The sequence below is a fragment of the Rhodococcus sp. IEGM 1306 genome (assembly GCF_036541985.1).
GTDB classification, from domain to species: Bacteria; Actinomycetota; Actinomycetes; order Mycobacteriales; family Mycobacteriaceae; genus Rhodococcus_F; species Rhodococcus_F qingshengii.
In genome coordinates, this window is record NZ_JAZHFF010000013.1 from 57672 (window position 1) to 106353 (window position 48682).

45 protein-coding genes, 1 tRNA gene and 1 riboswitch (1 of these 47 running past the window's edge) are annotated in these 48682 nt (G+C 62.6%); of the genes, 25 read left to right on the top strand and 21 right to left on the bottom strand.

Annotated features, from left to right (window positions below; genetic code table 11):
* From V3587_RS26955 to V3587_RS26965, 3 genes are all read left to right on the top strand, one after another.
* A protein-coding gene (locus V3587_RS26955) for a heme/hemin ABC transporter substrate-binding protein (protein WP_054187387.1) crosses the window boundary here: on the top strand, window positions 1-883 show its 3' portion. It extends 125 nt beyond the left edge of the window; the window shows 883 of its 1008 coding nt (coding positions 126-1008); its start codon lies off the left edge, out of view; it ends in the stop codon at window positions 881-883.
* Between the two features lie 63 nt (window positions 884-946).
* Complete coding sequence (locus tag V3587_RS26960; RefSeq protein ID WP_030537529.1) at window positions 947-2044, top strand: FecCD family ABC transporter permease; 1098 nt, start codon at window positions 947-949, stop codon at window positions 2042-2044.
* Window positions 2041-2904, top strand: coding sequence for a heme ABC transporter ATP-binding protein (locus tag V3587_RS26965; protein ID WP_007733386.1), 864 nt, complete (start codon window positions 2041-2043; stop codon window positions 2902-2904). Before V3587_RS26960 ends, V3587_RS26965 begins: the two co-directional genes overlap by 4 nt.
* Here V3587_RS26965 and V3587_RS26970 read toward each other — a convergent pair.
* The gene (locus tag V3587_RS26970) at window positions 2885-3307 is read right to left on the bottom strand and encodes a hypothetical protein (RefSeq protein WP_007733387.1); all 423 of its coding nucleotides are present in this window, start codon (window positions 3305-3307) and stop codon (window positions 2885-2887) included. The genes V3587_RS26965 and V3587_RS26970 overlap by 20 nt on opposite strands.
* Before the next feature lie 183 nt (window positions 3308-3490).
* On the opposite strand from V3587_RS26970, the gene V3587_RS26975 reads away from it, so the two are divergent.
* From V3587_RS26975 to V3587_RS26985, 3 genes are all read left to right on the top strand, one after another.
* Window positions 3491-4516 (top strand): YncE family protein, encoded by a 1026-nt coding sequence (locus tag V3587_RS26975; protein ID WP_054187385.1) that lies wholly within the window; start codon window positions 3491-3493, stop codon window positions 4514-4516.
* Entirely contained in the window at window positions 4516-4764 is a 249-nt protein-coding gene (locus V3587_RS26980; RefSeq protein WP_003946171.1) for a DUF5703 family protein, read from the top strand. The genes V3587_RS26975 and V3587_RS26980 overlap by 1 nt, the downstream gene beginning before the upstream one ends.
* 75 nt (window positions 4765-4839) lie before the next feature.
* A complete protein-coding gene (locus tag V3587_RS26985) occupies window positions 4840-5910 on the top strand; it encodes a quinone-dependent dihydroorotate dehydrogenase (protein ID WP_054187384.1) in 1071 nt (356 codons plus the stop codon).
* Window positions 5911-5968: 58 nt separating this feature from the next.
* Here V3587_RS26985 and V3587_RS26990 read toward each other — a convergent pair whose 3' ends face one another.
* A complete protein-coding gene (locus V3587_RS26990) occupies window positions 5969-6505 on the bottom strand; it encodes a YbhB/YbcL family Raf kinase inhibitor-like protein (protein WP_054187383.1) in 537 nt (178 codons plus the stop codon).
* A gap of 65 nt (window positions 6506-6570) precedes the next feature.
* Complete coding sequence (locus tag V3587_RS26995; protein ID WP_003946170.1) at window positions 6571-7923, bottom strand: M20/M25/M40 family metallo-hydrolase; 1353 nt, start codon at window positions 7921-7923, stop codon at window positions 6571-6573.
* 118 nt (window positions 7924-8041) lie between these two features.
* Here V3587_RS26995 and V3587_RS27000 point away from each other — a divergent pair.
* From V3587_RS27000 to V3587_RS27030, 7 genes are all read left to right on the top strand, one after another.
* A tRNA-Leu gene (locus V3587_RS27000) sits at window positions 8042-8127 on the top strand.
* Window positions 8128-8235: 108 nt separating this feature from the next.
* Window positions 8236-9777, top strand: coding sequence for an SDR family NAD(P)-dependent oxidoreductase (locus V3587_RS27005; RefSeq protein ID WP_007732011.1), 1542 nt, complete (start codon window positions 8236-8238; stop codon window positions 9775-9777).
* Between the two features lie 181 nt (window positions 9778-9958).
* The gene (locus V3587_RS27010) at window positions 9959-10390 is read left to right on the top strand and encodes a universal stress protein (RefSeq protein ID WP_003946198.1); all 432 of its coding nucleotides are present in this window, start codon (window positions 9959-9961) and stop codon (window positions 10388-10390) included.
* Window positions 10391-10434: 44 nt separating this feature from the next.
* Window positions 10435-11685, top strand: coding sequence for a saccharopine dehydrogenase family protein (locus tag V3587_RS27015; RefSeq protein WP_054781805.1), 1251 nt, complete (start codon window positions 10435-10437; stop codon window positions 11683-11685).
* Window positions 11686-11837: 152 nt separating this feature from the next.
* A complete protein-coding gene (locus tag V3587_RS27020; RefSeq protein ID WP_210377155.1) occupies window positions 11838-14021 on the top strand; it encodes a malate synthase G in 2184 nt (727 codons plus the stop codon).
* Between the two features lie 159 nt (window positions 14022-14180).
* Window positions 14181-15875: a VWA domain-containing protein gene (locus V3587_RS27025; protein ID WP_210377157.1), complete on the top strand. Its 1695-nt coding sequence runs from the start codon at window positions 14181-14183 to the stop codon at window positions 15873-15875.
* Window positions 15875-17023: a metallophosphoesterase gene (locus tag V3587_RS27030; protein ID WP_054187381.1), complete on the top strand. Its 1149-nt coding sequence runs from the start codon at window positions 15875-15877 to the stop codon at window positions 17021-17023. Before V3587_RS27025 ends, V3587_RS27030 begins: the two co-directional genes overlap by 1 nt.
* Before the next feature lie 22 nt (window positions 17024-17045).
* Here the strand turns inward: V3587_RS27030 and gcvP are convergent, their stop codons facing one another.
* The 11 genes from gcvP to V3587_RS27085 all read right to left on the bottom strand — a co-directional run bounded on the left by gcvP (window position 17046) and on the right by V3587_RS27085 (window position 26990).
* On the bottom strand, window positions 17046-19904 hold the full coding sequence (gcvP, locus tag V3587_RS27035) for an aminomethyl-transferring glycine dehydrogenase (RefSeq protein ID WP_047270500.1): 2859 nt from the start codon (window positions 19902-19904) through the stop codon (window positions 17046-17048).
* Window positions 19905-19957: 53 nt separating this feature from the next.
* Window positions 19958-20086, bottom strand: a riboswitch (glycine riboswitch).
* A gap of 220 nt (window positions 20087-20306) precedes the next feature.
* Window positions 20307-20861, bottom strand: coding sequence for a MerR family transcriptional regulator (locus V3587_RS27040; RefSeq protein ID WP_021344354.1), 555 nt, complete (start codon window positions 20859-20861; stop codon window positions 20307-20309).
* A gap of 332 nt (window positions 20862-21193) precedes the next feature.
* A complete protein-coding gene (locus tag V3587_RS27045) occupies window positions 21194-21667 on the bottom strand; it encodes a bifunctional nuclease family protein (RefSeq protein WP_003946194.1) in 474 nt (157 codons plus the stop codon).
* Between the two features lie 93 nt (window positions 21668-21760).
* Entirely contained in the window at window positions 21761-22498 is a 738-nt protein-coding gene (gene ftsR, locus V3587_RS27050; RefSeq protein ID WP_003946161.1) for a transcriptional regulator FtsR, read from the bottom strand.
* Window positions 22498-22992 (bottom strand): glycogen accumulation regulator GarA, encoded by a 495-nt coding sequence (gene garA / locus V3587_RS27055; RefSeq protein WP_003946166.1) that lies wholly within the window; start codon window positions 22990-22992, stop codon window positions 22498-22500. The genes ftsR and garA overlap by 1 nt, the downstream gene beginning before the upstream one ends.
* 211 nt (window positions 22993-23203) lie before the next feature.
* Entirely contained in the window at window positions 23204-23608 is a 405-nt protein-coding gene (gene gcvH, locus V3587_RS27060; RefSeq protein WP_003946160.1) for a glycine cleavage system protein GcvH, read from the bottom strand.
* A gap of 45 nt (window positions 23609-23653) precedes the next feature.
* Window positions 23654-24436, bottom strand: a complete 783-nt coding sequence (locus tag V3587_RS27065) for a DUF881 domain-containing protein (protein WP_007731994.1) — start codon at window positions 24434-24436, stop codon at window positions 23654-23656.
* Between the two features lie 3 nt (window positions 24437-24439).
* Window positions 24440-24790, bottom strand: coding sequence for a small basic family protein (locus tag V3587_RS27070; protein ID WP_003946178.1), 351 nt, complete (start codon window positions 24788-24790; stop codon window positions 24440-24442).
* A 13-nt stretch (window positions 24791-24803) separates the two neighbouring features.
* Window positions 24804-25670 carry a DUF881 domain-containing protein gene (locus tag V3587_RS27075; RefSeq protein WP_003946177.1) on the bottom strand — a complete coding sequence of 289 codons (867 nt, stop codon included), beginning with the start codon at window positions 25668-25670 and terminating at the stop codon, window positions 24804-24806.
* Entirely contained in the window at window positions 25667-26266 is a 600-nt protein-coding gene (locus V3587_RS27080; protein WP_030537518.1) for a CDP-alcohol phosphatidyltransferase family protein, read from the bottom strand. Before V3587_RS27080 ends, V3587_RS27075 begins: the two co-directional genes overlap by 4 nt.
* Before the next feature lie 109 nt (window positions 26267-26375).
* Window positions 26376-26990 (bottom strand): NUDIX hydrolase, encoded by a 615-nt coding sequence (locus tag V3587_RS27085; RefSeq protein ID WP_054781509.1) that lies wholly within the window; start codon window positions 26988-26990, stop codon window positions 26376-26378.
* Window positions 26991-27129: 139 nt separating this feature from the next.
* On the opposite strand from V3587_RS27085, the gene V3587_RS27090 reads away from it, so the two are divergent.
* Together V3587_RS27090 and V3587_RS27095 are read left to right on the top strand one after the other, a co-directional pair.
* The gene (locus V3587_RS27090) at window positions 27130-29265 is read left to right on the top strand and encodes a bifunctional lysylphosphatidylglycerol flippase/synthetase MprF (RefSeq protein WP_042924704.1); all 2136 of its coding nucleotides are present in this window, start codon (window positions 27130-27132) and stop codon (window positions 29263-29265) included.
* Between the two features lie 4 nt (window positions 29266-29269).
* On the top strand, window positions 29270-31537 hold the full coding sequence (locus V3587_RS27095; protein ID WP_283377433.1) for a DUF2254 family protein: 2268 nt from the start codon (window positions 29270-29272) through the stop codon (window positions 31535-31537).
* Here V3587_RS27095 and V3587_RS27100 read toward each other — a convergent pair.
* From V3587_RS27100 to V3587_RS27120, 5 genes are all read right to left on the bottom strand, one after another.
* Complete coding sequence (locus V3587_RS27100; protein ID WP_042451019.1) at window positions 31499-32788, bottom strand: alpha/beta hydrolase; 1290 nt, start codon at window positions 32786-32788, stop codon at window positions 31499-31501. The two genes, V3587_RS27095 and V3587_RS27100, sit on opposite strands and share 39 nt — an antisense overlap.
* Window positions 32789-32853: 65 nt before the next feature.
* Window positions 32854-35337 (bottom strand): aminopeptidase N, encoded by a 2484-nt coding sequence (gene pepN / locus V3587_RS27105; protein ID WP_064444627.1) that lies wholly within the window; start codon window positions 35335-35337, stop codon window positions 32854-32856.
* 48 nt (window positions 35338-35385) lie between these two features.
* On the bottom strand, window positions 35386-36186 hold the full coding sequence (gene thiD / locus V3587_RS27110; protein ID WP_003946192.1) for a bifunctional hydroxymethylpyrimidine kinase/phosphomethylpyrimidine kinase: 801 nt from the start codon (window positions 36184-36186) through the stop codon (window positions 35386-35388).
* Between the two features lie 93 nt (window positions 36187-36279).
* Window positions 36280-36894 (bottom strand): class F sortase, encoded by a 615-nt coding sequence (locus V3587_RS27115; protein ID WP_230793229.1) that lies wholly within the window; start codon window positions 36892-36894, stop codon window positions 36280-36282.
* Window positions 36891-37619 (bottom strand): hypothetical protein, encoded by a 729-nt coding sequence (locus tag V3587_RS27120; protein WP_021333507.1) that lies wholly within the window; start codon window positions 37617-37619, stop codon window positions 36891-36893. Before V3587_RS27120 ends, V3587_RS27115 begins: the two co-directional genes overlap by 4 nt.
* 344 nt (window positions 37620-37963) lie before the next feature.
* Here V3587_RS27120 and V3587_RS27125 point away from each other — a divergent pair, with 344 nt between their 5' ends.
* Window positions 37964-38407 (top strand): DUF7144 family membrane protein, encoded by a 444-nt coding sequence (locus V3587_RS27125; protein WP_042451026.1) that lies wholly within the window; start codon window positions 37964-37966, stop codon window positions 38405-38407.
* Window positions 38408-38428: 21 nt separating this feature from the next.
* The gene (locus V3587_RS27130) at window positions 38429-39250 is read left to right on the top strand and encodes a class II glutamine amidotransferase (RefSeq protein WP_031331541.1); all 822 of its coding nucleotides are present in this window, start codon (window positions 38429-38431) and stop codon (window positions 39248-39250) included.
* Window positions 39251-39335: 85 nt separating this feature from the next.
* Here V3587_RS27130 and V3587_RS27135 read toward each other — a convergent pair whose 3' ends face one another.
* Window positions 39336-39893, bottom strand: coding sequence for a QsdR family transcriptional regulator (locus tag V3587_RS27135; RefSeq protein WP_021333511.1), 558 nt, complete (start codon window positions 39891-39893; stop codon window positions 39336-39338).
* A gap of 275 nt (window positions 39894-40168) precedes the next feature.
* Here V3587_RS27135 and V3587_RS27140 point away from each other — a divergent pair, with 275 nt between their 5' ends.
* From V3587_RS27140 to V3587_RS27175, 8 genes are all read left to right on the top strand, one after another.
* Complete coding sequence (locus V3587_RS27140) at window positions 40169-41080, top strand: ABC transporter ATP-binding protein (RefSeq protein WP_238592730.1); 912 nt, start codon at window positions 40169-40171, stop codon at window positions 41078-41080.
* Entirely contained in the window at window positions 41080-42054 is a 975-nt protein-coding gene (locus tag V3587_RS27145) for an oligopeptide/dipeptide ABC transporter ATP-binding protein (protein ID WP_209908729.1), read from the top strand. The genes V3587_RS27140 and V3587_RS27145 overlap by 1 nt, the downstream gene beginning before the upstream one ends.
* Window positions 42055-42185: 131 nt before the next feature.
* Window positions 42186-43718, top strand: coding sequence for an ABC transporter substrate-binding protein (locus V3587_RS27150; RefSeq protein ID WP_162114854.1), 1533 nt, complete (start codon window positions 42186-42188; stop codon window positions 43716-43718).
* Between the two features lie 80 nt (window positions 43719-43798).
* A complete protein-coding gene (locus tag V3587_RS27155; protein ID WP_283377434.1) occupies window positions 43799-44761 on the top strand; it encodes an ABC transporter permease in 963 nt (320 codons plus the stop codon).
* On the top strand, window positions 44758-45618 hold the full coding sequence (locus tag V3587_RS27160) for an ABC transporter permease (protein WP_020969703.1): 861 nt from the start codon (window positions 44758-44760) through the stop codon (window positions 45616-45618). The genes V3587_RS27155 and V3587_RS27160 overlap by 4 nt, the downstream gene beginning before the upstream one ends.
* A gap of 65 nt (window positions 45619-45683) precedes the next feature.
* Entirely contained in the window at window positions 45684-46568 is an 885-nt protein-coding gene (locus V3587_RS27165) for an SCO6745 family protein (RefSeq protein WP_030537506.1), read from the top strand.
* A 175-nt stretch (window positions 46569-46743) separates the two neighbouring features.
* Window positions 46744-47424: a hypothetical protein gene (locus V3587_RS27170; protein WP_063316364.1), complete on the top strand. Its 681-nt coding sequence runs from the start codon at window positions 46744-46746 to the stop codon at window positions 47422-47424.
* 35 nt (window positions 47425-47459) lie between these two features.
* A complete protein-coding gene (locus V3587_RS27175) occupies window positions 47460-47801 on the top strand; it encodes a hypothetical protein (RefSeq protein ID WP_042451032.1) in 342 nt (113 codons plus the stop codon).
* Here the strand turns inward: V3587_RS27175 and V3587_RS27180 are convergent, their stop codons facing one another.
* On the bottom strand, window positions 47802-48257 hold the full coding sequence (locus V3587_RS27180; RefSeq protein ID WP_021333520.1) for a hypothetical protein: 456 nt from the start codon (window positions 48255-48257) through the stop codon (window positions 47802-47804).
* Window positions 48258-48682: the final 425 nt, after the last annotated feature.

Consider the following 48682-nt stretch of genomic DNA (forward strand, 5'->3'; position numbering starts at 1 on the left):
CCCGGTTCCCGTGTCCGACAACCCGACCGCGACACTGCCCGTGACGGTGAAGAGCTTCGACGGCGTCGACGTGACCATCACCGACAACAGCCGGATTGTTGCGGCCGATCGCTACGGGACACTCGCGACGACGACGGTGGCGCTCGGCCTCGGTGACAATCTCGTCGGCCGCGACACCGCCGCCAAGTTCCCCGCAGTCGCGGACGTGCCGGTTGTCACGGTCGGCGGCCAATCGCTCAACACCGAGGCAATTCTCGACCTCAATCCCACCGTTGTTCTCACCGACACCAGTATCGGGCCCAAGAGCGTCCAGGATCAGTTGCGCGCCGCCGGTGTTCCCGTCGTCTTCTTAGATCCGACCCGAACACTCGAGGGTGTGCCAGGACAACTCCAGGCCGTCGCCGACGCGCTCGGCGTCCCCGCCCAGGGCGCGGCGCTGGTCGATCGGACCGAATCGGAAATCGCTGGAGCTCGTGACCTGGTCCCCACCGAGGGCGATCCACTGAAAATCGCATTCCTCTACATGCGCGGATCGGCCATCACCATGATCGGCGGTGAAGGGTCCGGAGCAGATTCCTTGATCGAGGCACTCGGCGCCACCGATGCAGGAACCGCCTCGGGCATCACACAACAATTCGTGCCCATCACCAGCGAAGCGCTCATCGCCGCAGCGCCTGACGCCCTGCTGATGATGACGGACGGATTGGCATCGATCGGCGGAATCGACGGCCTTGAAAAGGTCCCTGGCATCGCTCAGACGCCGGCTGGAAAGAACAAACGAGTAGTCGACATGGAGGACGGTGTACTGCTCAGCTTCGGGCCGAACACCGGACGCGTCATGGCGGCACTCGCCGAAGCGATCTACGAGCCCGGTGGATCGTGAGCAAAGATTCGTGAGTGCTGATTCGTGAGTACAGAGACAGGTAGTTCCGAAGCAGGTAAGACTGTGTCCGCAGCTGAGGATTCACACGACGTCGGGGGCGCCGACAAGTCGGCGTCTGGCCCCGCGTCGCGGTCGCGGGTGAGTGCGGTTCTGGTCAGCTTGACTCTCGCCCTGGTGATCGTCGCGGTGCTGTCGGCGTGCATCGGTCAAGTTCCGACGTCGCCTCTCGAGGTTTTGGGAAGCATCCTGCATCGCATCGGGCTCGACCTCGGTCCGATGCCCGCCCATCCCAGCGGTGAAGTGACTTTGTGGGAGGTTCGATTCCCCCGCGTCGTGCTCGCCATCTGTGTCGGCGCGGCGCTGGGATGTTCCGGTGCGCTCCTGCAGGGTGTGTTCTCCAATCCGCTCGCAGAACCCGGAGTGATCGGAGTGTCTGCGGGCGCGGCAGTTGGCGCGAGTGCTGTCATCGTCGTCGGGGGAACGTTCGTGGCCGGCTGGGCCGTTGCTGCGGCTGCGTTCGTCGCCGGGCTGGTCACCACCGCGGCGGTCTACCTGCTGGCTCGGCACGAAGGCCGAACCGAAGTAGTGACGTTGGTGCTGACGGGCGTCGCGATCAACGCGTTCGCCGGCGGGCTCATCGCGTTCTTCACCTTCGTCGCCAGCCCGTCCGCTCGCGATCAGATCGTGTTCTGGCAACTCGGCTCACTCAACGGCGCTTCCTGGAACGCAGTCCTGATCGTGGCGCCGATGACCGTCGTCGGGATCGCCGCGACCATGATGATCGCCCCACGTCTCGACCTGCTGGCGCTCGGTGAACACGCGGCCCGTCACCTGGGCGTCAACGTCGAACGGCTGCGCCAGTTCGCGGTACTGATCGTCGCTCTCCTCGTCTCCGCAAGTGTTGCCTTCACGGGAATCATCCTCTTCGTCGGCCTGGTCGTTCCGCACCTGATGCGCATTCTCGTCGGCCCCGGCCACCGCGCGCTGATTCCGGCGAGCGCCCTCGCCGGCGCACTGGTTCTGCTTGTCGCAGATCTGGGCTCGCGGTCGCTGATCGACAACGCAGACCTGCCCCTCGGAATGCTGACCGCTCTGGTGGGCGGCCCCTTCTTCTTCTGGCTTCTCCGACGCACGCGCGCGCAACAGGGCGGGTGGGCATGAGCAGCCTCGTAAGAAACTGGCGCGAACTGTTCGGCCGCGTCACCCCCGAACCGAAGAGCCCAGCCGTCGGTGATGTCACCCTCGAGGCGCGCGACATCACAGTCGAACGCGGTGGTCGGCAGATTCTGGAAGGCGTGTCCATCGAAGTCCGGGCAGGCGAGCTAGTCGTTCTCGTCGGACCGAACGGCGCCGGTAAGTCGACTCTTCTTGCGGCGTTGGCCGGTGATCAGCCCGTCATCGCTGGGCGGGTGGACGTTGACGGCACCGACCTCACTCAGTGGTCGCCGATCGACATGGCGCGCCGACGCGCGGTGCTCCCCCAGAAACACACCATCGGATTTTCGTTCAGCGCTCGCCAGGTGGTTCGTATGGGACGTGCGCCATGGACCGGAACTCGCCGAGAAGACCGCGACGGCGCTGCTATCACCGCGGCGATGAAGACCTGCGATGTCGAGGGGTTCGCCAATCGGCCGTTCGCCGTGCTGTCCGGCGGCGAGCAAGCTCGGGTCGCGCTGGCCCGGGTACTGGCACAGGAAACGTCGACCATCCTGCTGGACGAGCCGACTGCAGCTCTCGACCTCGGACACCAGGAAGCGGTGATGTCCGTGGCGCGCGCTCGCGCTGCGGACGGCGATGCCGTCGTCGTCGTTTTGCACGACCTCGCGTTGGCAGCGGCGTACGCGGATCGGATCGTCGTGCTCGAAAACGGCCGCATCGCCGCTGACGGTCCCCCGGAATCGGTGTTGCACGAAGAGCTTCTGACCCGCGTCTACGGTTATCCGGTCGAGGTGTTCCCGCATCCGACAACCGGAGCAACCCTGGTCATCCCGCGCCGAGAATTCACCGAACAGAATCGATGATCGATCCCAGCCTGTTCAGGACGGCTCTCACCGTCGGCAGGCTGCGGCCGTCGCCCTCGCGAACTCCGTCACCGGGACCCGGCTGTGACCAATCAGCCTCCGTGGACAGAACTGCGTCGCGGACCACACCGGCGATGCTTCGCTCGTCGGTCAGATCGATGTCGGTCACCGATCGCTCCGCGGTGGCGACAACGTCTGCAGGGGTCGGCACACTGTGCTCGCAGTATTCGCCGTATACCTCGACGAACAGCATGCTCTTTCGTACGCGGAACGCGAAAGTTCGACCGTCGGACCTGCCGAAACCGTGTGCATGGGCGCCGACGGTGAGGTCCTCGATCTCGAAGCCCGGCCGCGCCGGTTCGGGCGACTGCGCGCCGGAATCGGTGGGTTCTGTGGGAATCACAATGATCTCCTCGGTGATTGCAGCGTCAACCGCAATCGCTGTTCGTACGGTATCGCGTCAAGGGTGTGAGCGGAATGGTCGGTAGTTCCTCGACGCGATGAACGGCGCCCGACTGCGATCAGGGATGATCGATGACAGTCGCACTGCGTGAAGAACAGATGACAAGAAAAAGAGGAACTACACATGGCTCGCCTAGGGATCCGCACCACTTCAGCAGCAATGGGGGCGGCGGTTCTGCTGGTCACAGGATGTTCTTCCGGAGATGGCGGAGACGACCTCATCACGATCGATCCCGCAACGGCAGCGGTCTCACCGGCCACCACCAGTACCCCGGACGGCGTGGTTCACCCGTATTCAGGTCTGATCGATTCCATCACATTCGACCCGATCACGCGCAGCGCTGTAGTGGTTGCCAACGACCCCCGTTCGGTGCTGGTCGTTCCTTCGGACGGTTTGGCCGGCGCCGACCCCGCCTCTGCAGGTCGTCCAACAGCCCTGGATTCCGACGTACGCGACGTTTCGATCGGCTCTGACGGTAGCGCTCTTCTGTCGATGGATCGCCAGGTAGTGAAGCTGAATCTGACTTCGGGCGAACAGATGTCCATCCCGGTCGACGGGCAGGCGAATTCAGCGGTCGAACTCAACGACGGCCGCATCGCGATCGGCACGGACAATGGTTCAGTTCACATCGTCGACCCGAAGACCGATCAGTCACAGACGGTTTCGGGATTCGCATCCGTCGACGAACTCGCGGTCACCGGCGACAACCTGAGCGCCCTCGATCACCATCAGACCTCGCTGACGGCGATCAACCTCGAAGACGGCAAACTCGGCGTCGCTCTCCGCGCCGGTGAGGGCGCAACTCATCTGGCCACCGATCGCTTCGGACGCATTCTGGTCACCGACACCACCGGCAACGAACTGCTCGTCTTCACTGCCGATCCGCTCCTGATGCACCAGCGCTACCCCGTCGGCGAGTCGCCGTACGCCGTCGCCTACGACGAGGCCGCGGATCGGGTGTGGGTGACACTGACCGCGACCAATGAAGTGGTCGGCTTCGATCTGTCGTCCGGCATCCCCGTGGAGACCGGACGGTTCAAGACGGTGCGACAGCCGAATTCGTTGGCCGTAGACTCTTCCAACGGCAATCTGATCGTCGGATCGGCAACCGGTGACGGGCTGCAGGTCATCCCGTCACGGGAGAACTGATGGAAAAGCGTACGCGCGGGATCCCCGCGCAGTGGGAGACGTCGGACGACAAGTTCGACTACGTGCCGCTCCGGCTACCGCCGAACGTTTCGCGGGTCACGGCGTCGATGCGTCTGGCGATCTCCGCCGAGTTCGGCGGATGGGAACTCTCCCGAGTCCGTCTCTACCCCGACGGCAGTCGTCGCGTGCTCCTCAAGCGAAAGAAGACGCCGCTGCACGTGACCGATCCGGACGGCATTCAGCACTGATCGTCCAACAGACGACCAGGGCCCGCCGCTGTCGAAACCGCTGACAAAATCACACCATCGAAGAGCTGGAGAATCGTGTACCAACTGCTGCTGAGCCTGATGTTCCGGGTCCCACCGGAACGCATCCACCACATTGCCTTCACCGCGATGAAACTGGTGACACGGTTCGCTCCCCTTCGCTGGCTGGTCGCAAAAGTCCTTGTCGTCGACGACCCGGTTCTGCGGAGTCAGGCATTCGGTCTGACGTTCCCGGCACCTCTCGGCCTCGCCGCAGGATTCGACAAGGACGCCACCGGCGTCGACGCCTGGGGCCCGTTGGGATTCGGTTTCGCCGAGGTCGGAACAGTGACGGCCCAGGCTCAGCCCGGTAACCCCGCGCCGCGTCTCTTCCGTCTTCCGGCCGACCGCGCTTTGATCAACCGGATGGGCTTCAACAACCACGGCGCTGGTCACGCGGCGAATTTCCTGCGACAGCGCCGCGTCACGGTCCCGATCGGTGCCAACATCGGCAAGACCAAGATCGTCGAAGCCGCCGACGCCGCTGCCGACTACACCGCCAGCGCGCAGCTTCTGGGTCCGCTGGCCGACTTCATGGTCGTGAATGTCAGCTCGCCGAACACGCCCGGACTCCGTGATCTGCAGGCCGTCGAATCACTGCGCCCGATCCTGCAGGCCGTGCTCGACACCGTCAGCGTGCCGGTACTGGTGAAGATCGCGCCCGACCTCTCGGACGAGGACGTCGACGCGGTCGCCGATCTGGCAATCGAACTCGGGCTTGCCGGAATCGTCGCGACCAACACCACGATCCGTCGCGACGGTTTGAAGACCCCGGACGCCGAGGTAGCTGCACTCGGCGCAGGCGGGCTGTCCGGTGCACCGGTCGCCGAGCGCTCACTCGAAGTACTTCGGCGCCTGTACGTCCGAGTGGGCGACAAGATGACCATCATCTCGGTCGGCGGTATCGAGACGGCCGATCAGGCGTGGGAACGGATCCTCGCCGGCGCGACACTGGTGCAGGGATACACCGGCTTCATCTACGGCGGACCGTTCTGGGCTCGCAGCATCCACAAGGGGATAGCCAAGCGGGTCCGCGCAGCGGGTTTCTCGTCGATCGCCCAGGCTGTGGGAGCTGAGAACCCTCGCTAGAAACTGCTGTGCGCCTTTATTAACCGCGGGCGGTTAATAAAGGCGCACAGCAAAGTGACTATTCGACCTCGAACGTCCCGGTCAGGGTTGCACGCGCAATCGCGTGATGGAACACGTTGAAACCGAGGAACGCCGGCGACGAGTCAGGGGTGACTCCGTCGAGCGTCTCCACGTCGAGGGCATGCACCGCGACGATGTAGCGATGCGGACCGTGCCCGGGAGGCGGGCCTGCACCGATGAAACCGAACCCGCCACCGTCGTGGCTGAGGGTGACGGTTCCGGCGGGCAGGACATCGCTGTCCGCCGCGCCGGCACCGGCGGGGAGCTCGGTGACGGAAGCGGGGATGTTCGCCACGGCCCAGTGCCAGAACCCCGACGCAGTCGGTGCGTCCGGATCGAACACCGTCACGACGAAGCTCTTCGTCTCGGCTGGAAAGCCGGACCACGAGAGCTGCGGTGAGATGTCTTCGCCACCGGGGACACCGAAGGCTCCACTGGCCTGAGCAAGCTTCAGCGGCTGGCCCGCAGTGATGTCGTCACTGGTCAGCTCGAAACTCGGCAACTTCGGCAATGGTTCGTACGGATCGTGCGCCATGCGAATCCTTTCTGTGACAAGAGAGCTCGATGTGCGTCGAGCTCACGGATCTATCTACGTGCTCGTCAGGAATTGAGCAGGAAATGTTCCAGAACACGTGTCCCGAACAGTAGTGCGTCCACCGGAACTCGCTCGTCGACGCCGTGGAACAGCGCGCTGAAATCCAGCTCGGGCGGCAACTGCAACGGCGCGAAGCCGAAGCAGCGAATGCCCAGTTTCGCGAATGCCTTCGCGTCGGTTCCGCCGGAGAGCATGTACGGAACTGTGCGAGCCTCCGGATCGTGGGCGAGGATCGCCTCGTTCATGGCGTCTACGAGGTGGCCGTCGAACGTTGTTTCGTACGAATCCAGCTTGGTGATCCACTCGCGGGTCACGTCGGGACCGATCAGTTGGTCCACCGTGCGCTCGAATTCGGCCTGCCGTCCCGGCAGCACGCGGCAGTCAAAGACCGCCTCGGCAGTCTGCGGAATGACGTTCGCCTTGTATCCGGCCTTGAGCATCGTCGGGTTCGCCGTGTCACGGAACGTCGCCCCGATGATGTTGGCGATCGTCCCCAACTTCGCGAGAGTCCCGTCGATGTCGGGTGATCCCGGATCGAAGTCCAATCCGGTCTCCTCGCCGACGGCGGTCAGGAACTCCGCGACCGAATCCGAGATCACGATCGGGAACTGGTGGGCAGCAAGCCTCGAGACCGCGCCGGCGAGTGTCGCGACTGCGTTGTCGTCGTGGAGGAAGGAGCCGTGTCCGGCGCGTCCCTTGGCAGTCAGACGCATCCAACCGAGGCCCTTTTCCGCAGTCTCCACGAGGTAGAGCCGGCGGTCGGTTCCGTCAGGCCGCGGAACCGTCAGCGAGAAACCGCCGACCTCACCCACGGCCTCGGTCACTCCCTCGAACAGATCCGGGCGGTGCTCGACCAGCCACTGGCATCCGTACTTTCCGCCAGCTTCCTCGTCCGCCACGAAGGCGAACACCAGATCACGCGGCGGTACGACGCCTTCCGCCTTGAACTGTCTGGCGAGGGCCAGGATCATCCCGACCATGTCCTTCATGTCCACGGCGCCGCGCCCCCAGACGTAACCATCCTGGACGGTGCCGGCAAAGGGATGGACGCTCCAGTCGGCGGGCTCGGCCGGAACTACGTCGAGGTGACCGTGAAGCATCAACGCACCACGACCCGACTCGGCTCCCTTCAAACGAGCAAAGACATTTCCTCGGCCGGGTGCTCCGGACTCGACGTATTCCGTCTCGTAACCGACTTCTTGAAGCTGCGCGGCAACCCACTCCGCGCACGCACGCTCGCCTTTGGTGGTTTCGAGTTCTCCCGTGTTCGAGGTGTCGAAGCGGATGAGGGAACTGACCAGTTCGACTACTTCTGCTTCGGCTCTGCTCGGATTCGGATTATTCGGGGTTGTGGTCATTCCACTTTCCTACCATCGAATCAAACGACGCGGGCGACCGGAATGCCCCGCAACCTGGCGATTTGGGGCAGCTCACCTAATCGGATACTCTTTCCCAGCACCGAGAAATCGGGGCCGAGTCCGAGTGGCGGAATGGCAGACGCGCTAGCTTGAGGTGCTAGTGTCCTATTAACGGACGTGGGGGTTCAAGTCCCCCCTCGGACACTCTGTGTTGAGACAGACAGGAAAAGCTCCGGTTCATCGAACCGGAGCTTTTCTCGTAATTGGCGAAGTTCCCGCACCAGGGAACAGTCCGCGCGAGCGGCGATCGAGATGGAACAGAAGTTCGAAGTGGATACAGACACCAAGAAGTCGGATGCACTGCAGGCAGATTCGCTGGAAACAGCCGATTCAGAATCTGCTCGAGCCGAACTCACCGGACTCGACCCCGCGGAACTCGAAATCTGCCTGAAGGTCCTTTCCGAAGCCGCCGAACTCGACGACGAGCATCCCGATTCGATCACCATGCAGCGCGCTGTCGGCCATCTGTTCAAGCGACTCAAGAAGAAGCGTCGCCTCGCCTCGCGCGCAGCCGTCAACGAAGCCGACCGCCGAGTGGTCGCTGCGACTGCCACCGGTTCACCCGATCGCATCGACGACGAGACCGCAGGCATTCCGATCAAGTCGAACACCGCGGGCGCTTCCGCCGGCACGCTCATCAAGGCGCGGCCGTGCTACATCTGCAAGCAGCGCTACACCGCAGTCGACGCCTTCTACCACCAACTGTGCCCCGATTGCGCTGCCACCAGCCGCAGCAAACGTGATGCCAGCACTGATCTCACCGGCCGACGCGCACTTCTGACCGGCGGCCGCGCGAAGATCGGCATGTACATCGCGTTGCGCCTGCTGCGTGACGGCGCACATCTGACCATCACGACGCGATTCCCCAACGACGCGATCCGCCGATTCAAAGCGATGGAAGACAGCAACGACTGGATTCACCGTCTGCGCATCGTCGGCATCGACCTCCGCGACCCCGCCCAGGTTGTTGCACTCGCGGATTCCGTTGCCGCACAGGGTCCACTCGACATCCTCATCAACAACGCCGCGCAAACCGTCCGACGCTCCCCCGGTGCCTACGGCGCTCTGGTCGACGCCGAGTCCGGTGCGCTTCCCGCCGGTGAACTGCCTGATGTCCTGACTTTCGGCAAGACGAGCGACGCCCACCCCGCGGCTCTGGCCGGATCGCTGTCGGACGTCGCAAGCATCACCTCCGGAAATCTGTCCGCCGACGCGGTCAGTTCACTCGCCCTCGTCGCCAAGTCGGCGTCACCCGATCGCATCGAGCAGGGCATCGCCATCGACGCGGGCGGGCTGCTGCCCGACCTCGCGCACACCAACAGCTGGGTTCAGACCGTCGAAGAGGTCGATCCGATCGAGCTTCTCGAAGTCCAGCTCTGTAACTCGGTCGCGCCCTTCATCCTCGTTTCGCGCTTGCGCCCGTCGATGGCTGCGGCCGCTGCGCGACGCAAGTACGTCGTGAACGTTTCCGCCATGGAAGGCCAGTTCAGCCGCGCGTACAAGGGCCCTGGCCACCCGCACACCAACATGGCCAAGGCAGCACTGAACATGCTGACCCGCACCAGCTCCAAGGAAATGCTCGACGACGGCATCCTCATGACCGCCGTCGACACCGGCTGGATCACCGACGAACGCCCACACTTCACCAAGATGCGGTTGGCCGACGAAGGTTTTCACGCACCACTCGACCTCGTCGACGGTGCCGCCCGCGTCTACGACCCCATCGTTCAGGGTGAACTGGGCGTCGACCTGCACGGCTGCTTCCTCAAGGACTACAAACCCTCGCCGTGGTGATGGGCGGCACCGCCGCGGTGGTGATGGGCGGCACCGCCGCGGTGGTGACAGGCAGCACCTAGCCGCCCCGATGTGGCGATCTCGTCACCCCCAAACCCCCGTGTCGAGTAGCTCATTTCAGGTAGAGCACAGCATTGCAGGCGATAATGGAGCTGACACTGCTCACCGACTCGGAGGAACCATGACGATCGCCGTCGTACACAAGGACAGCCCGGAAGGCCGCGCCGCAATCGTGGCCGCCGCACGGGAATCCGTGGGTCGAAGCGAGGAACTGCTGGTTCTGCACGTCCTGGACGACGTCAACATCGGAGGCACGGTCAACCTCGGAGACACCGAGGACGATCGGGCCGCTCTTCGCGGCGAGATCCAGTCAGCGCTCGACGCCGGTGGATTCTCGGAGACGAAGTGGGATCTGCGCACCACCGAGCACGACGGCGATCCGGTTACCGCGCTCGTCGACCTGGTCCACGACGCGGGTGTCGATCTCCTGATCGTTGGAACACGCCGGATGTCCCCCATCGGCAAGTTCCTCCTCGAACGCCCGCTGCAGCGTCTCCTACTCGAAGTGGAGGCTCCGATCCTCGTCGTCAAGGAACCCCTCCCCGCCGAGTGACCTCGGTCACATCACTTTCGGGTGCTCGTTTGTAGGCTGGCTCCATGACTGGAACCTCGCCCGCCCGAGAACTCGACATCATCGTCTACGGAGCGAGCGGCTTCGTCGGTAAGCTACTCGCCGACTACCTCGTCAAACATGCTCCCGAAGGCACGAAGATCGGCCTCGGTGGCCGTTCCCTCGAGAAGTTGGCAGCCACTCGCGCCGATCTGGGTACCGCCGCTGCCGATCTCCCCCTGATCATCGCCGACGCCGACGACGCCACCGCACTGAAGGCACTCGCCCAGCGAACCCGGGTCGTCGCCACCACGGTCGGCCCGTATGCCAAGTACGGCCACGCCCTTGTTCACGAATGCGCCTCCGCCGGAACTCATTACGTCGACCTCACCGGCGAGGTGCTGTTCCACCGCGAGAGCATCGACGCTAACCACGCCCTGGCCGTGTCGACCGGTGCCAAGATCGTCCATTCCTGCGGATTCGATTCCATCCCTTCCGATCTCGGAGTTCACGTCCTGCACGAGAAGGTCGCCGCCGACGGCGCCGGCGAGCTCACCGACACCACCCTGGTGGTCACGGCCCTGCGCGGCGGCGTGAGCGGTGGCACCATCGATTCGCTTCGCAACCAGATCGACGTGTCGAAAGACGATGCGCGCCTGCGGAAACTTGCTGCCTCGCCGTACTCGCTGAGCCCCGATCGTGATCGGGAGCCCGAACTCGGACGCCAGAGCGACGTGAGCGTGGTCGACGGCAAGAAGATCGATCCGTCGTTGAAGGGGTGGAAAGCGCCGTTCGTGATGGCGTCGTACAACACACGAGTCGTCCGTCGCAGCAATGCGCTCCGAGAGTGGGCGTACGGCAAGAAGTTCAAGTACAGCGAGGTGATGAGCGTCGGCTCATCGGTGGTGTCACCGGTGATTGCGGGCGGCGTGGCGGTCGGCCTCGGCGCGCTGGTCGCCGGACTCGCTCTACCTCCGACACGTTTCCTTCTCGACAAGGTATTGCCGGCTCCCGGTGAAGGTCCGAGCGAGAGCACCCAGAAGAAGGGCCACTTCACGCTCGACGTGTTCACCACGACCACGACCGGCGCCCGATACACATCACGAGTGAAGGCGAAGGGCGACCCGGGATACAGCGCGACGGCGGTAATGCTCGGCGAATCTGCGTTGTCGTTGGCGAAGGACCAAAAGGCTCTTCCCCCGGCCACCGGCGTTTTGACTCCAGCGACAGCGCTCGGCGACGTCCTGGTCGAGCGTCTACGCGCGGCTGGTTTCGAGATTTCCGCGCGCAAACTCTAGACAGAACGAATTTCACTTGATCGTTTCAGCTCTTCGCGCCCGATTATCGCAGCTCAGGGCGCGGACAGCGGTGGGAATACTCCCAGGTAACATTGATGTTGGTTCATGGCATCCATATGTGATGCTCCGCTTTCGGAAAAGTGAGGCTATTCATGACTGAGCGCGTTCAGGTCGGCAGTCTTCAGGTTGCCAAGGTTCTCTACGACTTCGTGGTCGAGGAGGCTCTTCCCGGCACCGGTGTAGACGCCGAAACGTTCTGGGCCGGCGCCGACAAGGTCATCACCGAGCTCGCACCGAAGAACCGCGACTTGCTTGCCAAGCGTGACGATCTGCAGGCTCAGATCGATCAGTGGCATCGCGATCACGCCGGCGCTCCCATCGACGCCGCCGCGTACAAGGCGTTCCTGCAGGAAATCGGCTACCTCCTGCCGACGCCTGCCGAGTTCTCGGTCACCACCGCGAACGTCGACACCGAGATCACCTCGACGGCCGGCCCGCAGTTGGTCGTGCCGATCCTCAACGCGCGCTTCGCACTCAACGCGTCCAACGCCCGCTGGGGTTCGTTGTACGACGCGCTGTACGGCACCAACGCCATCTCCGAGGAGAACGGCGCCGAGAAGGGTTCCGGCTACAACAAGGTCCGCGGCGACAAAGTCATCGCCTGGGCGCGTGAATTCCTCGATGCGGCAGCACCTCTCGCGTCGGGATCGCATGCAGATTCAACCAGGTACGTTGTCGACGGCAGTGAACTGAAGATCACGTTGGCAGACGGTACTGTCACCACGCTCGCCCAGCCGGAGAAGTTCGTCGGCTACCTCGGCGAGAAGGACGCACCGACGAGCATCCTGCTGCTGAACAACGGATTGCACGCCGAGATCCAGATCGACGCCTCGTCCCCGATCGGCAGCACCGACGCCGCCGGCGTCAAGGACGTCGTTCTCGAATCCGCCGTCACCACGATCATGGACTTCGAGGACTCGGTCGCCGCTGTCGACGCCGACGACAAGGTTGTCGGCTACCGAAACTGGTTGGGTCTCAACCGCGGTGACTTGTCCGAGGAGATCAAGAAGGGCGCCAAGTCCTTCACCCGCACGCTCAACGGCGACCGTAAGTACACCGCAGTCGACGGCAGCGAACTCAGCCTGCACGGTCGTTCGCTCCTGTTCGTCCGCAACGTCGGTCACCTCATGACCAACCCCGCGATCCTCGACGCCGACGGCAACGAGGTCCCCGAGGGCATCCTCGACGCCTTGATCACCAGTGCCTGTGCAGTGCACGGCCTCTCGATCAGTGACGCCAACGGACCGCTCGACAACAGCCGCACCGGCTCGATCTACATCGTCAAGCCCAAGCAGCACGGTCCCGAGGAAGTTGCCTTCACCACCGAACTGTTCGGCCGTGTCGAGCAGGTCCTCGGGCTTCCGGAGAACACGCTCAAGGTCGGCATCATGGACGAGGAGCGTCGTACGACGGTCAACCTCGCCGCCTGCATCAAGGAAGCCGTCGACCGCGTGGTGTTCATCAACACCGGCTTCCTCGACCGCACCGGCGACGAGATCCACACCTCCATGGAAGCCGGCGCGATGGTGCGCAAGGCCGAGATGAAGAAGCAGAAGTGGATCGGCGCCTACGAGGACTGGAACGTCGACACCGGTCTGGCCTGCGGTCTGCAGGGCAAGGCTCAGATCGGCAAGGGCATGTGGGCCATGACCGAGTTGATGGCGGACATGCTCGAGCAGAAGATCGGTCACCCCAAGGCCGGCGCCAACACCGCGTGGGTACCTTCGCCGACCGGCGCAACGCTGCACGCGACGCACTACCACCGCGTCGACGTGTTCGCTGTTCAGGACAGCCTGAAGGGAAAGCCGCGTGCGAGCGTCGACGACATCCTGACCATCCCGCTCGCTCCCAGCACCGACTGGACGGACGCGGAGAAGAAGGAAGAGCTCGACAACAACTGCCAGTCCATCCTCGGCTACGTGGTCCGTTGGATCGACGCGGGCGTCGGCTGCTCCAAGGTTCCCGACATCCACGATGTCGCGCTCATGGAGGATCGCGCCACGCTGCGCATCTCGAGCCAGCTACTCGCCAACTGGCTGCGTCACGGCATCGTCAGCGAGAGCGACGTTGTCAGTGCACTCGAGCGCATGGCCCCGGTTGTCGACCGTCAGAACGAGGGCGACGCCGAGTACCGCAACATGGCACCTGATTTCGATTCCAACATCGCGTTCCAGGCTGCCAAGGAACTCATCCTCGAAGGCGCGAAGCAGCCCAGCGGATACACGGAGCCGATCCTGCATCGCCGCCGCCGCGAGTACAAGGCCGCCAACGCCTGATTTCACCTTCTTCGAACTCGAAGCTGAACCCGAACAGCCTCGGCACCGCTCCCGGTGTCGAGGCTGTTCGCGTGGGCCCCGAAGTTTCGTCACTAGACTGGCCGAGGACACAGTCCGTTCAACAGACATTCTTCGAGTGACCAAGGTAGGGCAAGGTACGTGGGCGAACATCGCGGCGGGTCAGGCGCCAGAGGTATCAGTAAGGGGCCGATTCTCGTCGTCGTGCTGATCGTCTTGATCGTGGCAGGCTTCTTCGGATGGAAGGCCCTCAGCAACCGGATCGACGATCAGGGACAGCAGGCAGCCGGTACGTGCGTCGAGGGCAACAAGACACTCGACGTCACCGCGGATCCGTCCATAGCCCCACAGGTCGAGGAACTGGCGAAGCGGTACACCCAGACCTCGCCGGTGGTGCGTGATCACTGCATCGCCGTCGTGGTGCACGGTGCGCCGTCCGCGTCGGTCTCGACGGCACTCGAAGCCGGTCCGGCGGCCCCCTGGGACGACGCAGCATTGGGACCACGTCCCTCCCTGTGGATCCCGACGAGTTCGTTCGAACTCGCGCCACTGTCGGGCAAGGCCGTGATCAACGGTGATCCTCGCTCGCTCGCGAGTTCCCCGATCGTTCTGGCAGCCGGTCCCGAGACCGCGGCAGCATTGGCCGGCGCAGCATCGAGTTGGAAGTCTTTGCCTTCCGATCTGACGGTCGCCCTGCCGGTCGGAAGTACCGAAACCTCGATGGCTGCACAGGCGATCGCTGCCGACGTCGCCGATGCGGGTGCCGGACCGGTCACGACGGATCAGGCGAAGTCCGCTCAGGTCAACGCTGCGCTCAGTGCACGGGCGTTGCAGTTCCAATCCTTGCCGACTCCCCCCTCGTCCACCGCCGAAGCCCTCGGAGCACTGAGCGCCGGAACACCGGATTCGGTGAAAGCCGTTCCGGCCACGGAACAGTCGATAGCGCAGAGCGCGAACGCGGCGATGACGACGTACTCCCCCGCCGGCGCAACGCCAGTCGCGGACTATCCGGCGGTCATCGTCTCGGGCAGCGGGATCGACGAAACCGCGTCGCGCGCAGCGGCACAGTTTGCCGATTTCATGCGTGAGCCGAATCAGTCACAGTTGTTCGTCGGCGCCGGTTTCCGGGTCGAGGGCCAAGACCTTCCCGATCTCGGGGCGGTGTCCCCGGCCAAGATCTCGTCCACTTTGAAACCGGCTTCGGCGGAGACCGCAGCGGCGCTCGGTGACATAGTCGCCAACCCGGTCTCGCCGCGTAGTGCCACCATCCTGATGGACACGTCGGCGTCGATGGGTACCGACGACGGTGGCACTACCCGCTTGGCGAACATTGCCTCGGCGGTGAATACCCAATTGGGTCGCAGCCCTGACGCTTCGGACATCGGCCTTCGCGAGTTCAGCACGGGCACCGACGGAAAACCGTCCGAGCGCATCCTGGTTCCGGGCGGTTCACTGTCCGAGCCGAATCGGCGTGCCACGATCACCGATTTCCTCAACGGGCTTCGGGCCGGCGGAAAGATCTCCAAATACCCGGCGCTTGCCAGCTCCTACAAAGCCGCCGTGGACGGTTTCGACGCGGGGCGAGTCAACTCGGTGCTGCTGATCACCTCGAGTACGCCTGACGAATCCACCACGACGCGAGCCGAACTGCTCAGCGCGATCGCCGCTGCGGGCAATCCGTCGCGTCCGGTACAGGTCGACGTGATCGTCGTCGGTGCGGGCGACGACGTCTCCACACTCCAAGACGTCTCGGATCGGACGGGCGGAACATTGGTTCGGGTCGATTCGACGTCCGACCCCGCTCTCGCGGCCGCAGTGACCAAGATGCTGTCCTGATGGGGCGCGTCGCGGTTTTTGCAGTCCTTCTCGCCCTTCTGACCTGGTTCCTGCATCGCCGACTCGTTCGCGCCACCGGCATCCCGAGGCGATGGGCTCGTCTCGCCGACACTGCGCTTGTCGTCTTGGCGGTCTCGACGCTCATCGGGGTCGGCAGCGGCGAAGTCTTTCCGACATCGTGGGCGCGACCGATCGGATTTGTCGGATGGGTCTGGCTGGCTTCGTGGCTGTATCTGATTCCCGGACTGCTCGTGATCGGCCTGTTCGCCGGGATCGGTCGACTACGTGCACGCCACACGGATACCACGACCGAAGTCGACCCAGCCAAGCGTCGTACGTTGCAGTTGGCTACGGCAGCAGTCACTCTCGCGGCGATCGGCACCGCCGGCTACGGCGTCTACGAGGCGTCGGGCCCCAAGATTTCCCGCGTCCGCGTGCCGCTCGCTCGCCTACCTGAGGGCTTCAACGGATACCGGATCGCCTTGATCACCGACCTGCACGTGGGACCGGCCCGCGGGGTCGACTTCACCCGCAAGGTGGTCGATATCGTGAACTCGCAGAATGTCGATCTGATCGCGATAGGCGGCGACCTCGTGGACGGAACCGTCGCGAAAGTTGCTCCCGATCTTGCTCCGCTCGCCGATCTTCGGGCGCCCGACGGAATCTTCGGAGTCAGCGGAAACCACGAGTTCTACGCCGACGACGGCGGCAAATGGCTCGACGTGTGGGAGACATTGGGGATCACCACACTTCGCAACAGCCGCACCTCGATCCAGCATGGCGGCGATACCATCGACATCGTGGGCATCCACGACTACACGTCGCCGGCCCCGTACGAGCCGAACCTGACTGCCGCGCTCGCAGGTCGCGATCCGAATACTTTCGCCTTGCTTCTCGCGCACGAACCGCGTCAAGCGATCGAGGCATCCGAGATGGGTATCGATCTGCAACTGTCCGGGCACACTCACGGCGGTCAGATGTGGCCGCTGCGGTATCTCGTTCCGCTGCAGCAGCCTTCGGTGCAAGGCTTGGACAGGGTCGGAAACACAGTGCTGTACACGACGCGTGGCGCCGGGGCTTGGGGTCCGCCGGTACGCGTCGGCGCCCCGCCGGAGATCACTGTTCTCGAACTCGTACACGAGAGGTGATGATCTCCGGCGGGCACACGCCTTAGTTGCCTGCGAACGCTTCGATCGGCGGGCAGGAGCAGACCAGGTTGCGGTCGCCATGTGCACCGTCGATACGACGCACGGACGGCCACACCTTCGGGCGAGCCTTGCCACGCGGGAAGACGGCGATCTCACGCGAGTACGGGTGATCCCACTGCGCTGCAATGCTTCCCGCAGTGTGGGGAGCACCGCGTAGCGGGTTGTCCTCCACCGTCCACTCGCCCGCTCCGACGCGATCGATTTCGCCGCGAATGGCGATCATCGCCTCGCAGAACTCGTCGATCTCTTCGAGGTTCTCGCTCTCGGTGGGCTCGACCATCAGCGTGCCGACCACGGGGAAGCTCATGGTCGGAGCATGGAAACCGTAGTCGGCCAGACGCTTTGCGACGTCGTCGACGGTGACGCCGGTGTCCTTGGTCAACCCCCGGAGGTCGAGGATGCACTCGTGCGCGACCATGCCGTTCTCGCCGGTGTAGAGAACCGGGAAGTACTCGTCGAGTCGACGCGCGATGTAGTTGGCCGACGCGATGGCGGTCAGGCTGGCGCGGCGCAGGCCCGCAGCACCCATCATCCGGATGTAGGTCCAGGTGATGGGCAGAATGGACGCACTGCCGTACGGCGCTGCCGAGATCGTTCCTCCACCACCGAGTTCGGGGGCCATCGGGTGTCCGGGTAAAAACGGCGTCAAGTGTGAGCGCACACCGATCGGGCCGACGCCGGGTCCGCCGCCGCCGTGCGGGATGCAGAAGGTCTTGTGCAGATTCAGGTGGCTGACGTCGCCGCCGAATCGGCCCGGACGGGCAAGGCCGACAAGCGCATTGAGGTTGGCGCCGTCGACGTACACCTGGCCACCGGCGTCGTGTACCGCTGCACAGATGTCGGAGATCTCGTGCTCGTAGACACCGTGTGTTGAAGGGTAGGTGATCATGATCGCGGCGAGACGCTCGGCGTGATCGGCGATCTTCGCGCGCAGATCGTCGACGTCGACGTCACCGTTGGGACGGCAGGCGACAACCTCGACGCGCATCCCGGCCATGACGGCAGAAGCCGCATTGGTGCCGTGAGCACTCGACGGAATGAGGCAGGTGTCGCGGTGGTCGTCGCCCCGGCTGAGGTGGTAGTTGCGGATCGCGAGCAGGCCCGCGTATTCCCCCTGGCTGCCGGCGTTGGGTTGCAGGCTGACGTTGTCGTAGCCGGTGACCGCGACCAGCCAGTCTTCGAGATCCTTGATGATCTTCAGCAGACCGGGCGCATCCGATGTCGGCGCGAACGGATGGATCGCGTTGAACGCGGGCCAGGTGATGGATTCCATCTCGGCGGTCGCATTGAGCTTCATGGTGCACGAACCCAGCGGGATCATGCTGCGATCGAGGGCGATGTCCTTGTCGGACAGCGCGCGCAGGTAGCGAAGCATTGCCGTTTCCGTACGGTAACGGGTGAAGGCTTCGTGCTGCAGGTAGTCGGAGGTGCGCTCCTGAGCAACCGGAACCGAATTGCCCTCGGCTTCGATGGCGACAACAGCATCCTCGATCCCGAACGCGTCGAGCACGGCAAGGACGTGGTCGGCGGTCGTGGCCTCGTCGCAGGAGATACCGACATGATCGGCGTCGACCAGACGCAGGTTGATCCCGGATTCCTTGGCCGCAGCGACGACGTCGGCCGCCTTGCCCGGAACCTGAGCGAGCACGGTGTCGAAGAACGAATCGTGGACAACGGTCACGCCGCCTTCGCGCAGGCCGTTTGCCAACGCGTGTGCGCGGGCAGCGACGCGCAACGCAATCGCCTTGAGTCCCTCGGCGCCGTGGTAGCTCGCGTACATCGCAGCGAGGATGGCGAGGAGCACCTGAGCGGTACAGATGTTGGACGTCGCCTTCTCGCGGCGAATGTGCTGCTCACGTGTCTGCAGCGCCAGGCGGTATGCCTTGTCTCCGTCGGCGTCGATGGAGACGCCGACCAAGCGGCCGGGCAGCTGACGCGCATGCTTGGAGTGCACGGCCAGGTAACCGGCGTGCGGTCCGCCGTATCCCATGGGAACACCGAAACGCTGGGTGGTTCCGAAGCACGCATCCGCGCCGAGCTCACCGGGTGAGGTGATGAGCGTCATCGCGAGGAGGTCTGCGCCGACGGCAACCAGTGCGCCGCGCTCGTGAGCTTCCGCGATGATCGAGGTGTAATCGACGACTCGTCCCGAGGCACCTGGGATCTGGGCGATGACGCCGAAGAAGTCACCTTCCGGAAGACCAGCGGTGAGGTCCGCAGAGACGATCTCGATTCCGAGCGGCTCGGCGCGAGTCTCGATGACGGCGAGGGTCTGCGGGTAGAGATCGGCGTCGACGACAAATCGTGGGGACTTGCTGCGGTTCGCGCGGCGCAGGAGCGTCATGGCTTCGGCAGCGGCGGTGGCCTCGTCGAGCATCGACGAGTTTGCCAGTTCCATGCCGGAGAGATCGGCGACCATGGTCTGGAAGTTGAGGAGGGCTTCGAGACGGCCCTGGCTGATCTCCGGCTGATACGGGGTGTACGCGGTGTACCAGGCCGGGTTCTCGATGATGTTGCGCAACAACACCGGCGGCGTCAACGTGTCGAAGTAGCCGAGGCCGATCATCGACGTCGCGACGGTGTTCTGGGCTGCGAGTGCAGTCAGTTCGGCAAGTGCCTCGTGCTCTCCGACCGGAAGCGGCAGAGCGTCGAGTCCGGCAGCGATGCCGTTCGGGGCAGCGTCGAGGATGACGGAGGGAACGGCCTTGGTTGCCAGTTCGTCGAGTGAATCGACCCCGACGAGTTCGAGGATGCGCGCGAGTTCCGCGGCGTTCGGACCGACATGGCGGTCGGCAAATATACGGCTTGCAGCGTCGATCACGACAACTCCCAGACAGATCGGAGGATCAGGACACACACCGAACTGCGGTGTGTTCCTCCCCCTCTGTCGCATGCTCGATTCCCGAGCGCCTGAGAGATTCGGTAGTGATCCGCCGAAGGCGGAAGCCACAGCCTTTCCCCGTCGGCGGGTGGGTTGTCCCACCGCTTTCCAGAGGCGTCGGAGCCCGTACGGTCCTTGGTGCCTGAGAGATTGACGGGGAGGTATTGCTCCTTCGGCGCCCTGATCCCGCTCACGACTGACCTTTGAGACAAAGACTGAAACAAAGACAAGTTCGGTGAATCGGTATCCGAGGCTCTCCCGTACGCCGGCGACGCAGGCCCAGTCTAGTTGACCGAAACGCCTACCTGCACCGTGGCATCCTCCAAAGAGATGTGACGTACGTTATCCGGTTTTGCGGCTGGCGCGATTCTTGCGTCGCGAAGCCAACTCGTCTTCCGGGTTGGGATCACTTTCACCGCCGTCGGCCCGCTCGGCGGGGAAGTCGGCGATCGTTCCGGTGAGTTCACGCATCGCGCCACTGACTGCGATGCCGAATACGCCCTGCCCACCCTGGAGGAGGTCGACGACCTCTTCGGGGGACGTGCATTCGTACACGGTGGTGCCGTCGGAGAACAGAGTGATGTTGGCAAGATCGCGGACGCCACGCTTACGGAGGTGATCGACGGCAACGCGGATGTTCTGCAGTGAGATGCCGGTATCGAGCAGACGCTTCACGATCTTCAGAACGAGAATGTCCTTGAAGGAGTACAGACGTTGGCTTCCGGATCCGGCAGCGCCACGGATCGACGGAACAACCAACGACGTCCGTGCCCAGTAGTCGAGTTGGCGGTACGTGATCCCGGCGATCTGGCACGCACTGGGTACCCGATATCCGACGAGGTCGTCGGGGATGGAATCGTCCGGGAACAGGCCCGGCTGCAGCTCTTCGGAAGACATTTCTGCAGTCGCGGCACTACCGGCTATGCCCGTCCCGCGCTCATTCGACTGTTCTTCCACTGCCGTCTCCCTCTCGCTTCGCCATCATGTAACCAACCTGTGCTATCAGCAGTCACGAGAATCCCGTGCCGACCGAACTTTCAGATGTGAATCCAAGGCAGGTAATTCCATGAGTGGACTTACCCAGAGTACGCCTCGATCGACAAGGCGAGAAGATCTCCACCGCACGCAACGGTAAGTCCAGGAGGGTGCATGGTCAACGCAACACGCCGACCGAGACTCAACCTCTACTTGAGAGTTGAAGACTAAAGTCCGCAACCAGTCAATTCAGGCTAACCATCAGTGGCTTTGAAATCGTCCGGCGAGATGGTGTCGAGGAATTCCTTGAACTTCTCGACCTCGTCTTCGCGCTCGTCGGGAATGACCAGACCGGCCTCGGCGAGAACAGCCTCCGACGCGAAGATCGGAACGCCGATGCGCAGGGCCAATGCAATCGAGTCCGACGGACGTGCCGAGACAGTGGTCTGCTCGTCGAAGACGAGATCCGCGTAGAAAGTGCCCTCTTGCAGGTCCACGATCCGAACTTCCTTGAGGCTCCGACCGAAAGATTCGATCAAGATCTTGATCAGGTCGTGAGTCAGCGGCCGCGCCGGCTCGACTCCCTGTTGTTCGAGAACAATCGCGGTAGCTTCGGTTTGCCCGATCCAGATCGGCAGGTACCGATCGCCGTCGGACTCTCGCAGCAACAGGACCGGCTGATTCTGAGGCTGCTCGACACGAACTCCGATCACACGCATTTCGCCCATCGAGCTTGCCTCCAACCTGACGTGATCCAGCCGACCGACTCCGATGCGGTCGTACTGAAATTCTATTCGAGTGTGCCCCGCTGATCGAGGAACTCAGCGATCGAGACTTCCCCGAACTGCCGATTTGACCAGACACGTGTGCAAAGTCAGTGACAGAGCGGCCAGCTCCCGCACCATTTCCTCGGCACGATCACGTGCTCCGGCGTCACGACCCTTGGCAACCGGTCCGGCGATCTGAGTCACCAGTCCCGCTTCGCGATCAGCAGCCAACTTGAACGCGCGCAGATGGCGAACCTCCAAGCCGTACTCGGACATCGCCTTAGCGGTGCGCGCCAACGTCACGGCATCCTCGTCGAAGAAGCCCGCCGCGCCGGGAACGACCAAACCGGTGCGGATCAGATCGGTCAGAAACCGATCGTCGATGTCGGCGCGCGCGAGAAGATCCTGACGACCGACTCGAACTTCGCGATCGACCCGGAACGCCTCGGGTGAGACATCGCCCGTAGCGATCGACAGGACGCGAGCACGACGAGGCGCAGGAACTTCTGCACTCACCGTCGCTGCGCCACTGTCGATCGCTTCGAGTTGTTCTTTGATCACTTTGAGCGGCAGGTACTGATCGCGTTGAGCGGTCAGCACGAAGCGAAGACGCTCGCAGTCCTCGACAGAGAATCTGCGGTATCCCGACGGTGTCCGTTGCGGGCTGATCAAGCCCTCGGACTCGAGGAAACGGATCTTCGAAATCGTCACGTCGGGAAAATCTGGACGCAACCGATCCAGCACGGAACCAATCGACATTCCGGGCTGGCTCTGCTGCCGCACTGCCGTCATTAGCTACCCGCACCTGCTGACGACTCGCCGACCTGCGAACCGCCGGCACGAGGGCCGGTGAGGAACACCAGACGGAACTTGCCGATCTGAACCTCGTCACCATTCGCGAGAACTGCCGAATCGACAGGTTCACGGTTGACGTAGGTGCCGTTGAGGCTTCCGACGTCGACGACGTGGAAATCTGCATCTTCCTGACGGAACTCGGCGTGACGACGGCTGACGGTCACGTCGTCGAGGAAGATGTCACTGTCCGGGTGCCGACCTGCCGACGTCGTCGGCTGATCGAGCAAGAAGCGGGATCCTGCATTCGGTCCCCGCTTGACCACCAGAAGTGCGGCTCCGGCGGGAAGGCCTTCCACGCCCGAAACCGGCTGCTCGGCGGCCGGTGCTGCAGAGGAGGTGTTGTCGAGCTCATTGAGGAAGTCCGCGCGGAAAACCGAAGTGGTCTCCGCCGGCGACTCCCCATAGCCCGCGTCGTTACCGTTCTCGCTCACTGTTTCTCCTCCTGGGTCAATCATCCAGATCATGAATCACTGGACTACGCAGTGCACTTTCTTCACGAGCATCTTTCACAGTCACGTTCGATACGGCCCTGCGCCCCGACTCGGCACATGCGTACCTAACGACCGTACCCTGCGCAGACCGCCGTGTGCAGCGAGACAGGCCGCGACACAACACGAGTTGGCCGGTCCACGCGCAGGTTTTCTACTCGGACGTGAGTCCCTTGTATGCCTCCGCGTCCAGAGTTGCCGCGAGTGCGGCGTCGAGTGTGGCCTCGTCGGCAACCTCGAGTTCGACCAACCAACCCGTGTCGTACGGGTCGGTGTTGACGAGGTCGGGCTGTCCGTCCAATTCACCGTTCGCTGCAAGAACTTTCGCAGTGAACGGAGCAAAGATGTCGGAGACGCTCTTGGTCGACTCGACCTCACCGAGCGATTCACCGGCGGTCACGTCTTCGTCGACAGCGGGAAGCTGGACGAACACGACGTCACCGAGCTGCGACTGAGCAAAGTCGGTGATACCGACTCGAACTGAGGTCGGGCCGGTTCGCTTCACCCACTCGTGCTCCGCGGTGTAGCGCAGATCGGTAGGTGTATCGAGCTCACTCACAGTGGCTTCCTTTCACAGGCCGTCCGAAAGTCGGACGCAAAAAGATCAATTTCCGGGTTGAGCGTATTGGCGCGGATTCAATTGTCGCAAGACGGAGATCGTGACCTGCTGCGATTGCTCGACGGACGACGTTCCTCCATTGCGTGCGACATTGTCGAAGACGCCTCCGGGAATGTTCAACGCTGCCGCCAATGTCGGCGGATCTCCGATCGCGGTCACAGTGTACGGCTGCTCGATCCGGGTTCCGTCCAATTCGATCTCGCCGCCACGCCCACTCACCCACGAGTTCACGCCGATACGAATGGGTTCGCCGTTCGCACCTGCGATCGAGATGGCTTCGGCACCGGCAGCACGCAGTTCCTGGATGAGATCGAGAATCACTTCCGATCCGACGCCGCCCGCCGGATCTGTCAGGGTCATCGTCACACCCGGTCCAGTGGCCGGAGCGGTCCCCACTTGAATGGAGAGTGAGGTCAGCCGCGCCCGCGCCTCGTCCAGCGCTGCTCCCGTGTTGCCACCGGCTTCCAAAGTGGCAAGCGATTCCTGAAGATTCGCGACTTCCTGCCTCAGCGCGGCTTCGCGCCGATTCAAATTGTCGAGAACCACCAGGAGGTCGGCAGGGCGCGCGGCGTCGAGTGAATCTCCGGCCACTGTGCTGCGTACCTGTGTGGCAATCGCAACGCCGAGCACGCCCAACAGCACAGCAGCGAGGATTGCGAAGACGACGTTGGTGCGGTGTTTGGACGGTGAACGCAACTCGTGACGACCTTCACCCGCAGTGGTGACGGGAGGTTCTTCTTCCGGTTCGGTCGTGGAATGTTCCGCCATGACTCACGCTCCGAACAGTCGGCGTCGCAATGCCGCTGCGTTGCCGAAGATCCGGATACCCAACACGACGACGATCGCCGTCGAGAGTTGAGTACCGACACCCAACTGATCACCGAGCCAGACGATCAACGACGCGACGAGCACGTTGAAGACGAAGGAAACCACGAACACCTTCGCGTCGAAGATTTCGTCCAGATACGCGCGTAGTCCACCGAAGACGGCGTCGAGCGCCGCAACGACAGCGATCGGAAGATAGGGCTGGATCACGTCGGGCACCTGCGGGCTGAAAACTACGCCCAGGACGATGCCGACGACCAGTGCTGCGAGTCCGTACAGGGCGGAACCGGCCTTCATCGAACTCCTTCTGTCACTTGGGTTCTGTGGGTTCTGTTGCCACTCGGACGGCGCGAGGCGCCGCAGGCGGCAGAGTCAACGAATCGTCTTCGGCCACCGCGAAACCGACTCCGTACAGTTGCGAGACGCTAGACATTCTCACGTAGGCGTCGCTGACGACGAATTTCCGCTGCAGTGCTCGCGTGTCTCCGATCGCCTCGACGAGGTACGGGGAGAAAACAGGTTGGTTGTCGACGAGCATCGCGCCGCCCGCCTGACGAATGGTCACCGTCGGCCCGATTCGCACGCCGCCGACGGCGATCGCCTCCGCTCCCCCAGCCCACAGGGCGTTTACGACGGTCTGCAGATCGCGATCGAGGACAACTGTCTTACCGCCGACACTCCGTTGCGACGCATCCGAGAGGTTCGGGCGTCCGGCCGGGTCGGTCAACGTCACCACCAGTCCCTCTCCGTGAACAGCTTCGGCTCCTGCGCCGGATTCGACCGCTCGCAGTTGGTCGAGGACGGCGCTGCCGCGTGCATCGCCTTCGAGCGCCACGCCGCGCGCGGCGTCGACGGCTCCGCCGAGTGAATCGCGGGACGCGGCCAGTGAATCGATTCGATCCTCCGCATCACGGACCTTCGCCACCAACTCGCTTCGAACCTCTTCGGTGCCGGTCACCTGCTTCGTCGCCTGAACAGCCGAGACCGTGACGATGAACCCGATCAACAGTGCGCCGAGGGCCAGCCACGGCCCCGTCTTCGAGGATCTGTTCTTGGTGTGCTCGTGCTGGCGTTCGAATGCAGTTGCCTCGTAGCCCGGGTCGAGATGTTCGGTCATGAGTGACCGAAGCAGCGACGGTACCGGGTTACGACGGACGTCCTCCCCGGTCGACTTCATCGGGGCACGACCTCGTGGGTTCGCGCAACGTCAACGGCCTTGAGCACGTAGATCGCGGCAGTCCACACGTACAGGACGGTTCCCCAGATCAGGAAAGCGAAACCGAAGGCATGGGTGAACGGTCCGATGGCCCAGTCTCCGTGCCCGGCAAGAATCAACGGCAGCGCGAACATCAGTAGGAAGGTCGCAGCCTTGCCGAGATAAACCACCTCGGGCGGTGGCAGGCCACGCCTGCGGTAGATCGGCAGCGTCAACGCAAGCAGAAGATCACGGCCGATGAGTATCGCTGCGACCCACCAGGGAATGAAATCGCGGGCGACGAAGGTGACCAGTGTCGTCACGACGTACAGACGATCGACCAGCGGGTCGAGAAGCGCTCCCAGACGCGAGGTCTGTCCGAGCACTCTGGCCAGCTTGCCGTCGAGCCAGTCGGTGAACCCGCTGAGCATCAGCAGCGCCAATGCCCAGCCGTCCGAGTGCGTGACGAGCAGCAGGTAGGCGAACAGTGGCAGAGCGAGTAGACGCACGATACTGAGCACGTTGGGAACAGTGAGAATCCGATCCGTGGGGATCGGTTCTTGTTCGCCAGAGTTCACTGCACACACCTCGCGTCGTTCGATTGCCGTGCGGCCAGCTTTCCACAGCACGACGGACTATTCGCCGAGGCGCCGTAGCCTGAACTGTCCCGAGCGTGTCGAGCTGCCCTTATCGCCAGGCGAACACCGGCTGCTCGAGCTTGTCGATGCGCGTGTGCCGTCCGTTCAGCACTTCGCGGAACTGATAGATGACGGCTCCGGTCGGCGCATGGATCAGGCTCGTTCGGAACGGCCATTGGATCACCGGGTTCGGTGACTCCGCGATGGTGACGAAGCGCGAGTCCACGTCGAGCTCCTCCGACGTGACGGCATACACCTGGGCCACCTCGTCGGGATTGGGTACCAGTCCCCCGATGTCCTCGCCCGACCACATGACGAACGGCCGGATCACGAATCCCGAACGAGTGACGTAGTCGTCGAGCCGGCCGATGATCTTCGACTCGGGAACGTCGACACCCAGCTCCTCGGAAAGTTCCCGAACCGCTGCCTGTTCGGACGACTCGCCCGGGTCGACGCTTCCGCCCGGCAACGCGAATTGACCGGGGTGGGCGCGCATCTTGCTCGGCCGCTTCGTCACCGGGAACACTGGTGTTCCGTCCGCAGTCCGCATGACGACGATGACCACCGACGCCGAGCGCCTTCCGTCCAATTCGACCGACCGAGGTTCGAAAGCGGCAAGTGAGGCGACCACGTGGTCCCGATTCAGTAAATCTCCGTTCACCATGGCTCGACAGTAGCGCCACGAGACTGAGACCCTCAGCCAGTCTGGTCCATTTTGGCCGCTTCGCCTGATTATCGGTCTGTATTCCTGTCATGCTGAACAGGCAGAATCCACCGTGCGGCATGGCGAGAAGAGAACCTCGATGGCTGAGCAGTCCCAGACCCCCACCCCGCAGACCGACCAGAGCGCGCCGGGCGCGTCGAATCGGGCCTCTCGCTTCGCCTCCGACACGCTGAGCGTCCTGCGGCGTGTGCCGTTCACCGCGAGCGTAGTGCTCACCATCACCGTCGTCGGGATCGCGACCGGCGCCCTGTGGAATCACGTCCGTACCTACTCGTGGTTCAACGACATCGCCTACGGAGTTCCTGCCTTGCAGGAAGGCAAGTGGTGGACTCTCGTCACGGGGTGGTTCTTCGGATTGACGCCGGGTCAGTATGTTTCGATCATCGTCGTTTTTGCCTTCGCGGTCGGCTGGTGCGAATGGCGCCTGGGAACCAAGAACGCGGCCATCGTCACGATCAGCGGTCAGTTGGCGGGCGAACTCGGTGCATCGCTCCTCCTCTGGGCGGGCAGCCACACCGACTGGGATTGGGCTCGCAACCTCGCCACCCACCGCGACGTCGGCGTGACTACCGCAATCATCGCCGCACTCGCCGCGACCACAGCAACACTCCGCTCGCCCTGGCGAATGCGAGTGCGCGCCATTCTGTGTGCGTACATTGCGATCGCGTTCCTCTTCGAAGGCCGCCTCGCCGACGTGCAGCACCTCATCGCGGTCGCGATATTCCTGCCGGTGGGCGAGAAGTTCTTCGGCGACGGAGAGCGCGGGTTCATCCCCCGAACGCGACGCGAGATCCGCCTGCTCGGATTCATCGGCCTGCTCCTGATCGGCGTGGTCGAGATCGCCGTCTGGCTGTTCCCCGGAAGCGGACCGTTCGGGCCGACGGAAGCCGAAACCGGTTCGGGCTGGACGGCATTGATCGACGTGGTCATCGTTGCCCTCATCGCGGACCAGTTGCGACGAGGTCGCCGCTGGGCCTGGTGGGTTGCCGTGGTGTTCGGTTCACTGACGGTCTTGGCCACCGCCCTCGTCCTCGTCTCGGTCATCTTCTTCGACTACGAGAGCGCCGGCGCCGTCACGGTCGGTACCGCGCTGCTCTGGCTTCTCGAACTCATCTTGTTGATCAAGGGCCGCCACGCTTTCCACGTACCGATGCGGCGCAAGATTCGAGGCGGGCCGTTGTCCGGGAACGATCCGCGCGCCGCCGCTCGGGAACTGCTCAAACGACACGGCGGCGGAACCATGTCGTGGATGACGACGTGGGACGGCAACAGTTACTACTTCGGCGAGTCGGGTGAGAGCGTCGTTGCATTCCAACGGCATGTCGGTGTCGTCGTGGTCCTGGCCGATCCGATAGCGAACCCCGACCGACTCGCCGCAGCGGTGGACGAATTCACGACGATGTCCGAAGCCAACGGCCTCACTCCCTGCTTGTTCTCCGTGGGGAAGGAGACAGCCGACGCCGCCACCCGGCGTGGCTGGCGCACCGTTCAGGTCGCCGAAGACACGATCGTCGACCTACCAGAACTGCAGTTCACCGGTAAATCCTGGCAGGACATCCGCTCGGCGCTCAACAAGGCCAAGAAGGACGACATCACCTTCCGGATGACAACATTGGCCGACGAGCCGTTCTCCGTATTGGCTCAGGTGCGCGCCATCTCCGAGGAATGGGTGGGCGACAAGGGGCTACCCGAGATGGGGTTCACCCTCGGAAGCGTCGAGGAGGCGCTCGACCGCGACGTCCGGGTCGGCTTGGCCGTCGACCCGACCGGAAGCATTCACGGCGTCACCTCGTGGTTGCCGGTGTACGGCGAAGGCGGCGTGGTTCAGGGTTGGACACTCGATGTCATGCGTCGACGTCCCGACGGGTTCCGTCCGGTGGTCGAGTTCCTCATCGCATCGTCGGCCCTCGAGTTCAAAGAACAAGGTGCCCAATTCGTCTCACTGTCCGGAGCACCGCTCGCACGCAGCGACGACGGCGCCGACGCCGCATCGATGGACCGCCTGCTGGACATGCTCGGAGCCGCGATGGAACCGCTGTACGGCTTCCGGTCTCTTCACGCGTTCAAGAAGAAGTTCAAGCCGAGGTACGAACCCGTTTTCCTGTGTTTCCGCGACGAGGCCGACCTGCCTCGGATCGGAATCGCACTGACGCGTGCATACCTGCCCGACGCAACGGCTCCTCAGCTGATCAAGCTCGCCACCAGCAAGAGTTGACGCCGTGCGGTCCTGGTTCGAGCACACGGTCGTCGACACCGGCAGGCTCCCGCTGTTCTTCCTCCTACTCGCCTTTGTCCTGACGTTCCTGTTCATCCGCTTCAGCGTCCGGATGATCCGGGCCGAGGTCTCGTGGTGGCCAGGCAATGTCACGCCCGGTGGAATGCACATCCACCACATGGTTTTCGGTTTGATGATGATGCTCGTGTCCGGCTTCGCCTTCATCGCTCTGGCCGACTATCACACCCCGATCGCCAATTGTGTTCTCGCGTCGGTGTTCGGTATCGGCAGCGCGTTGGTCCTCGACGAGTACGCACTCGTGTTGCATCTGCGCGATGTCTACTGGGCCGAGGAAGGTCGCTCGTCCATCGACGCAGTGTTCGTTGCCATCGCGATCTCGTTCCTTTTCCTTCTCGGGGTCCACCCGATCGGGTTCGCGGGAGAGTTCGACCCGTACGAGGAGGACCGTAGCCTGGCGACGTTGATCGGCGTTGTCGTCGCGATCGTGATCCAACTCGGACTCGCCGTGATCACGTTGATGAAGGGCAAACTCTGGACCGGCTTGATCGGGCTGTTCTTCACCCCACTTCTGTTGATCGGAGCAATTCGGTTGAGTCGCCCGGGTGCGCCGTGGGCGCGCTCGCGTTACCGCGACAAGCCGGCGAAGATGAGCCGGGCAGTGGCCCGTGAACAGCGTTATCGCGAGCCGATGATCCACGCGAAGATCTACGTGCAGGAAACGGTGTCGGGAAGTTTCGGTTCCGCTCCCCCGCCCCCACCACCGCTCCCCGTCGTCGACACCGCAACCCCCACGTCGAAGGTCGGATTGTCGCGGCGGCTCTCGGACAGAATTCGCTGGCGTCGAACTCGCCGACGACTACGAACAGTCCCCGTCTGGCGTCTCCCCGTGATCCTCGTCGTCCTGTCCGTCGTCACCGCGAACATCCTCGTCGGGATCGACGGAGATCTCGTCAGCGACGGCGACGTCGGTACCATTTCCGAGGGCGTGGACGCCGGGGCCACCGCGACGCTGCTCAGCGTCATCGCCGGCGGGATGATCACTCTCACCGGTCTGGTGTTCACCGCCATCACCCTCGCAATGCAGTTCGGCGCATCGCAGATTTCGGTGCGGGTGGTCCCGATGCTTGCGCAGCAGCGGGTGATGCGGTGGTCGATCGGCATGTTTCTGGCCACGTTCGTCTTCTCCTTGATCATTGCGCTCGATCTGGCGCTCGATTCGGAGAATTCCTCACCGACCATCTCCACGGCGATCGCACTGCTTCTGGCATTGGCCAGTGCGATCCTGTTCATCGCGTTGGTGGCGAAGGTCGGGTCGATTCTCAATTCCAGTCGGTTGCTGCGTTGGATAGCGGCCCAGGGCCGGAGCGCGACGATTCGTGCCTATCCGCTGTACGAGGACCTGCCCTCTGGCGCACCGAAACCCAGTCAGCCGCTCCCCCTACCCCAACCGCGCGAGTCCGAGAACTCCGAGAGCGCCGACGCACTGGTGATTCGCCTGCGCCACCTCTCACCCGACGGCCGGATTCTGCTGGCGATCGATCTCGCACGACTGCAGCGGTTGGCCGGCCGCTGGGACGTCTCGGTCGAAGTCGTCCCCAGCATCGGCGAGTTCGTCGCCCAGAACGCGCCCCTCTTCGAGGTACGCGGACCCTCGCTGAAGGTACGCCCGGACACCTTGATGTCGTGCTTGATCTTCGGTGACACGCACAGCCCGGTCGTCAGCCCCGGTGCAGCGCTTCAGTCGATCGTGGACATCGCGCTCAAGGCGCTGTCACCCGCCATCAACGACCCGGGCCGAGCCGTGCAGGCTCTCGACCACATCGAAGATCTTCTGGTACTTCTCGCCCCGCGGGTCCGCTTCGACACGTCAACCTCGGATCTCACGCTGATCCGAGGGCAGCAACGCACCTGGACCGATTACGTGTCCGTCGCCACCGACGAGATCCGGCACTTCAGTACCAATTCCGCGCAGGTCCAGCGTCGTCTACGCGCGGTATTCGCGACCTTGCTCGAAGCCTGCCCGCCGGACCAGCACCCTCCGCTACTCGAGCGCGTCGACGCACTCGATGCGCAATTGAACCGAGAATGGACCGGCGCACTCGACCTTCGGCTCGCGAGTGTGGCGGATCCGCAGGGATTGGGCTCCGAAGCCGGGGCGACCGGAAGAATTCACCCGCTGATCATCGGGTCTTCGGAACTTCCGGACGATCGTTCATCCGGGCAGGCCGAGTCGCGTTCCCAGCCAACCTAATTGACTCGCCAATCCAGCCGACCACACTTGGAAGCTGTGTCCTCCGTCGACCTCGGCGTATTGGACGTCCATCCCTGCGGCTTTTGCGGCTTCGTAGAGCGTTTGAAGACCTGGGCGGTAGTCGTTGTCCTGTTTGCCGACCACGAACACCCCGGCGCTGTCGGGGAACTTCTTCTCCCGGAGCAGATCCTGCGGATTCACTGCCACGAACGCGGCTTCATTGCCGCCGAACGCTGCATCGACCGTCTGCTTGCGATCGCCGAGTGTGGGTTCGATCTGACCGGACAGATCCAGGAACGTCGGATAGACCGCGGGGAAGTTCGTTGCCATCTGGAACGCGCAGGTGCCGCCGTAGGAAAGTCCCCCGATCGCCCACTTCCTCGGGTCGGGATCCACCTGGAGGTTCCCGCGCACCCAGTCGGGAACATCGCGCGAAAGGTACGTCGCGACGTTCCCGAGTTGGGAATCGACGCAGAGCGGATTCGCCAGTTCCGACCCGGTCCCGTCAGCAACGACGACAACGGGAGCCAAGCCCGAATGCGCAGCGGCGTAGGTGTCCATGGTCTGGACGAGACGTCCGCCCTGTAGCCAGTCCTCGGGCGCGCCTGGTTGGCCGGCTAGCAGGACCAACACGGGCAACTCCGGTCGTGGGTTGGTGAAATACGCGGGCGGTAGGTAGATCTCGGCGTCGCGGGCGCTGAATCCGGAGACCGTCCCCGCAATCGTGACCGTGCTGACCTTGCCCGCCGACGGCATGTCCGTGGGAGCCTTCCATTGCGAAACCGGTACCGCCCCGTCCTTGCCGTCGTCCAGGTCTGCGAGTGAAACCTTCTCCGCGTCCGAGAGTCCCAGCGCTGTTCCCAACGTCGGATACGACTGGAACTGCAGATTCACGTGAGCCGCGCTCGACACGACCACCAGGAGCACGGAGACCACGGTGAGCACGCGACCGTCGATCCGCGTCGCCGCAAATACCCGCGAAACACCCAGCAGCACGCCGAGAATGCCCAACCCGATCCACACGTAGACCGGACGGGCAATCGGATCGGGGAACGGGTGCCACACCTTCTCGATCAGCCAGTACAGCACGAGAGTGATCGCGATTGCCGCGACGATGCAGACCGGAATCGAGATCAGGACGTGACGCCTCGATCTCGAGAAGATCAGCCACAGAAGTGCCAGAATTCCGAGCACCGTCACCACGGGCGGAACCGGGCCCGTGACCAGCGACAGATCCGTGATCGTGTGCACGTCGTCTCCCGTCGCAGCCCTGTTTAGACAATATCCAAGAACAGGACATTTCGGAGCTGATGGCGTCAGATCACCGCGTTCGACGCCTGGGCACGTAGGTCTCGGGCCAGGTGATCCCGACGCTCGAGAACAAGCCTCCGCAGCGACGCGGGCGCCTCCGCATTGGCCTGGATCCAGGAATCGACAGCAGAGGTGTCTTCAGCTGCCGGGAAGAGTCCGTTCACCAACCGTCGGGCGATCTCGATGCTGCGTTCGGACCACCACTTCCCCAGGGACGAGAAGTACTCTGCCGCATATCCCTCGATCAACGACGGGTCCGTGCCCGAACGGAATCCGGCGATCGTCGCATCCAGGCGGTCGTTCGAGAGTGAGCCGTCAGTGGTCGCCGACGCCCAGGCAGCCGCCTTGGTCTCGGCATCGGGAATCGACGCCGCGGCGCGGACGTACGCCGTTCGACCCGCTGACGTGCTGTCCTTGCTCAGCTCACCATCGAAGTCGCTCACACTCGCATGGCCGGTCGCCGACAGGGCGATCCACAATGCCCACCGCAGATCAGGATCGAGAGCCAGTCCGACCGGCCCCGGGCAGGTGCCGTCGAGTATCGACCGCACCTCGTCGGCGCGAGCATCGTTGACCGCTGCAGCGGCCGACAGAGCCCGTGCCCATGCCAGCTGTCTTCCGGACTCCGGTTCGGCTTCGAACACCGCCTTCCAGGTCGTTTCCAACCAGCCTGCACTTACATTGGGCCGCAAGCTTTTCGGAACGTAGTGAAGAACCGCGTATTGGGCATCGGTCAGGATCGAGCTGAGAATCGCAAGATCTGTCTCCGCGGGAGCGAATCGTTCCACCATGTCGAGGTACCGGAACACCGAGAGCTGCGCATCACGCACCGAGTTCCACAGCGACGACCAGATCACCCCGCGCGCAAGCGGATCGCTCACGCGGTCCAGGGATGCCTCGACAGTGGACAGAGATTCCGCGTCCAATCGCACCTTGGCGTAGGTGAGGTCTTCGTCGTTGAGCAGTGTGAGTGCTCCGGGCGGAAGGTCGACCGACGTGCGTGATTCGGTGATGTCGAGTTCGACGCGTTCGGTGCGAACAAGGTCTCCGGACTCGTTGTAGTCGTAGATTCCGACTGCGAGCCGATGCGGCCTCGGGTCCGTCTGGACCAGGTCTGTTCCGTCGAGCGACAGCGTGGACACTCCGGTGGTCTGCAACCAGATTCGGGCCCATTCGCGCACATCACGTCCGGAAGTCTCCGCGAGCACGTCGAGCAGATCAACCAGCGTGGTGTTCCCGAAGGCGTGGGCCTTGAAGTACCGTCGTGCCGCTTCGAAGAACGCGTCACGGCCGACGAACGCCACGAGTTGCTTGAGGACACTGGCGCCCTTGGCGTAGGTGATTCCGTCGAAGTTCAGCTTCGCAGCTTCGAGATCGACGATGTCGGCGACGATAGGATGCGTGGTCGGCAGCTGATCTTGGAGGTACGCCCACGCCTTCCGCTTGATGGCAAATGCTACCCAGGCATCGGTGAAGCGAGTAGCTTCGGCGCTGACCAGCGATCCCATGAAATCGGCAAAAGATTCCTTGAGCCACAGGTCGTCCCACCAGACCATGGTCACGAGATCGCCGAACCACATGTGCGCCATTTCGTGCAGGATCGTGTTGGCGCGGCGCTGATGCTGCTCGTCGGTTGCGGAGCCGCGGAACACGTATGCCTCGGTGAAGGTCACCAGTCCCGGGTTCTCCATGGCGCCGAGGTTGTACTCGGGGACGAAGATCTGGTCGTACTTGCCGAACGGATACGGATAGTCGAAGTGCTCGGCGTAGAAGTCCAGCCCCTGACGGGTGATGTCGAAAACGTTGTCTGCATCGAGGTGTGGAGCCAACGACGCCCGGCACAGCGCACCCAACTCGACAGTGAGTTCGCCGCGACTCCACGACGACGCCACGCGGTGATACGGCCCGGCCGCGATCGCGGTGATGTAGGTCGAGATCGGCAGCGTCGGGGCGAAAGTGACGCGTTGTGCACCGTCCACGGAGAGAGTCTGGGTCGCGGGCTGATTCGACAGGACTTCCCAGCCGTCAGGTGCTGTCACCTCGAACGTGAAGGGCGCCTTGAGGTCCGGCTGCTCGAAGCAGGCGAAAACACGCCTGGCATCGGCAGGCTCGTATTGCGTGTACAGATACGTCTGATCGTCAGCGTCGTCGACAAATCGGTGCAGCCCTTCACCGGAACGGCTGTAGTTGCCGTGAGCTGCCACCCGAACGACGTTCGATCCGCCGAGTCCGCGCAGCACGATCCGGGATCCGTCGTACTCCACCGGAATCGACGCACCGTCGACGTCCACGGAATCGACCGCAGCACCGATGAAATCGAGCCACGTGGACTCCACCGAGGACGTCAGATCAATTGTCGTGACCGTCGAAAAGGTCTTCACGGCGGAGTCGACCGCCGATCGCAGATCCAACTCCACCCGGTAACCGGCGACGGAGATGGCTCGAGATCGTTCGGCGACTTCGCTTCGATTCAGGTTCGCAGTACTCACGCACTCGATCCTGCCAGGCCGCGCGCGGCGATGTGAGCCGCCGTGCGCCTATCCCTTGAACGCGCCCTGCCAGACGGTGTCGAACGGCGTGTGTGCCGAGACGCGGCCTTCGATGCCCGCCGTGACGAACTTCTTTGCCAGAGCGACGGCTTCTCCCACGTCGGCGCCTTTTGCCAGCTCCGCGGTCACTGCGGCGGCCAGCGTGCAACCGGCACCCGAGACGCGCTCTTCGCCGACCTTGGGGGCGGAGAGAACAGTCACGTCGGTCCCGTCGAACAACACGTCGACGGCGTCGCCACCGGCGAGTTCGACACCGCCCTTTGCGAGCACGTACTTGGGTCCGAGATCATGGATACGACGTGCGGCCTCGATGAGGTCGTCGACGCTTTCGATGCTGTCCATTCCGGCGAGGGTGCGTGCCTCGAACAGGTTGGGTGTGACGACGGTGGCGAGCGGGAGGATCGAATCACGAAGTGCTGTATCGGTATCGAGAGCCGCACCGGGCTCCTGGCCCTTGCAGATCAGGACCGGGTCGAGGACGACGTGGCGCCAGGACTGCCGACGCAGGCCCTCTGCCACAACCTCGATGGTGGCGGGCGTGCCCAACATGCCGATCTTGACGACGTCCAGATCGTGAGCCGCAGTGGCAGCCTCGATCTGATCAGCGATCACGTCAGGAGCGATCGGTACGAAGCGATGACCCCAGTTGTTCTTGGGATCGAACGAGACGATACATGTGGTGGTCGCTACGCCGTAGACGTCCAATGCCTGGAACGTCTTCAGGTCGACCTGCAGGCCGGCACCGCCAGTCGCTTCGGACCCAGCGATGACATAGGCGAGGTCAACCACAGCACAATCTCCTTCTTCGGACTTTTGAAACGTGCGTGGATGGCCACGAACGCGGGACCCAGTTTATCAACCGTTCCGACGTCTGGTTTTCGGCTATGCGGGCACCGGAGTTCCCCACGCGACGTCGTTGTCCTCGTATCCGAACGGCGGACCGACGAACTCGCCGCCGCAGGTGATCAGCGCGAGGGTTTCGGGTCCGTCGAGGCTGTTCAATCGCTCGACCGGCAGCTCGCCGTCCTTGCTGTAGTGATCGACCGCATCGATACGGTAGTTCCAGGTCTGTCCCCCGGCGCCCGCCACGGTCACGACCGAGCCGATTTCCAGTGTCGAGAACTTCTTTCCGAAACCGTCACCCTCATAGATGTCGTTGATGTGTCCGGTGATCACCACGGTGCCCGCGCCGGAGCCGGGAAATGCCGAATCTGCCCACCATCCGATCTCACTGACATCCTCGGGCGGAATGAGCGAGCCGTCCGTCGTCGTCTTGATCGGCAGGATGTCAGCGGTGCTGTTGCCTGTGCGCAGCGCGGTCGGGACATCCGGACCGTCGACCACCGCGCGAATCTCTGGCGGCAAATCTTGTTGGCCGGTCGCGAGGACGCGGGTCGGCGAGTCACCGTCGTCGGAACATCCGCCGATCAAGAGCATTGTCGCCACTACTGCAGCGGCCCACGTTCGGCTGGCCGTGGATCCAGGTGCCGCTGTCACGGACGAGAAGTCGGGCCGGACGGAATCTGGGCAATTGGTACTCGGTTTCCTACGTCACGACCGGGAAGTGCGTCACCGGAATCCCCACCGTTCCCACCGGAACCGTCACCACCGCTGCCGTTTCCGCCACCGCTTCCATTCCCCCCGCCGCCGGGGCCGGGGCCGGGGCACTCACCTCCCGGATCGGTGGTGTCGCCTGCCAAGACAATCTTGACTGCCGAGAGGTTGACCGTCTGGTTCTGCGCGACTTGTCCAGGAGTTGTGACGTCGAATGCGAGCTTGGCACGTACGGGGATGACCGAACCGTCGTCAGCGTCGGTGACCGTTGACCCTGACCGGCCGAGATCTTGGGTCAACGTCATTTTGGAGATCAAATCCTGATCTCCGGTCAAGCCGGCGCCGTCGATCCGAAGGGTCCCTCGGACGGGACTTCCGTGGGCTCTGATCGTCACCGATGCGCGAAACTCGAGGATGTCTCCCGGCACTGTCCGCCACGCCTCGATCGAGTTGATTTTCGTTCCAGGCGATCCAGTCGAGATGTCGTACCAACCGTCGATCACGGCCGGATCGAGTGACATCGAATTTTCGTTGATTTCCGAGTTGCACGCGCGGGTGAGCGAAACGGGGGCAGCCGATCCCACTGCGGGGAGTGCTGTCGACACAACGGTCGCCAAGACGAAGGCCGTCGCGGTGATGCCCGCGGTACGCCTGCCGAAGATCGTCATTCTCTCGCTACCTTTTTTCCGCGGACCGTAGCTTCCGGTCAATTCAGTCAAAATACCAGTACAGCTGGACAAATAGGTCGAATTCCGTGCCGAATTCTTCTTGTTTTCTGTGAACTTCGGTTACGAGCAATTTCTCCGCACACGCGTTCGGGTAAGGGGTCCATCGGATCAACAGGGGTCAGAAGTTACATTTCGCCCGCACATCGGAGCAGATCGCACTGATTTCTCACCGCATTGGACAGGTATTTCCGTTTCATAGCGGTCAGCCGGTGGAACAACGATCACTACAACGAGCGTGCCGGGCACGTGTCCGGTCGCCCCCCACCGAATCAAGGGAAACCGTCATGTCGGATACAACATCAGTCAAGCAGGGTTTCGCGGTAGGAACATCGATCGGGGCAGCCGTCATCTTGGTGACGGTCGGCATCGTGCAGTTCTTCCAAGGACTCGCTGCCGTCGCCGAAAACGAAGTGTTCGTAGTCGGGATCGACTACGTCTATCAGTTCGACCTGACGACGTGGGGTTGGATCCATCTCGTGTTGGGCGCGCTCGTCGCTCTCGTCGGGCTTGCACTGTTCACCGGAGCGGCCTGGGCGCGGGTGTCGGCAGTGGTGATCTGCGCGATCTCGATCATCGCGAACTTCTTGTGGCTGCCGTACTACCCCTGGTGGTCGACTCTCATCATCGCGCTGAACATCGTCGTGATCTGGGCTGTGTCGACATGGAAGCCCACCCAGACGACGCACGCCGCTACGCATGCACCGTCAACGCCGACTCGATCTGCTTGAGTTGAAAGTATGTGTAGGTGGATGGCGTATTCCGGAGAGCCGATACTGGCCCATGACTTGCTGTTCAGGCCACAGCACTCGCTGATCGACCAGAGCCTGCATTCTCAACTCGGGGCCACGACGACAAATGGCGACGGCTTCGGAATCGGCTGGTACGGGGAAGGCCCCCAACCGGCAGTTTTCAAGAGCATCGAACCCGCGTGGAACGACTCGAACCTGCGCGAAGTCACCTCCCAATTGCGCACCCCTCTGCTGTTCGCTCACATCCGCGCCTCGACGGGAACTGCAGTGCAGCGCAGCAACTGTCACCCGTTCCGGCACCGGCAATGGTTGTGGATGCACAACGGTTCACTACACGGATTCCACGACATGAAACGGGAATTGGTGACTGCCATTGATCCGTCGCTCTTTCCGGATCTCGAAGGATCGACGGACTCGGAAACCTTGTTCTTCCTCGCGCTGACGTTCGGCCTGACCGACGATCCGTTCGAAGGTGTCGCGAGGGCCGTCGGATTCGTCGAGCACACGGCCCGCTCGCAGGGAATCGACAATCCGGTTCAGATGACCGTCGCCACGTCGGATGGCATCTCCACCTGGATCTTTCGCTATTCCAGCGAGCACCAGTCGAGGTCGTTGTTCTTCTCCACCGAGATTTCCACGTTGCGCAAGCTCCATCCTGAGGTGGATGCCCTGCACCATCTGAGTGAGGAGACCCGAATCGTCGTCTCCGAGCCTCTACGTGACCTTCCCGGCGCCTGGAACGAGGTTCCCGAATCCGCCGCAGGCGTCATCCGGCCCGGACGGGACGAGATGCGGAGCTTTGTGCCGATCCCACCAGCCTGATTGGGTCATACAACCAGGCATAGCTATGAAATAGCTTGCATTCGAAGCGCTTTCACGAAAACTGAGAAAACGGAAACTCGGCACACTAGTCACGCGAGAGGATGAGCCGGAACGCCAAGCGAGCCTTCTCCGTATCCGGAGTGCCACCAGTGAGCAAATCGTTGTAGATGAACGACTCACCCACGCGAACCAGCAGATATGCCATGTCCTCGACGGGCAGGTCTGGCCGAATCTGCTCCGGTATTTCAGCTTCGATCAGCCTTCGCACGGATTCGACCATCGTGCCCTGAATCGGCCCCAGTCCAGTTGTGAGTATGCACAACGCCTTTTGCGGTTCCCGAGTCAAATACGTCCGGAAGAATTCGGTCTCGATTGTCGCCCGTGCATGGTAGGTGAGGACGTCGACAACCCTTGACGCTCCGCTTCCACCGCACTCCTCGAGGCCCATTCGCCACGTTCGGCGCGCCAGCGAATCGAGCACGTCACCGGTAATTGTGTCGCGATTCCCTGCACGCCGGAACAAGGTGGTCCGATCCACCCCCAACTCGGTGGCCAAAGCATTCACATCGAGCGGTTTTCCGGCTGCGAACTGTCGTCGGGCGGCACTCAACGCTTCCGCGCGGATGTCACGTGTCTCGGCCATGGAGTGAATGTATCGCTGACGACGTGCTGGTCGGTAGCCGGAGGCGATCAGACGGCGCCATCGACGGCAATCGTTGCAACATTCATTGACTTTGTTGCAGGTGAGTGTTTATGGTTCCCCGGCACGTGATTCCAGTCACAACAGTTCAGTTGTTTACGGAGGAATGCGATGAACGATCACACGTGGACGACCCGACGATGAGCCCACTTCTGCAAGTACGAGACCTCACGGTTGACACTGGGACAGAATCGATTTCGAACAGACTCCTCGACCGAGTGAGCTTCGAGTTGGGGTCGGGCGAAATCACCGGCCTCGTAGGAGAGAGCGGGAGCGGAAAGACACTGACCGGACTCGCTCTGCTCGGTCTCTTGCCCCGTACGGCAACAACCAGCGGAAGCATCCGTTTGGAAGGACAGGAACTTGTGGGTCGGCCCGCCGCCGAGTTGAGGAAAATACGCGGTCGCGACGTCAGTATGGTCTTCCAGGACCCGAGTTCGGCTCTCAACCCCTCCGTCAGCATCGGTCGCCAGATCGTCGATGTGTTGAAGGCCCACCGCGACATCACGAAAGTCGATGCGGAGGACGTGGCTACAGATCTTCTCCACCAGGTCGGACTGGCCGACCCGAGCAGAACCTTGAAGTCGTACGGGTACGAGCTTTCCGGCGGGATGTGTCAGCGGGTGATGATCGCGATGGCCCTGGCATGCGGTCCGAAGTTGCTGATCGCGGACGAACCGACAACAGCGCTCGACGTCACCATCCAAGCTCAGATTGTCGATCTCCTTCGAGAACTGGCCGAACAGCGCGATCTTGCCGTGTTGTTGATCAGTCACGACCTCGCGGTTGTCGCCGAGGTCGCGGATCGAGTCATCACCATGTTTCGCGGCGAGATCGTCGACGTCGCGCCACGAGACGTGCTGCTTCGGCGGCCCGCGCATCCCTACACGTTCAGCCTTCTCGAGGCGGCACGCTCGACATTCGAAGAAGTCTCCTCCCAATCACCCAAGGCGCGAGGCGATTTCACCAGCAAAGCCCCTGCTGACGGCGTGGGTTGCCGATACGTCGCCCGGTGCAACTACTCCGAGGAGCTCTGCATATCCGATCATCCACTTCTGATCGGATCACCGGAATCGGCAACAAGATGTCACCGCAGCGACGAACTCGAGTTGCTCGGACTGGTGAGCTGATGAGCAACACCGACGTCATCGTCGACGTTCGGAATCTGGCAGTCGAGTACGGACGCGGACGCAAAGCTCTTCGCGCGGTCGACGACGTCAGCTTCTCCGTACAGAGGGGCGAAACCCTTGCGATAATCGGTGAATCAGGATCGGGAAAATCCTCGACGGCTCACGCTCTCGCGGGTCTGGTGGCTACGGCCGCAGGCTCCATCACTATGAATCTCGACGACCCGGCGTTCGGCAAGGGTGGATCTTCCCATCTCATTTTTCAAAACCCTACGTCGGCCTTGAACAATCGGATGTCCTCATGGGCTTGCGTAGCCGAGCCGATGGCGCCAGGGCGTCTGCGCATCCCACAGTCCTTGCGGCCGAAAGCCGTCGAGCTGTTGCGTAGGGTCGGTCTCGGCGCTGAGCTTGCCGACCGCCTCCCGACCCAGCTCTCCGGTGGCCAACGCCAACGCGTGACCATCGCTCGTGCACTTGCCTCCAAGGCGCCACTGATTCTCTGCGACGAACCTGTTGCCTCCCTGGATGTTTCGCTTCAGGAAGAGGTGTTGCAGCTTCTTGCCGATCTCCGAGAAGAACATGACCTCACGTACATCTTCATTTCGCACGATTTGGGTTCGGTGGCATGGATCGCCGATCGCGTCGCGGTGATGTACCTCGGCCGAATCGTCGAGATCGGACCGGTTGCCACGGTCCTGAGGACTCCATCGCACCCCTACACGCAGGCGCTTCTCGCCGCGGCCCCGCACATCGAACTCGAGCGGCGCAGTCGTCGGAAAGCATTGGTGCGGGGCGAGTTACCCGACCCACGGAATCCACCCTCGGGCTGTCGATTCCGCACCCGCTGCACGTTTGCGATGGATCGCTGTGCGTCGGAAGCGCCGTCACTTCGCGCGGCCTCGAATTCCGCACACAGCTCCGCCTGCCATCTATCGTCCCCGGCCACATCGATCGGAATCTTCAACCCGCCGCAGTAAATGCGTGCCGCGTCAGTCTCCCCCCTTCCGAGAAGACCAAAGCGAAAGTCCACCATATGAATCCGCGTCTGTCTTTGCGATCCCGATATCCGATCACACGCTTCCAGAATCATGGGAAAAGTGGCCCACGTGTGCTGGTAGCTGCGTTTGCACTTTCTGCTCTTGTGCTCAGCGGCTGTTCGAGCAGCGCCACCGGTACCGCCGGCGATACCGGACCTGCCGATCCGAACGCCGAACTCAAGGTCGCGACATCGCACGTGCCCGCCTCGCTCGACCCGTGTGCGGGAAACATCGGATACGACATCGACTACTTACAGTTGATGTATGCACCACTGATCGATGCGGAACCTGCCACCCAGAAGTTGCGGCCCGGAATCGCCAGCGAGTGGGGCTTCTCCGGACCGGACAACCTGACGTTCGAGATGACGTTGCAGAACGGCTTGACCTTCCACGACGGTACAGCTGTCGATGCAGCAGCCGTCAAGGCAAGCATGGAACACTGCTTGAGTCTCGGAATCGTTTCCGTCCCGACGATCAAGAGCATCGAAGCAACGTCCCCAGATCACGTCACGATCTCGTTGAGTTCACCTACCTCCGGTTTACCAGGCTGGCTCAACGGCAGATTGGGAATGGTGGTCTCCCCCACTGCGCTGGCAGCAGCAGGGGCAGACTTCGCCAACAAGCCTGTAGGCGCAGGGCCGTACACATTCACCAGCGCAGTCCCGAACAGTTCATACACATTCAGTCGATTCGACGATTACAAACCGGCAGGTCCACCCAGCCCCCAGCTCGCCAAGATCCAGATCCAGGTGATCTCCAATCCCACAGCGCTGACAAATGCCCTGACATCGAACGCTGCGGATTTTGCATACGGGCTCACACCGTCGAGTGCTCCGATCCTCGAACGGAATCCCAACCTGAACGTCAGTCACGACCCGAGACTCGGAGTTGCGCTCGTCGTGATCAACAACAAGAACCCTGTGGTTAACGACGTCCGGGTTCGTCTGGCGATGCAGTATGCGCTCGACCGCAAGGCAATTGCGCGAGCCGCGCTGGACAGCACGGAAGGAACTGCGGCGTTCGGTCAATATCCTCCCGGTTCGCAGTTCTACGACGAGGAAACCGAAGATGCATGGCCGTACGACCCGGAGAAGGCCAAATCGCTGCTAGCGGAGGCGGGGTATCCGAATGGGGTCACCGTGCGCGGACTAGCAGGCAACCTACCGCCGTACTCGACCAACGCTGTCCTTGTCGGAGAACAATGGGAGAAAGTCGGCATCAAGGTCGACTTCGTCGAAATGAGTGGACCTCAGGCGATTACGGAGTTCGTCGCACACAACAGCGCGGACGTCTTCAGCGTGGGATGGCCCACGCGAGCATCCGCACCGCTCAATTTCGAAGCCTCTCTGGGTTCGCGATCGTACTTCCGGCAGAATTCCGTCCCCAACGAGGAGTTGGAGAAGCTGATCGCACTGCTGAACAACACGTATGACGAAACCGCTCAGCTCGACATCGTCAAACAGATAAATCAAGTCGTGATCAAGTCCGCTGAGTACGTACCGTTGTACTTCACTCCCGACGTGGTCGCCTACACGAAGAACGTCCACGGGGCCGTTCCCGCACTGAACGGCTCCCCCAATCTGACGTACCTCTCGAAGTCATGACGACGACCGTTGTATCGCAAGAGAATTCGTTGGCCCCCGAGCCTGAGAGCGTTCCGACCCGAAACCCTCACCGATCGCCGGTGAATCCTTACATACGGATGATCGGCGTCCGGTTCGCACAGATAATTCCTACCGCGATTATCGCTAGTTTCATAACCTTTGCCCTTATCCGGATAATCCCCGGTGGACCAGCCGAGGCACTTCTCGGTCCGAACGGCAGCGATGAAGCGATCGCGGCACTCAACGAGCGCCTCGGATTGAATCAACCTCTGCTGGTCCAGTACTGGAACTGGGTGGTGTCGGCTCTGCACGGAGATCTGGGAACGTCGCTACAGAACAGCGCCCCCGTCGGCCCACAGATCCTTGCGCGCCTGCCGGCGAGCGCCGAGCTCGTTGTACTCGCACTGTTACTGTCCGCCGTCGTCGCCATACCGCTCGGTGTGTGGACCGCGACGCGGCAGGGACGACGCAGCGATGGTCTGACCCGCACGGTTTCGGGGATCGGACTCGCGGTACCGGACTTCTTCCTCGCTATCGTGCTGGTCGATGTCTTCGCCCTCGGTTTGGGAGTTCTACCGGTGCTCGGCTGGGTTCCTCTCGAGAACAGTGTGATCGACAACCTGAGCCATTTGGTCCTACCAGCAACGGCGCTCGCTGCCGGCGCAGCATCGATTGCGGTTCGGCAGACCAGGGCTGCGATGATCGAGACACTGTCAAGTGACTACGTACGAACTGCGCGTGCGATGGGTATCGACGAGCGGAAGATCGTGTGGCGCTACGCGCTACGAAACATCGTTCCCACGATTGTCACTGTCTATGGATTGCTCGCCGCGGCGATGCTGGGTGCGACGGTCATTCTCGAGCAGATCTTCGTGCTGCCGGGCCTCGGGAGCGCTCTCGTCATTGCGATCGACACGCGAGATTATCCGATGCTTCAAGGCATTGTGTTGCTGTTCGTCGTGATCGTGCTTCTCGTGAACATCCTGGTCGACGTCGTCAACAACATGATCAGCCCACAATTGAGGAAGGGAACGATCTCGTGAGCCAACTCGCGCTGACCACCGCAGGCGAGACCCGCTCCAAGTGGGCTCTCCCTCGACTGCACCCCGGATTATGGCTCAGCTACTGCTTTCTCGGAACGCTGATAGCGGCGTCCGTCTTGGCCTCGTTCGTGGCTCCGCACAGTCCGACCGATCAGAACCTGACCAACACGTTCGCCGGTCCGAGTGCACAGCACCTGCTTGGCACTGACGGCTTCGGTCGTGACGTGCTCAGTCGATTGATCTGGGGAGGACGCTCCGCCTTCTTCGGCGTCGCGATCGCTGTCGCTGTCAGTCTGCTGTTGGGAATTCCGTGGGGGTTGATCGCCGGATATTGGCCACGCTGGATCGGCGCGTCACTCCTCCGGGTGGCGGACGCATTGCTGGCATTCCCAGGTTTGGTTCTCGCAGTGGCTATTACCGGTGTTCTGGGGCCGAGCCTGATCACGTCGATGTCAGCGCTCGGAGTCGTCTATGCACCCACAATTGCAAGAATTCTGGCTGCCGGGGTCAGCGAAACGAGGAACCGAGACTTCGTTCTGAGCGCGCGACTCTCAGGATGCCCGCCGCACGTAGTGCTCCTGCGTCATCTTCTTCCGCACGCAATCGGGCCGGTTGTCGTTCAGGTGACCGTGCTCACCGGCCTGACTTTTCTCGCGCAGGCGGCACTCTCATTCCTGGGGTTGGGAATACAGCCCCCCACTCCGAGTTGGGGCGGTGACCTATCCGATGCGTACCTGCACATCTTGAGTGCACCACAACAGATTCTCCCCTCCGGCATTCTGATTTCATTGGTCGTCCTGGCCGTCTACCGAGTGGGTGATGCCGTCCGGGACCGCATGTATGTCAGAGGGAGATAGCCGGCGTAGAACAACCATCCGACTCGACTGTTCGAAGACCACACCACCAGCATGAAGGACTATCGATGACCTCGATCGCACCAGAAACCGCGCGCCGCGTCTTCCGTGGAGCCGAACCAATACACGGCATGATCTACTTCACCCCTTTCGGCGCGGAAGCATATGCCGCACTGGGCTTTACACACCCTCGAATGGGCTACTTCGCTTCGCGGTCTGCGCCCATGGGCGCAGTAGCGGCTGAAGTCACCATCGCTACGTTCTTCAACTTCAACCCCGAACTGGTACACGCGGTGCTGCCGGAAGCCTGGACAATCGCCACCCCCGAACAGATCCTCACCGCTCGACTCGACGCTGTCGACCGTTCGCTGCGCAAGGCCTGGGGAGAACATGTCGACGGCACCGAAGTTCGCGAAGCTGCCGAACTCGCACGTCGAGCCGCGGAACGCGCCTGCAACAGACCACAAGGGCGACCCCTGTTCGGTGGGCACGCATCATTGCCGTGGCCTGAGGAGCCTCATCTCGTGTTGTGGCATGCCCAATCCTTGCTCCGGGAGTTTCGCGGAGATTCTCATGTCGCACTTCTTCACGCCGAGGGACTCAACGGTGTCGAAGCGTTGGTAGTCCACGCCGCAACCGGTGATGTTCCTGCTGCTGCTCTGCAAATGAGCCGGGCATGGGACAACGATCAGTGGGCGGAAGGCGTCGAAAGTGTGCGGGCGCGTGGATGGCTCGAAGACGGCCCCGAGCTTCACCTGAACGAGGTGGGTCGCGATCGCCGAAAGCGGGTTGAGCATCAGACCGATGTGCTGGGGTCGTACCCGTACGAGGCGATCGGAGAGACCGGATGCAGTCGACTGATCGAAATCTCGGAACGTCTCTCCGGTGAAGTGATCGATGCAGATCTCGGATTTCCGGCAGCACTGGCAGCACGTCGCCGATTGCGTGCGTGACAGCAGGTCGTGAGTGTCGAACGTGGCTGGTGGTGATACGACGAGGGTGTCACCACCAGCCCCTTCACACAATTATCGCCGAAGTCGGCTGCGCCCCAATCTGCACAGTGAGAAGGCATCCGGATGAGACTGCCGTTGTGCCGAATTCTCCCGCGGGATGGGTCAAGATGGCTAGATGTGGAAACAGGCACTCGGGTTTGCTTTGTTCGGTGCGACCGTTGCCATCGTCACGGCGGCGCTGACACAGGGATCGGCACAGGCGTCCGCCACGATCACCCTCTTTTCGGGTGGCACCACAATCTCGGGCTTCGCGGGTGAATCGCAATGGACCTGGCCCATCGAGGCTGCGGTGATCGGCGCCCTTCTGGGCGCGCTGACCGGGTTCGTGCTCCGCCTCGCGGGCGTGCGAATCTCCGGAGGCCAGGACAATCGAATGGTTCCAACTGTGGTGGCAGGCCTCGCAGGCGTCACGCTTGGGTTGACGCCCCTGTTGGTCCTGATCGGCATGGCATTCACCGGGTCGGTTGATATCGGATGGTCCCCGCTCCTGGTCTATGCCGTCAGCGGTCTCCTGGCGTATGGCATTTCGGTCGCCGCCGTGTTCGGAGTCCTCCGCGCTGCCGGGGATCGACTTACCGTTCGCACGACGCGAGCGGTGGCGGCGATGCTTCCGGTCGGGGCGTTGGCGGCGACGACTGTAGGTGTCGGTACTGCGTGGAGGCTGGGCTTTTCCACCACCACTCCCACCTGGATCGCGGTCGTACTGCTGGTCGTTCTCGTATTGGCCATGACGTTCGTTGCGGCCCGGGCGTGGGCTCTACGGATTCAGCCTCGTGACTTACCAGAAGTCGCATAGGCAGTGGGACGATTGATTCGGACGGGTGCGTTGAGATGAGGGGCGAACGAATCTTCGCGGGACTCGTCGTCGGCCTCCTACTGGGACTGTTCGGCTACCTGCCATTGGTACTCCTGTGGCAACACTTCGCCGATGTCCCGCAGCCGCAGCTTTATCCGAACCGTTCGTTCACGTCGTTCGGCCCCAACCCGCCACCGCTCACCTACTGGATAAGTTGGGCGGCGCCTGCCGCCGTGTTCGTCATTCTCGGACTTATGACTATTCCCAGCCGCACCGGCAGGCAATTCGCGTTGCCATTGGTGCTCGCGTTCCTTTCTGTGGCAGCAATGGTGGCGTGGTTCTGGATCTCGATGGAACTGTTCTTCAGCCCCGACTGATCACTCACTCGGCTGCGTATCGCGAACCCCACTGCGCGCACGCGCAATGGCGCCCTTGTTGCGCAATGCGATCCCCTGATGCACCGCAGCAAGTACCAATGCCAGCACTGCAGCAGGGAGGCTCCCCACCATCGACAGCAGAGAAGGCATACCAGAGCTGAAAGCGGTAAAGAAACCCAGTACTGCAGCGCAAAGCATTGTCGCCGAGACGATCCAGGAAACTAATGGTCGTGGGATCACGGCTGGAATAACGCACAGAGCCACCGGCAACGCCAGCACCAAGAAGAGCTCCCGCCCGAAATAGTCGTGAATCGAGCGGTAACAATCGGCAGAACTGAGCGGGCCGAGGCCTATTTCGCAATCGGTGATCTCGTACAGCGGCCACTGTGCCGTCGCGGATCCCAGAATCCCGGTGGCGACCGCCAATACAACCCACGCGATCCGAATCCCAATCATACGAAGAGATCATGCCAGTAGGCGAAATTGCGCTCCGGAGAAGAAAGCAATTACGACTCGAACTGCGTGGAAGGTCGATACCGTCAACGCTAATCAAAGAATGGATCAAACTATGTTGATCGCATGGGGAGCGCTGGCGCTTGCCACTGGTGCCCATATCTATGGCGCTCGCCTCGCAACTCACGGCGACTACGGGCGGAGATTACCTCTCTCGGTAGGACCGACCTCCTCGCGAGCGGCACAACATGTCCGACGTGCTCAACTCACGGGCTGGGTATCGAGCTTGATCGGAGCATCTGCCATCGTCGACAACTATTGGGAGACAGCACCTCTCTTGAGTGCGGGTATGGGTCTGTCCAGAAAACGGTGTAATTGATTGATTTCTAACTACTTTCGTCCGGCAGACAGCCGTCCGTCGAACGTTA

Bases quoted from the DNA above. Each gene is read 5' to 3' on its own strand.
- V3587_RS27120 (WP_021333507.1), bottom strand. From the start codon at position 37,619: ATGACGATCTTCGGCAGGCGTACCGCGGGCATCACCGCGACGGCCTTC.
- V3587_RS27020 (WP_210377155.1), top strand. From the start codon at position 11,838: ATGACTGAGCGCGTTCAGGTCGGCAGTCTTCAGGTTGCCAAGGTTCTC.
- V3587_RS26965 (WP_007733386.1), top strand. From the start codon at position 2,041: ATGAGCAGCCTCGTAAGAAACTGGCGCGAACTGTTCGGCCGCGTCACC.
- ftsR (WP_003946161.1), bottom strand. From the start codon at position 22,498: ATGACGGCAGTGCGGCAGCAGAGCCAGCCCGGAATGTCGATTGGTTCC.
- V3587_RS27030 (WP_054187381.1), top strand. From the start codon at position 15,875: ATGGGGCGCGTCGCGGTTTTTGCAGTCCTTCTCGCCCTTCTGACCTGG.
- V3587_RS27170 (WP_063316364.1), top strand. From the start codon at position 46,744: ATGTGGAAACAGGCACTCGGGTTTGCTTTGTTCGGTGCGACCGTTGCC.
- V3587_RS27090 (WP_042924704.1), top strand. From the start codon at position 27,130: ATGGCTGAGCAGTCCCAGACCCCCACCCCGCAGACCGACCAGAGCGCG.
- V3587_RS26980 (WP_003946171.1), top strand. From the start codon at position 4,516: ATGGAAAAGCGTACGCGCGGGATCCCCGCGCAGTGGGAGACGTCGGAC.
- V3587_RS27070 (WP_003946178.1), bottom strand. From the start codon at position 24,790: ATGAAGGCCGGTTCCGCCCTGTACGGACTCGCAGCACTGGTCGTCGGC.
- V3587_RS27015 (WP_054781805.1), top strand. From the start codon at position 10,435: ATGACTGGAACCTCGCCCGCCCGAGAACTCGACATCATCGTCTACGGA.
- V3587_RS27135 (WP_021333511.1), bottom strand. From the start codon at position 39,893: ATGGCCGAGACACGTGACATCCGCGCGGAAGCGTTGAGTGCCGCCCGA.
- V3587_RS27145 (WP_209908729.1), top strand. From the start codon at position 41,080: ATGAGCAACACCGACGTCATCGTCGACGTTCGGAATCTGGCAGTCGAG.
- V3587_RS27045 (WP_003946194.1), bottom strand. From the start codon at position 21,667: ATGGGCGAAATGCGTGTGATCGGAGTTCGTGTCGAGCAGCCTCAGAAT.
- V3587_RS27085 (WP_054781509.1), bottom strand. From the start codon at position 26,990: ATGGTGAACGGAGATTTACTGAATCGGGACCACGTGGTCGCCTCACTT.
- V3587_RS27180 (WP_021333520.1), bottom strand. From the start codon at position 48,257: ATGATTGGGATTCGGATCGCGTGGGTTGTATTGGCGGTCGCCACCGGG.
- V3587_RS27010 (WP_003946198.1), top strand. From the start codon at position 9,959: ATGACGATCGCCGTCGTACACAAGGACAGCCCGGAAGGCCGCGCCGCA.
- V3587_RS27130 (WP_031331541.1), top strand. From the start codon at position 38,429: ATGGCGTATTCCGGAGAGCCGATACTGGCCCATGACTTGCTGTTCAGG.
- V3587_RS26990 (WP_054187383.1), bottom strand. From the start codon at position 6,505: ATGGCGCACGATCCGTACGAACCATTGCCGAAGTTGCCGAGTTTCGAG.
- V3587_RS27075 (WP_003946177.1), bottom strand. From the start codon at position 25,670: ATGAAGTCGACCGGGGAGGACGTCCGTCGTAACCCGGTACCGTCGCTG.
- V3587_RS26975 (WP_054187385.1), top strand. From the start codon at position 3,491: ATGGCTCGCCTAGGGATCCGCACCACTTCAGCAGCAATGGGGGCGGCG.
- V3587_RS27175 (WP_042451032.1), top strand. From the start codon at position 47,460: ATGAGGGGCGAACGAATCTTCGCGGGACTCGTCGTCGGCCTCCTACTG.
- V3587_RS27165 (WP_030537506.1), top strand. From the start codon at position 45,684: ATGACCTCGATCGCACCAGAAACCGCGCGCCGCGTCTTCCGTGGAGCC.
- V3587_RS27005 (WP_007732011.1), top strand. From the start codon at position 8,236: ATGGAACAGAAGTTCGAAGTGGATACAGACACCAAGAAGTCGGATGCA.
- V3587_RS27125 (WP_042451026.1), top strand. From the start codon at position 37,964: ATGTCGGATACAACATCAGTCAAGCAGGGTTTCGCGGTAGGAACATCG.
- V3587_RS27065 (WP_007731994.1), bottom strand. From the start codon at position 24,436: ATGGCGGAACATTCCACGACCGAACCGGAAGAAGAACCTCCCGTCACC.
- V3587_RS27040 (WP_021344354.1), bottom strand. From the start codon at position 20,861: ATGTCTTCCGAAGAGCTGCAGCCGGGCCTGTTCCCGGACGATTCCATC.
- V3587_RS26995 (WP_003946170.1), bottom strand. From the start codon at position 7,923: ATGACCACAACCCCGAATAATCCGAATCCGAGCAGAGCCGAAGCAGAA.